At 33.1% G+C, this 57,671-nt stretch carries 57 protein-coding genes, 2 tRNA genes, 1 pseudogene, 1 riboswitch and 2 other annotated features (2 of these 63 running past the window's edge); of the genes and pseudogenes, 3 read left to right on the top strand and 57 right to left on the bottom strand.

Annotated features, from left to right (window positions below; all coding sequences use genetic code 11):
- From AC0LWJ_RS05830 to AC0LWJ_RS05995, 34 genes are all read right to left on the bottom strand, one after another.
- On the bottom strand, positions 1–876 hold the 5' portion of the coding sequence (locus AC0LWJ_RS05830) for a cysteine desulfurase family protein (RefSeq protein ID WP_474238568.1). Its footprint begins 279 nt before the window's first position; the window shows 876 of its 1,155 coding nt (coding positions 1–876); its start codon is at positions 874–876; its stop codon lies beyond the left edge, outside the window.
- Positions 877–899: 23 nt separating this feature from the next.
- Positions 900–1,118, bottom strand: a complete 219-nt coding sequence (locus AC0LWJ_RS05835) for a DUF3006 domain-containing protein (RefSeq protein ID WP_474238570.1) — start codon at positions 1,116–1,118, stop codon at positions 900–902.
- 75 nt (positions 1,119–1,193) lie between these two features.
- Entirely contained in the window at positions 1,194–1,460 is a 267-nt protein-coding gene (locus AC0LWJ_RS05840; protein WP_474238683.1) for a metal-sensitive transcriptional regulator, read from the bottom strand.
- A gap of 30 nt (positions 1,461–1,490) precedes the next feature.
- A complete protein-coding gene (locus tag AC0LWJ_RS05845; RefSeq protein WP_474238573.1) occupies positions 1,491–2,588 on the bottom strand; it encodes a glycosyltransferase family 4 protein in 1,098 nt (365 codons plus the stop codon).
- Between the two features lie 210 nt (positions 2,589–2,798).
- Positions 2,799–4,376: a recombinase family protein gene (locus AC0LWJ_RS05850; protein WP_474238576.1), complete on the bottom strand. Its 1,578-nt coding sequence runs from the start codon at positions 4,374–4,376 to the stop codon at positions 2,799–2,801.
- Between the two features lie 39 nt (positions 4,377–4,415).
- Entirely contained in the window at positions 4,416–4,544 is a 129-nt protein-coding gene (locus tag AC0LWJ_RS05855) for a hypothetical protein (protein WP_474238578.1), read from the bottom strand.
- A 207-nt stretch (positions 4,545–4,751) separates the two neighbouring features.
- Positions 4,752–5,306: a (Fe-S)-binding protein gene (locus tag AC0LWJ_RS05860; protein ID WP_474238580.1), complete on the bottom strand. Its 555-nt coding sequence runs from the start codon at positions 5,304–5,306 to the stop codon at positions 4,752–4,754.
- Between the two features lie 153 nt (positions 5,307–5,459).
- Positions 5,460–6,047, bottom strand: a complete 588-nt coding sequence (locus AC0LWJ_RS05865) for a TatD family nuclease-associated radical SAM protein (protein ID WP_474238583.1) — start codon at positions 6,045–6,047, stop codon at positions 5,460–5,462.
- A 30-nt stretch (positions 6,048–6,077) separates the two neighbouring features.
- Positions 6,078–7,166, bottom strand: a complete 1,089-nt coding sequence (locus AC0LWJ_RS05870; protein ID WP_474238586.1) for a sensor domain-containing diguanylate cyclase — start codon at positions 7,164–7,166, stop codon at positions 6,078–6,080.
- Positions 7,167–7,301: 135 nt separating this feature from the next.
- Entirely contained in the window at positions 7,302–8,984 is a 1,683-nt protein-coding gene (locus tag AC0LWJ_RS05875) for an HD-GYP domain-containing protein (protein WP_474238588.1), read from the bottom strand.
- A gap of 170 nt (positions 8,985–9,154) precedes the next feature.
- A complete protein-coding gene (locus AC0LWJ_RS05880; protein ID WP_474238590.1) occupies positions 9,155–9,739 on the bottom strand; it encodes a hypothetical protein in 585 nt (194 codons plus the stop codon).
- A 163-nt stretch (positions 9,740–9,902) separates the two neighbouring features.
- The gene (locus AC0LWJ_RS05885; protein WP_474238592.1) at positions 9,903–10,160 is read right to left on the bottom strand and encodes a putative Se/S carrier protein; all 258 of its coding nucleotides are present in this window, start codon (positions 10,158–10,160) and stop codon (positions 9,903–9,905) included.
- A gap of 72 nt (positions 10,161–10,232) precedes the next feature.
- Positions 10,233–11,636 carry an aminopeptidase gene (locus tag AC0LWJ_RS05890; RefSeq protein ID WP_474238594.1) on the bottom strand — a complete coding sequence of 468 codons (1,404 nt, stop codon included), beginning with the start codon at positions 11,634–11,636 and terminating at the stop codon, positions 10,233–10,235.
- A gap of 82 nt (positions 11,637–11,718) precedes the next feature.
- Entirely contained in the window at positions 11,719–12,339 is a 621-nt protein-coding gene (locus AC0LWJ_RS05895; protein WP_474238596.1) for a response regulator, read from the bottom strand.
- The gene (locus AC0LWJ_RS05900; RefSeq protein ID WP_474238597.1) at positions 12,314–13,477 is read right to left on the bottom strand and encodes a sensor histidine kinase; all 1,164 of its coding nucleotides are present in this window, start codon (positions 13,475–13,477) and stop codon (positions 12,314–12,316) included. Before AC0LWJ_RS05900 ends, AC0LWJ_RS05895 begins: the two co-directional genes overlap by 26 nt.
- A 132-nt stretch (positions 13,478–13,609) precedes the next feature.
- Positions 13,610–13,686, bottom strand: a tRNA-Ile gene (locus AC0LWJ_RS05905).
- 1 nt (position 13,687) lies between these two features.
- Positions 13,688–13,763: transfer RNA gene (locus AC0LWJ_RS05910), tRNA-Ala, on the bottom strand.
- Positions 13,764–13,810: 47 nt separating this feature from the next.
- The gene (gene yunB / locus AC0LWJ_RS05915; protein ID WP_474238599.1) at positions 13,811–14,509 is read right to left on the bottom strand and encodes a sporulation protein YunB; all 699 of its coding nucleotides are present in this window, start codon (positions 14,507–14,509) and stop codon (positions 13,811–13,813) included.
- A gap of 51 nt (positions 14,510–14,560) precedes the next feature.
- Positions 14,561–15,781: a tyrosine--tRNA ligase gene (gene tyrS, locus AC0LWJ_RS05920; protein ID WP_474238602.1), complete on the bottom strand. Its 1,221-nt coding sequence runs from the start codon at positions 15,779–15,781 to the stop codon at positions 14,561–14,563.
- A gap of 47 nt (positions 15,782–15,828) precedes the next feature.
- Positions 15,829–16,281 carry a 2-thiouracil desulfurase family protein gene (locus tag AC0LWJ_RS05925; protein WP_474238604.1) on the bottom strand — a complete coding sequence of 151 codons (453 nt, stop codon included), beginning with the start codon at positions 16,279–16,281 and terminating at the stop codon, positions 15,829–15,831.
- 8 nt (positions 16,282–16,289) lie between these two features.
- Positions 16,290–18,653, bottom strand: coding sequence for an endonuclease MutS2 (locus AC0LWJ_RS05930; RefSeq protein ID WP_474238606.1), 2,364 nt, complete (start codon positions 18,651–18,653; stop codon positions 16,290–16,292).
- A 48-nt stretch (positions 18,654–18,701) separates the two neighbouring features.
- Positions 18,702–19,079 carry a cell division protein ZapA gene (locus AC0LWJ_RS05935; protein WP_474238609.1) on the bottom strand — a complete coding sequence of 126 codons (378 nt, stop codon included), beginning with the start codon at positions 19,077–19,079 and terminating at the stop codon, positions 18,702–18,704.
- 108 nt (positions 19,080–19,187) lie between these two features.
- Complete coding sequence (pheT, locus tag AC0LWJ_RS05940; protein ID WP_474238612.1) at positions 19,188–21,572, bottom strand: phenylalanine--tRNA ligase subunit beta; 2,385 nt, start codon at positions 21,570–21,572, stop codon at positions 19,188–19,190.
- A 14-nt stretch (positions 21,573–21,586) separates the two neighbouring features.
- Positions 21,587–22,606 carry a phenylalanine--tRNA ligase subunit alpha gene (pheS, locus tag AC0LWJ_RS05945; protein WP_474238614.1) on the bottom strand — a complete coding sequence of 340 codons (1,020 nt, stop codon included), beginning with the start codon at positions 22,604–22,606 and terminating at the stop codon, positions 21,587–21,589.
- Positions 22,607–22,649: 43 nt separating this feature from the next.
- Positions 22,650–22,865 (bottom strand) — a binding site (T-box leader).
- Between the two features lie 67 nt (positions 22,866–22,932).
- The gene (locus tag AC0LWJ_RS05950) at positions 22,933–23,703 is read right to left on the bottom strand and encodes a TrmH family RNA methyltransferase (RefSeq protein WP_474238616.1); all 771 of its coding nucleotides are present in this window, start codon (positions 23,701–23,703) and stop codon (positions 22,933–22,935) included.
- A gap of 61 nt (positions 23,704–23,764) precedes the next feature.
- Positions 23,765–24,124, bottom strand: a complete 360-nt coding sequence (rplT, locus tag AC0LWJ_RS05955; RefSeq protein WP_284680609.1) for a 50S ribosomal protein L20 — start codon at positions 24,122–24,124, stop codon at positions 23,765–23,767.
- A gap of 22 nt (positions 24,125–24,146) precedes the next feature.
- Complete coding sequence (gene rpmI, locus AC0LWJ_RS05960; protein ID WP_474238618.1) at positions 24,147–24,344, bottom strand: 50S ribosomal protein L35; 198 nt, start codon at positions 24,342–24,344, stop codon at positions 24,147–24,149.
- 18 nt (positions 24,345–24,362) lie between these two features.
- Positions 24,363–24,875, bottom strand: a complete 513-nt coding sequence (gene infC, locus AC0LWJ_RS05965; RefSeq protein WP_474238685.1) for a translation initiation factor IF-3 — start codon at positions 24,873–24,875, stop codon at positions 24,363–24,365.
- Positions 24,876–24,897: 22 nt separating this feature from the next.
- Positions 24,898–25,019 (bottom strand) — a sequence feature (ribosomal protein L20 leader region).
- Between the two features lie 74 nt (positions 25,020–25,093).
- Positions 25,094–26,104 carry a glycosyltransferase family 4 protein gene (locus AC0LWJ_RS05970; RefSeq protein WP_474238620.1) on the bottom strand — a complete coding sequence of 337 codons (1,011 nt, stop codon included), beginning with the start codon at positions 26,102–26,104 and terminating at the stop codon, positions 25,094–25,096.
- A gap of 176 nt (positions 26,105–26,280) precedes the next feature.
- A complete protein-coding gene (locus AC0LWJ_RS05975; protein ID WP_474238622.1) occupies positions 26,281–26,757 on the bottom strand; it encodes an REP-associated tyrosine transposase in 477 nt (158 codons plus the stop codon).
- A gap of 168 nt (positions 26,758–26,925) precedes the next feature.
- Complete coding sequence (locus AC0LWJ_RS05980) at positions 26,926–28,221, bottom strand: HD domain-containing phosphohydrolase (RefSeq protein ID WP_503031407.1); 1,296 nt, start codon at positions 28,219–28,221, stop codon at positions 26,926–26,928.
- A gap of 544 nt (positions 28,222–28,765) precedes the next feature.
- The gene (locus AC0LWJ_RS05985) at positions 28,766–29,029 is read right to left on the bottom strand and encodes a DUF2281 domain-containing protein (protein ID WP_474238627.1); all 264 of its coding nucleotides are present in this window, start codon (positions 29,027–29,029) and stop codon (positions 28,766–28,768) included.
- A gap of 139 nt (positions 29,030–29,168) precedes the next feature.
- The gene (locus AC0LWJ_RS05990) at positions 29,169–30,104 is read right to left on the bottom strand and encodes a glycoside hydrolase family 130 protein (protein WP_474238629.1); all 936 of its coding nucleotides are present in this window, start codon (positions 30,102–30,104) and stop codon (positions 29,169–29,171) included.
- A 497-nt stretch (positions 30,105–30,601) separates the two neighbouring features.
- Positions 30,602–31,339 (bottom strand): hypothetical protein, encoded by a 738-nt coding sequence (locus AC0LWJ_RS05995; RefSeq protein ID WP_474238631.1) that lies wholly within the window; start codon positions 31,337–31,339, stop codon positions 30,602–30,604.
- 356 nt (positions 31,340–31,695) lie between these two features.
- On the opposite strand from AC0LWJ_RS05995, the gene AC0LWJ_RS06000 reads away from it, so the two are divergent.
- On the top strand, positions 31,696–32,874 hold the full coding sequence (locus tag AC0LWJ_RS06000; protein ID WP_474238633.1) for an FprA family A-type flavoprotein: 1,179 nt from the start codon (positions 31,696–31,698) through the stop codon (positions 32,872–32,874).
- A gap of 98 nt (positions 32,875–32,972) precedes the next feature.
- Here AC0LWJ_RS06000 and AC0LWJ_RS06005 read toward each other — a convergent pair whose 3' ends face one another.
- The 20 genes from AC0LWJ_RS06005 to AC0LWJ_RS06100 form a co-directional block, all read right to left on the bottom strand.
- A complete protein-coding gene (locus tag AC0LWJ_RS06005; RefSeq protein ID WP_474238635.1) occupies positions 32,973–34,832 on the bottom strand; it encodes an ABC transporter ATP-binding protein in 1,860 nt (619 codons plus the stop codon).
- Positions 34,829–37,054, bottom strand: a complete 2,226-nt coding sequence (locus AC0LWJ_RS06010; RefSeq protein WP_474238638.1) for an ABC transporter ATP-binding protein — start codon at positions 37,052–37,054, stop codon at positions 34,829–34,831. The genes AC0LWJ_RS06005 and AC0LWJ_RS06010 overlap by 4 nt, the downstream gene beginning before the upstream one ends.
- 94 nt (positions 37,055–37,148) lie before the next feature.
- On the bottom strand, positions 37,149–37,586 hold the full coding sequence (locus tag AC0LWJ_RS06015) for a MarR family winged helix-turn-helix transcriptional regulator (protein ID WP_474238640.1): 438 nt from the start codon (positions 37,584–37,586) through the stop codon (positions 37,149–37,151).
- 183 nt (positions 37,587–37,769) lie between these two features.
- Complete coding sequence (locus AC0LWJ_RS06020; protein WP_474238643.1) at positions 37,770–38,816, bottom strand: chorismate synthase; 1,047 nt, start codon at positions 38,814–38,816, stop codon at positions 37,770–37,772.
- Positions 38,817–38,851: 35 nt separating this feature from the next.
- Positions 38,852–40,756, bottom strand: a complete 1,905-nt coding sequence (gene thrS, locus AC0LWJ_RS06025) for a threonine--tRNA ligase (protein WP_474238645.1) — start codon at positions 40,754–40,756, stop codon at positions 38,852–38,854.
- Between the two features lie 181 nt (positions 40,757–40,937).
- Complete coding sequence (locus AC0LWJ_RS06030) at positions 40,938–41,075, bottom strand: hypothetical protein (RefSeq protein ID WP_503031408.1); 138 nt, start codon at positions 41,073–41,075, stop codon at positions 40,938–40,940.
- Positions 41,076–41,085: 10 nt separating this feature from the next.
- On the bottom strand, positions 41,086–41,967 hold the full coding sequence (ytxC, locus tag AC0LWJ_RS06035) for a putative sporulation protein YtxC (RefSeq protein ID WP_474238648.1): 882 nt from the start codon (positions 41,965–41,967) through the stop codon (positions 41,086–41,088).
- A 47-nt stretch (positions 41,968–42,014) separates the two neighbouring features.
- Positions 42,015–42,755, bottom strand: a complete 741-nt coding sequence (locus tag AC0LWJ_RS06040) for a DUF6873 family GME fold protein (protein ID WP_474238651.1) — start codon at positions 42,753–42,755, stop codon at positions 42,015–42,017.
- Between the two features lie 41 nt (positions 42,756–42,796).
- Positions 42,797–43,729: a GGDEF domain-containing response regulator gene (locus tag AC0LWJ_RS06045; RefSeq protein WP_474238654.1), complete on the bottom strand. Its 933-nt coding sequence runs from the start codon at positions 43,727–43,729 to the stop codon at positions 42,797–42,799.
- 100 nt (positions 43,730–43,829) lie between these two features.
- Positions 43,830–44,105, bottom strand: coding sequence for a cell division topological specificity factor MinE (gene minE / locus AC0LWJ_RS06050; RefSeq protein WP_474238657.1), 276 nt, complete (start codon positions 44,103–44,105; stop codon positions 43,830–43,832).
- A 17-nt stretch (positions 44,106–44,122) separates the two neighbouring features.
- Positions 44,123–44,926, bottom strand: a complete 804-nt coding sequence (minD, locus tag AC0LWJ_RS06055; protein WP_474238660.1) for a septum site-determining protein MinD — start codon at positions 44,924–44,926, stop codon at positions 44,123–44,125.
- Positions 44,927–44,981: 55 nt separating this feature from the next.
- A complete protein-coding gene (gene minC, locus AC0LWJ_RS06060; RefSeq protein ID WP_474238663.1) occupies positions 44,982–45,611 on the bottom strand; it encodes a septum site-determining protein MinC in 630 nt (209 codons plus the stop codon).
- 114 nt (positions 45,612–45,725) lie between these two features.
- Positions 45,726–48,038: a penicillin-binding transpeptidase domain-containing protein gene (locus AC0LWJ_RS06065; protein WP_474238665.1), complete on the bottom strand. Its 2,313-nt coding sequence runs from the start codon at positions 48,036–48,038 to the stop codon at positions 45,726–45,728.
- 3 nt (positions 48,039–48,041) lie between these two features.
- Positions 48,042–48,551, bottom strand: coding sequence for a rod shape-determining protein MreD (gene mreD, locus AC0LWJ_RS06070; RefSeq protein WP_474238667.1), 510 nt, complete (start codon positions 48,549–48,551; stop codon positions 48,042–48,044).
- A 5-nt stretch (positions 48,552–48,556) separates the two neighbouring features.
- Positions 48,557–49,387, bottom strand: coding sequence for a rod shape-determining protein MreC (gene mreC / locus AC0LWJ_RS06075; protein WP_474238669.1), 831 nt, complete (start codon positions 49,385–49,387; stop codon positions 48,557–48,559).
- 1 nt (position 49,388) lies between these two features.
- Entirely contained in the window at positions 49,389–50,423 is a 1,035-nt protein-coding gene (locus AC0LWJ_RS06080) for a rod shape-determining protein (protein WP_474238671.1), read from the bottom strand.
- An 18-nt stretch (positions 50,424–50,441) separates the two neighbouring features.
- On the bottom strand, positions 50,442–51,146 hold the full coding sequence (gene radC / locus AC0LWJ_RS06085) for a RadC family protein (RefSeq protein ID WP_474238672.1): 705 nt from the start codon (positions 51,144–51,146) through the stop codon (positions 50,442–50,444).
- Between the two features lie 12 nt (positions 51,147–51,158).
- Positions 51,159–51,734 (bottom strand): Maf family protein, encoded by a 576-nt coding sequence (locus AC0LWJ_RS06090; RefSeq protein ID WP_474238687.1) that lies wholly within the window; start codon positions 51,732–51,734, stop codon positions 51,159–51,161.
- Positions 51,735–51,781: 47 nt separating this feature from the next.
- A complete protein-coding gene (locus AC0LWJ_RS06095; protein WP_474238674.1) occupies positions 51,782–52,030 on the bottom strand; it encodes a DUF4321 domain-containing protein in 249 nt (82 codons plus the stop codon).
- A 125-nt stretch (positions 52,031–52,155) separates the two neighbouring features.
- On the bottom strand, positions 52,156–52,959 hold the full coding sequence (locus AC0LWJ_RS06100; protein ID WP_503031409.1) for an SPOR domain-containing protein: 804 nt from the start codon (positions 52,957–52,959) through the stop codon (positions 52,156–52,158).
- A gap of 133 nt (positions 52,960–53,092) precedes the next feature.
- Between AC0LWJ_RS06100 and AC0LWJ_RS06105 the strand changes: the two genes are divergently transcribed.
- The gene (locus AC0LWJ_RS06105) at positions 53,093–53,689 is read left to right on the top strand and encodes a lytic transglycosylase domain-containing protein (RefSeq protein ID WP_474238677.1); all 597 of its coding nucleotides are present in this window, start codon (positions 53,093–53,095) and stop codon (positions 53,687–53,689) included.
- 47 nt (positions 53,690–53,736) lie between these two features.
- Here AC0LWJ_RS06105 and typA read toward each other — a convergent pair whose 3' ends face one another.
- The 3 genes and pseudogenes from typA to AC0LWJ_RS06120 all read right to left on the bottom strand — a co-directional run.
- Positions 53,737–55,557: a translational GTPase TypA gene (typA, locus tag AC0LWJ_RS06110; RefSeq protein WP_474238679.1), complete on the bottom strand. Its 1,821-nt coding sequence runs from the start codon at positions 55,555–55,557 to the stop codon at positions 53,737–53,739.
- Between the two features lie 131 nt (positions 55,558–55,688).
- Positions 55,689–56,384, bottom strand: coding sequence for a C40 family peptidase (locus AC0LWJ_RS06115; protein WP_474238680.1), 696 nt, complete (start codon positions 56,382–56,384; stop codon positions 55,689–55,691).
- Positions 56,385–56,390: 6 nt separating this feature from the next.
- Positions 56,391–56,517: riboswitch (cyclic di-AMP (ydaO/yuaA leader) on the bottom strand.
- A gap of 153 nt (positions 56,518–56,670) precedes the next feature.
- Positions 56,671–57,243, bottom strand: a pseudogene (locus AC0LWJ_RS06120) (UPF0236 family transposase-like protein); the annotation flags it as partial.
- Between the two features lie 157 nt (positions 57,244–57,400).
- On the opposite strand from AC0LWJ_RS06120, the gene AC0LWJ_RS06125 reads away from it, so the two are divergent.
- Positions 57,401–57,671 carry the 5' end (the start) of an IS1182 family transposase gene (locus AC0LWJ_RS06125; protein WP_503031410.1) on the top strand. Its footprint extends 1,313 nt past the window's final position, so 271 of the gene's 1,584 nt are visible here — the first part of the coding sequence; the start codon lies at positions 57,401–57,403; the stop codon falls past the right edge of the window.

Raw genomic sequence — 57,671 nt, forward strand, 5'->3', positions numbered from 1 at the left:
ACCATCATTTATTTCAGGCCCATTTAAATGGATATCCCTTATCTCAGCAGAAATCCCGTCATACAATCTTTTTTTCAGGATTCTAAGTCTTTCAGCATTTCCCTTAAATTCTTCTTTTGATAATTTGCAGGCAACGCCAAATCCTGCAATGCCGGGAAGATTTTCAGTCCCTGAACGTAGATTTCTCTCCTGACCACCACCCAAAATTATGGGTTTTATCCTGACCTTCTTTTTAATATATAGTGCTCCTATACCTTTAGGTCCATGTATTTTATGACCACTTAATGATAATAAATGTATATTATCATTTTTAACATTAATGTCAATTTTTCCTGCTGCTTGTACCCCATCAACATGAAATACAGCAAGTTCATATTGAGCCGTAAGTACAGCAATACTTTCAACAGGCTCAATAGTACCTATTTCATTATTTACACTCATAATGGATATAAGTATTGTTTTACTGCTTATTGCCTCTTTAAGTTCTTTTAAATCTATTTTACCGGCTTCATCAACATCCAGATATGTAACCACAAATCCTTCCTCTTCCAGTTGTTTTAATACATTTAAAACAGAAGGATGCTCTATCTTAGAAGAGATAATATGATTACCTCTTTTTTTCATAACTTCGGCAATTCCTCTCAATGCAAGATTGTTTGATTCAGTACCACCCGATGTAAATACTATTTCACTGTCCTCACAATTTATTAATTCAGCAACATTATGCCTTGCTTCATTAAGTATTTTTTCCGCTTCATATCCTTTTAAATGTATCGATGACGGATTCCCATAATTTATATCCATCACCTTTACCATTTTTTCAACAGCTTCACTTCTTACTCTTGTGGTAGCACTATTATCAAGATATACTTCCATTTACACACATCCTCATGATAATTTCAATCTTCTTTATAAACCTTCGCCATCATCTCTTTAAGTTTATCAGACTTTTGAACCGCTTTTCCTTTATTTATATTTATTGAAATATCAATGATATCCCCTTCAACAACATTGCTTGGAAGATAATCTACAGGTATGTTTATAGTTTTTTCTTCATCATTCAGCAAAATCACAGCAATATTATCTTCTATACTATCAATTATGCCATGTATCCTCATCAAAAACACCTCTTCTTTTTGTATTATATAACTAAGACAGATAAACTGCGTCTTGAACGTTCATATTAATGTTTGTTATTTCAAAAATTTAATCACGAAATCTATTACCCTTTGCATTTCTTCATATGTAATTTTCCCATCTTCTTTTGAAGAAAAACACTCCTGAGCATGTTCATTTATTATAAAAAGTCCAACCTTCTCCAGTGAAGACCTTACAGCTGCTATCTGCAGCAGAATATCTGGACATCCTTTTCTCTCCTCAACCATTTTTTCAATCCCAGCTATATGCCCTTTAATGGTTTTCAACCTTAGCAATACATCTTCCCTTATACCATCACTCATCATGATTCACCCTTCATCAAAATTTTAATCTTATTTAAGTTTTTGCAAAATAATATTTAATTCTTTTTCAAATAAATTTTTCCAATCATACATTTCCGCTGCCTTTAATCCGTTACTCCCTATACTCCTTAATTTATCCGGATTATTCAAAAGTATAATCAATTTTTCCAATAAATCAGTATAACTGTATGTTATTGTTATACCACATTTATTCTTTTTTATCAAATCCCCAAGTTCCCCCATATCTGTAGCAACAACAGGCAAACCTGCCGCCATATATTCAACTGCTTTTAAAGGAAAAGAATAGTTTATAAGTTCAGTAGGAAATAATGTGCATAATCCTATGTCAGCCATACTAAAATAATATGGCAAGTCATTGTATTCTACCTTCCCATGAAAATGTATATAATCATCAATCTTTAAATCTGCTACAAGTTTTTTTAATGCTGCTTCATAGTGTCCTTTACCAAGCACCCTTATATATACCTCTTTAAATTCTCTTCTCAAGGCGGGCAGTACTTTTATTGGTAGTTCCAAGCCTGACCAATGTTCAAGAGAACCGCTGAAAATAAGGCATAATCCCTCATGCTCTTTTTTCCTTTTTTGAAAAATATTAAATTTTACACCGTTGGGAATATAATATGGTGTAATACCTGTCTGTTCTTCTCTCAACTTTATCAAATATCGATTTACACTAAACGTTACATCTGCATTTTCAATACAGAATTTTTCCATATTCCTTGTCCTGTTATATATTTCTTCATATTGGAAAAAAGCCGGAAAATAATCTATATCTTCATATGCCAATAAATTTATTTTACCTGATTTCTTAAATTCTACAGCAACAATACCCATCCATGGTCCTTGTGCTATGCATATATCATAACTTTCCTTATTAATTTCCGTATAAGCTTTATATAGCGTCATAGGACTAAAAAGGTCATAAAATTTAACAGGAATACCTATATATTTAGTTTTCCCATCTTTCTTATTGAATACCCCAGATTCATTATAGCGGCAAAATAATACTGTCAAATCATACCTTTCTTTCAAAAAATCTATGATATGGTGACTTCTCTGAGGAAGTGAATTTAAAATATCTATAAAAGTCATAAATAATATTTCCATATTTATTTTTATTCCTTCCTATTTAAACTCAAAGTACAAAAATTAATAAAAGCATCAGCTTGGTAATATGTAAAAGCCAGCTATTTGCTGGCTTTTTATCAATATGGTGAATATGGTGCTTTTTGTGGGGGTATAAATGGTGGAAATGGTTTCTTCATAAATTCATCACAAACATTTGTTGGAAATTCTTCGCATGCAGGTGAAAATCTACTATGAGTAGTAATTTTCAGGACTGGAAAATTTATAACGTATCTTAACTTTATTATCATCAAATATTTCTATAAAGTCAATAAGATTTTCAACCATTTGCCTGTTTAAATCCTGCATATCAACTATTGCTTTAATTTTTTCGTATACCTGTTGTATAAGAATCATTTTCCTATCCTTTGAATTTATATCTTTTTCAATCTCATTTAATTTATTTTGATAAGTGTTCATTTCATTTTGAATCTCGTTGGAAAGTATTTTAAACTGCTCTTCATTTAATAGCCCTTTAATTTTGTCATAATACATCTGTTTAAAAGTATTTTGCAAATTGAAAAGTTTTTTCTTGTATTCCTTATATATATTTTCCTGCTCTATACATTTTTCCTCAACCGAATCCTCTGCAATTCTCATCAATTCCTGATAATCAAGCATTCCTTTTACTATACCTCTGAGGTCCGCTAAAATAATTTGCTCTAACTTTTTTTCAGGAATAGAATGCATTGTACAAGCTTTTGAACCATATTTCCTGAAGACACCGCAGATAAGTTTCCAACATGGCTCACTTCTATATTTATCATAAAAATACCCCATATATGAACCACAATCACCGCATCTGGCTTTACCCGAAAACAAATGTGTAACATGCCCCGGTCTGAATTTCATTTTTGACCTTTCCCGTATTATCTCCTGTGCCTGCCAAAAAATATCTTTATCTATTATTGGCTCATGCATATCAGTTTTTTTAATCCATTCTTCTTCCGGAACTTCCTTAGTTTTTTTAACCTTGTATGATACTTTTTTTCTTTTATGCTGAACTATTGTTCCAATATATACTTCATTAGTCAATATCCGGTGAACAGCATTGCTGTTCCACATTTTAACCTTCTGATTCGAATTGTTATAATTCTCTTTTGATTCTGATGGTGTAGGATAACCTTCTTCCGATAATATTTTAGCAATCTTTTGTTTCCCAAAACCATCCAAATATAATGAAAAAATTCTCTTTACTGCCTGAGTTGTAATATCATTAGAAGGTATTAATCTGTTTTTATTATTCGGGTCTTTTTTATACCCATAAGGTACTAATGCTCCTACATATAAGCCGTCTTTCATTTTGCTGTAAAGATTAAATCTGATTTTTTTCGATATGTCTTTAGCATACATATCATTAACAACATTTCTAAAAGGTATACTGTCATCATCACCTTTTAACGTATCTATGCCGTCATTTAAAGCAATATATCTTATGCTAAACTCGGGGAATACTTTCTCTAAATATCTTCCTGTTTCTATATAATCACGTCCAAGTCTGGACAAGTCCTTTGTTATAATACAATTTATAAAGCCATTTTCAACATCATCAATCATTCTTTTAAAATCATCCCGTTCAAAGGTAGTTCCGCTTACACCATCATCAATATAAACACCAAAAAGACTCCAATCATTTTCTAAAACAAATTTAGTCAATTCGTTTTTCTGTGCCTGTATACTTTCACTATATCCATGGTTTAAATCTTCCTTTGACAGCCTGCAGTATACCGCACAATTCCAAATTTTTTCCGGTACGTTATCCTTAAACATTTGAAACCTCCTTCATGGATAACCACCATAATTTATTTTTCATAAATTTATTGTTTGTTTTATAATAAGTTTTATTAAATACTCCAGTTTTTTGCCTTTATCATCAAACTCATGTAAAACAAGTATTTTGTCTACAACCTTTTCTGATTTATCTTTTCTTTCATCCATAAAAGCACCTCCCTTATAATCCGTTCGTAATAAATATATGTATACATAGATTGTACACTTGCAAAATAAAAAAGAGATCCTATATAATCTCTAAATTAAATTTTTTTCCTAATTAAATTTTGATTTTTATAATATTTATAATCATTATTTGAATAGTAACAAAAACAACTTTTTAATTTAAAATTAAAATAAATATATTAGTTCGGATTAATTTCCAAGTAACTCTAACAATTTTTGCCGCTTGTCCGGCTCTTTTGATAATTCAGGACAGTTTATCAAATCTGTTTCTCCAAGAGCTAATTTTGCAGCAAAAGCAATACAGGTTGCAAAACCGCATTTTCCGCAATTAGTTTTAGGTAAATATTTTATTATATCAATTGCCTTAGGTTGTTTCCATTCTTTATAACTTGGTATTATCTCTTCTTTATGAAAAATAATATCATTAATATAGTTAATACACTCGTCAGAAACCTTATCCGCAGTATCCTTATCTAAAAAAGCACGTACTGAAATAGTATTTTGATGAACCGCAACATCCCATGTACCATCCTGATACTTATGCGGAAATCCATGAAACTTAAATTTAATCCAATTAAGTTCAGGGATATATTTCGCTTTTTCAGCTACAGCATTGATATATGGAAGTAATTCGGAAAGATCGAAATCAATGATTATCGTTTCCACTAAAAGGTCGCTACCGGCTATACATGGTACATAATTTATCTTTCTTTTAAAATGTTCGATTAATGGTAATTCATGCATTATTTTATTCCTCCTAATACCTGGGTTAATTATATATTTTTTATTAACTCCCTTATGTAAAGCAAAATAATATATTTCTTTTTTTATAAAACATGATAATATATAACTTTCACTCATTAATAAAAGCAATAAATTTTTAAGGTCAAAATTAATCTACTCATAGTATATTCTGACTCGCAATTCCACGCAAAGGTCCTCAGACAATCTCCTGCACTTTTCCACATCTATTGAGGGAAGGTCTACCACAGACAATACCACGCGAGGAATATGGTTCTTACATTTCCTCGCAAACTCCAGTATGGAATAATATGCCTCTTTCCCATAGTCCGAATGGCATAACTCCTGATACTTCTCGGCATTTTCTGCATTAAGGCTTATGGAAATAACATCCACCAGACCTTTAAACTGCGGAGTTATATCCTCACCATAAATGAGATTAGCCTGACCATTGGTGTTTATTCGAATTAGTACATTGGGATAATTCTTTTTCAAATATCTTGACACATCCAAAACAGTCTGAAGGCACATTAGAGGCTCGCCATATCCGCAAAAAACTACCTCATTATAACCAGAGGGATCACCGATGGCTTCTATGATTTCCTTTAATGAAGGCTCCTTTTCCAGACGAAGGTCATAACCTCCCACTCCTATTTCCCTTTGCCTTATACAAAACTCACATCTATTCGTGCACCTGTTTGTAATATTAAGGTATAGAGAATTTCCCAACTTATATGCAATCATTTTTTTCAACTCCTATTTCATCTTAAGTATTTAAGTACATTCATTTGTAAACCGTACGCAATTTCGTCCGGAAGACTTTGCCTTGTACATCATATTGTCAGCACGCATAACCAAGGTATCAATCGTATCGCCCTCACAATAACTCGTAACACCAAAGCTGGCAGTCACATGTCCCACCTTAGGAATGATCATGCGGCTTAAGCGTTTTCTAAGTTCCTCTGCCAAATATGCTCCCTTATCCACAGGCGTATTAGGCAAAAGTATTAGAAATTCTTCTCCCCCCCAGCGAGCAATACAATCTGTTTTACGTATCCTCTGCTTAATCATATTTACTAAACTTTTCAAAACTAAATCACCGGCAGCATGACCAAACCGATCATTTACATTCTTAAAATGGTCCAAATCCACCATAATTATGGAAAAAATCAACCCTGTCCGCTTCGCATATTCTATTTCTCTTTCCAGCATCTGCGTAAAATAACGACGGTTATAAGCATTTGTTAAAGAATCCGTTAAAGCTAATTTGCGTACGTTAATCCATTCCACAATTAACATTATTTCTGTTATAGCAAATATCAAAAATAGAAAACTGGGAAAACCTATTCTTAAAATCAGCCTTTTTTTCACAATATCAAAAGAAGACAAGGGTATTCCGGTATAAACCATACCAATAATTTCCCCTTCATTATCTTTGATAGGCTTATATGCCGTAATATATTTCTCACCAACTATATTAGCTATCCCAAAATAATTTTTACCCTGTTTTAAAACTGTTTCTGCAACCTGAGGATCAGCCTTTGTACCAATGACCCGTTCACCTTTGTTATTTTTAATAGATGTGGAAATTCTTGTATCTCCTTGAAAAATTGTGGTTGTGTTGCCGGAAATCGATGTAAAGCAATCAACCACATCGTAATTACCATTTAACTGAATATTGCCTTTGTAAAGTTTTCCATTTTTAATATTCCATGCCCCGGGATACTTTTGTTCAAGCAATGTTTGAAATAAATCAATATCGTACTTTACCCTATCTGTAGCAGACATTATAACTTCATCATAAGCAGATATTACAACAAAAGAAACAGCAAATGACACAAGAATAGCTATTATAATAATCATCGCAATTCTACTGCGTAATTTAGAAGCATTAATTTTTTCACAAATATAAGAAAACATTCTGTATCCAATCTTAGCCCAAAAGTTTAATACGGCTTAGACCAGATATTCACCCCCTACTCTATAATTTTAAATCTATTATAAAACCTCATTTTTTTCTTTTTTACAGCAGCTTTCAATAAAAGCATTTACCACCGCCGGGTCAAACTGCGTTCCTGCATTCCTTTTAATTTCAGCTATCGCTTCCTCTCTGCTCATTGCTTTCCTATACACCCTGTCATTTGTCATAGCATCAAAACTGTCAGGAACAGCCAAAATACGAGATAACAGCGGGATTTCTTCTCCTTTCAGCCCTCGTGGATAACCCTTGCCATCCCAACGTTCATGATGGTACAGGATATATTCAGCAATAGAAGCCAACCCCGGTATAACTTGTACAATACGATATCCAACCTTTGAATGTTTTTTCATCTCCACCCACTCTTCCTCTGTCAAAGGACCGGGTTTTAGCAAAATACTTTCTTTGACGGCCACTTTCCCGATATCGTGAAGTACCGATAGTATCTCCAGTTCGTCCAATTGTTGGGAGTTCAAGCCCATACCTTCTCCTATTTTTCTGCATATTTCTTTCAACCGTTCTGCATGTTCTTCTGTTTCCATGCTTTTTTCAAGAATAGCAGCTCCCAGAGATAAAATAACAGCATTTCTATAGCTTTTATTCTGCAAAAACTTACTAAGCAACATTCGCTCTTCAGCTGATTCTATTATGTCCCAGATATTTTCTTCAGCTTTATTTTTTATGGCATAACCAAAAGAAAGACTTATCCGAAGAGACTCATCACCGTTTAAAACACACTCCTTATTAATACTATTAATCCTTTCTTCTGTTGCTTTTTCATCAGTCAACGGCTGGAAGATAATAAATTCATCCTCCCCCCAGCGAGCGATAATATCCTCACGTCGGCAGTTTTTCTTTAATATCTCCGCAACTTTTTTCAAAGTAATATCCCCTGTTTCATTGCCATAAGAATTATTAATCAGCTTCAATCCATTGATATCACTTATAATAACCGATAAAGGAAGGTGACTTGGTATATCTATATGTCTTATCTCTTCTTCTATATATCTGCGGTTGTAAAGCCCTGTAAGCTTGTCGTGATATAAAGAAAAAATAAGTTTTTCTTCCATTCCTTTATGCATAACATATCCTGCAACAATAAAGATACCCAATTGAAAGCAGCTGATATCAGTTTCAGTCCATTCCCTGTTATCCAGACAACTGCCCAAACCGACAAAGCTACTGTATTCTCCCACTCTAAATAAAGGCAAAACCAATTTAATATAGATTCCCTGCTCCTTTAAAATTTTCTTTAGATTTATATATAAAGAGGCTTCAAGATTCTCAAAGTTCATTGTTCCTCCATTTACAAACCTTTCAATCCACCAGTTCAATCCCTCTCTGTATTCCGCAAGAAATTTTTCCTTTTGATTTACTTCATCTAATGTCATAAACTCAAAAATCTTGTTTATTGTGCCTTTTTCCTGAGCAATTTCAAAAAAGTACATTTGTTCCACTTTGAGTCTTTTCTTCACCATACTTAGGACTTTGAAAACATAATTTAAAGAATCCTTTTCTTCAATCGCCATAAAACAAGCATCGCTTATAATTTGATTATATGCCAATGATATTTGTAATTCCTTCTCAACCTTTTTTAGAATTTCAAGTTCTGTGGACAGTTCGTTAATCTTACTCTCTTGCGCTTTTATAATCTCAATTAACTGTTTTTCTTGGGTATTTCCATGTAAAGGTTTTTTATTCATTTGCTTTTTAACCTCACTTTTAAAAAAATTCTCCCTACATATCAAGCAAACTCTTATTATATAAATTAGTTCTTCTGACACGCCCTACCCAATATATATTTCTACATAATTATTTAAAAACCTTCTTTTTCATAAAAAATAATATAAAAACTTATCTCATTGTATTTTTTTCATGGAACACATGCAGGTGGTACAGGGCAGAAGCCGTATGATGGTACCAAAAGCTGTACATCTAAAGCTGATTTTATTATAATCCATACACCTAAAATTACTTCTACAGTATCTGTTACACCTATATTTACCTTTCCAAATAAGCATTCGGCAGTTGCTTCATATTTGATAGTAGCTGCTGAAGGTTCTGGAACATAAAGCACAATATCCTTGCTAAATGTTGTTATATTTCCTGGTAGTACCTGTGTACTTCCATCAGGATACGATATAACTATATCATACATTACTTGAAATGTTGCTTGAAGCCTTGCAAAGCCTGGCCTATCCTGCAATGGTGTGATTATAAAACCCGGAGTTGTCACAAGTGATACGGATATATTCTTGCAACCCCCAAATGAAGGATTTAAACCCGTTGGTACAAAAGTAATAGGCGGTATATTGTCAAGGCACAACCTTTGCGAACATGCATCATATACTTTTACAACTTCTATACAGGTTATTTCAGTAGGTTCCGGCAACTGCCCAGGTTCAACAGGACCTGGAGCAACTTCTTGTTGTCCAATTAATTTTTTTTCAAATGCCATTTTATTTCCTCCTTGCTTTTCATTGAATATAAAATTTTGTTTTTCTAATTACAATATACGTAATTCTCTAATATTTGTTACAACAACTGAATATATTTAATTGAAAGGAGGACTTTTGCAGATAAGATTTTAAAATTAAAGGATAATCTTTTTTGAAAAATATTTAAATCGCCCCGATAACTTTATATCCTGAATATTCTTTTTCCACCTTGAATATCCCTTTATAAGGAATACTTGTTCTTTGAACAATTGTTTTAACAACCTCAGCATATTCAAGCTTAAATTTTAATGAATGACTGCAACTATTCATAATAGATTTTGGTGTTGAAATAAATTCTACAGAAATATTATTTTGTTTTAAAAGTTTTTCACATAAAATTGCATGTTGATATGAATAAAATACAATTATTGCATATATCATATTTATTCCCCCTCTTATTTTATATATTCAAAAATAACCATCTTCGTAATAAGAGGAGGAAAATTATTTTGATTACTTGTTTTGCATAAATGTCATATATGCCTTATATGCCATATAAATATCCAATTTTGACGATAATTCATACGGTGAGTGCATGCTTAAAAGTGCTACACCGCAGTCTATAACTTCCATGCCATAATTTGCAGCAAATTGTGCTACTGTACCGCCTCCGCCAATATCAACCTTACCAAGTTCTCCTGTTTGCCATATAATACTATTATTGTTAAAAAGTTTCCTTATTTTTCCTACAAATTCGGCATTTGCATCATTCGAACCGCTCTTGCCGCGAGCACCGGTATATTTTGTAAGGCATATACCATTGCCAATATATGCAGTATTAAGTTTCTCACTGACATCCGGATATGAAGGGTCAAATGCTGAATTTACGTCTGCTGATAGAAGTTCTGCATTGTTCATTGTTCTTCTAAGCTTTATATCTGTTGTACCCTCATGTTTTTCAAGTATTTCAGCAATCGCATTTTCAAAAAATCTTGATTGAAGTCCTGTATTTCCCATGCTTCCTATCTCTTCTTTGTCTGCAAAAATAGCAACAGCAGTTTTCTCCGGATTTTCTACATCAAGTATTCCCCTTAATGCTGTATACGCACATACCCTGTCATCCTGCCCGTATGCTCCCACCATACTTCTATCAAATCCAATATCCCTTGGTTTATAAGCAGGTACAAGTTCTAATTCTGAACTTAAAAAATCCTCCTCCACAATGCCGTATTTTTCATTTAACAGCTTAAGCAGATTAGGTTTAACCGTTATTTCATCAGAAAGGGGAATATTTCCTATTACAGCATTTAGAGCTTCTCCAGATATAGCCTCACTCATTTTCTTTTCCATTTGGTCTTTTGCTAGATGTGGAAGCAAATCAGTTATGTAAAATACAGGATCTGACTCATCCTCACCAAGTTTGAAACTTATCTTCTCACAATCGCCTTTAATAATCACACCATGCAATGCCAAAGGTATTGTAACCCATTGATATTTTTTAATACCTCCATAATAATGGGTCTTAAGCAAACAAATACCGCCTTCTTCATACATTGGATTTGGCTTTAAATCTATCCGAGGTGAATCTATATGTGCAGCAACTGCTTTAAAACCATACTGCAATGATTGTTTCCCAACAACAGCCATAACAACTGATTTTCCTTTATTATTATAATAAACCTTAGTACCCGGCTTCAAATTTGAAGCTGTTTCGATATTTATAAATCCATTTTCTTCGGCAAGCTTTATTATTTTCTCAGCAACTTCCCTTTCGGTTTTGCACTCTGTCATAAATAACTTATAATCTTCCGCAAGCTTAAAAACTTTTTCTCTTTCCTCATCCTTTAATCTTGTCCAACCGTTTGTATTCTTATAACCAAAACGCTTCTCGATTAATTTTAATTCATCGTTTTCCATCTTGAAATTTTACCCCCCATCCATATTTCATATATTATACTATAAAATATTCTTTGTTAAAAATCAAATTTTATGTACATGACTAATAGGTATTTCTATTTTTTATTAAATATATTGCTGCTTGTGTTCGGTCTTTAACATCCAACTTTTTAAAAATATTATACACATGATTTTTTACTGTTTTTTCACTTAAATATAAATTTTCTGCTATATCTTTATTAGTGTATCCTTTAGCAATAAGTGAAAGTATCTCAAATTCCCTTTTTGTCAAATCTTTCTTAAAATCATTCCTATCGAAATTTTTTACTACATTATGCAGAGATGGCTGTATATATATACCACCATTTTTTACAATCCTGATGGCTTTTATAAGTTCATCGCTATCTGCATCTTTCAACACATAACCTTCAACACCTATTTTAAATGCCTCTATTAAATATTCTCTATCATCGTAAATGGTTAAAAATATTATTTTTGTATTACTATTTTCTTCTTTCAGTATTTTTGCAGCTTTAATTCCATTAGACCCGGGCATGTTAATATCCATCAGAATTATATCAGGCATAAGTTCTCGTGCAATTTTATATGCTTCTTCACCATTTGATACTTCAGCAACTACCTTCATATCTTTTTCCATCTCAATTAATTTCTTTAATCCCTGTCTTATCAATGCATGGTCATCTGCAATCAAAATATTTATCATCTTTTTTAATACCTCCGTCTATAGGTATTGATACATATATTTGAGTTCCATTATTAATAGAACTATGCACCTCAAATTGTCCACTTAATATTTGAACTCTTTCCCTCATCCCCAATAATCCAAAACCCTGCTCTCCAGATGAACTATCAAAACCTACACCGTCATCATCAATTATAATACTTATATAACACTCCCCATACTCAAGCTTGACTAAAGCGTTTTTTGCTTTAGAATGTCTGTATATATTTGTTAATGCCTCTTGTATAATCCTAAAACAGGTAATTTCAATTTCGGAACGTAGTTTCTTGTATTCAGACAAAACCTTTAATTCCACATTGATTTTTGTTTCATTATTAAAGTTATTAATATATCTTGAAACAGCAGGTAAAAGTCCAATGTCGTCAATAGATGAAGGCCTTAAATCATATATAATCTTTCTTACTTCTTTTAGAGAATCTTGAACAACATTTTTTAAATTTCTCATCTCTAACTTTGATTCTTCTATATCTATATTTATGAGCTTATTACATAATTCCGCTTTTAGAAGAACATTTGCCATTGTCTGTGCAGGTCCGTCATGAATTTCTCTTGCTATTCGTTTTCTTTCTTCCTCCTGCGCCTCAATAATTCTCATACACATCATTTGCCTGTCTTTTAATTCCTCAAACTGTGTATGCATTTCCTTAAAATCACCTGTCAGGTATTTCAATACTACACCGATTTGTTTGGAAAGCTTCTCCGCCTTTTCAACTATTGTCTTATAATCAAGCAATTTCCTTTCCAGCTTATTTCTTCTGTTAATTAAATCTTTTTCTTCCTGCCTTTTTAAAATAAGCTGTATCTGCATATCTTTTGCTTCATCGTAAGCCTCTTTAACCTTTGTTTCAAACATGTTTCCAAATTGTTTGCTTACATAAACCAATTTAAGCCTGCTCTGTTTCTCTTTTCTTTCGAGATTCTCAACTTCTTTCATTACATTTAAAACCCGAACCTTTAACTCATTGATTTCATTTTCAAGGTCTAAGTATTCCTCTCTGGTTTTGTCAAGGATTTCATTTATTTGTGTTTTGCTGTCATCAATTGCTTCAACTGTTTTTTCTACTATATTACCAAGTTTCTCCCCATATTTAAAATTCATTTTTTTAATGCTCCTTTTATTTTTTTAACAAATATATACTTGAAAAAATAAGATAATTAATATATTCAACAAAAAATGAGAAAATCCTTCAAAAAAAATAAACCAGACAAAAAAAACCCTGGTCGGGTAATATGGTGGGCTTAGATGGACTCGAACCATCGACCTCACGCTTATCAGGCGTGCGCTCTAACCGCCTGAGCTATAAGCCCATGGTGGAGATGAGGAGATTCGAACTCCTGACCCCCTGCTTGCAAGGCAGGTGCTCTCCCAACTGAGCTACACCCCCATCTAAGACAATTTTTATTATACCATATTATAATAAAATGTCAAACACTAATTTCCTTCGATGTTGATATTTGAACTCTGACTATTTGGAACCGGAACAGTATATTTGTTGCCATTTACATCAACATAACTACCCGGTACATCTCCAACTATAATACTATCTGTTACAGGCATATGTGTAATAACTTCAACTTTGTCTGAGGCAAGAGGTGCAATTATTTGAATATATGTTTTAATATGAAGATATATAATATGACGGGTCTGGTTTATACCGGCTGGTTGAAATTCCGAATTAAAATCAACTGTTACAGCACCAATTGGAAGTAATCCAACTTTTATCCTCGGTCCGATATTTGCAAATATATCAGAAGATATCAAGGTACCAAGCGGTATCTTAACATATACAGAACCAAGATTATTAAGATTGTCTTGAACTTCCTGTGTTATTTTTGTTGCAAGCATGTTCATCTCAATTGTATTTGCCTGAAGCATTGATATCTTACCATTTTTATCCGTTCTAACATTGATTAAATCCTGATATTTTATCCCCTTTAAAACTTTTTCATTAATGGATCTGTCTATGGTTCTAACTGCAACATCCTTCGCCACAGTATCACTTACTGCAATTACAGTTGGTTTAAATTTATATACAATAAAAGAATAAATTGCTATAAAAATTAAAAACATTATAACTATGTTTATATAAAATTTAATATCCCTTCTATGCCCCCATTTTTTCCTTTTCAATTTAAAAAACACCTCCCCTATATTTTATGTTAGAAAAGGTGTTTTGGTTACTTATTTTAATAGAATTTTTGCAAATTTTCTTTTGCCTGCCTGTAATATATATCCATTTTTTATCATTACATTCAAGGTGGGATTGTTTATCCTTTCGTCATTTAATTTGACAGCCCCCTGTTCAACAAGCCGTTTTGCTTCGCTGTTAGTAGGTGCTAAATCAGTTAGGGACAGCAACTTTACAATCCATATGCCTTCTTCATTCAATTCCTTTGAATCAATAACTACCTCTTTTATATCTTGAGGTAATTCTCTTTTTTGAAATATTTTTTTAAAATTTTCTTCCGCTTTTAATGCAGCTTCATCTCCATGATACAGCTTAACAATTTCCCGTGCAAGCATCATTTTCACATCCCTTGGATGCATACTGCCATTTTTAAGCCCTTCTCTTATCTTATCTATTTGATCTGGTGACAAATCAGTTGTTAACTCATAATACCTTAGCATTAATTCGTCAGGAATTGACATTGTTTTCCCGTATATCTCATCCGGACTTTCATTTATACCAATATAATTGCCAAGGCTCTTGGACATCTTTTTGACACCATCAAGTCCTTCTAATATAGGCATAAAGATTGCCACCTGACTTTCCTGCCCATATTCCCTTTGAAGCATCCTTCCCATCAAAATATTAAACTTCTGATCCGTCCCACCAAACTCAATATCTGCATTTAATGCAACCGAATCATACCCTTGCATAAGCGGATAAAAAAATTCATGAATAGATATGGGTAAATTTTCAATAAAACGCTTATGAAAATCATCTCTTTCCAACATTCTGGCAACTGTGTATTTTGATGAAAGCTTTATTATATCTTCAAAATTCATTTTCGATAACCATTCACTATTAAATCTTATTTCAGTTTTGCCGGGGTCTAATATCTTAAACACCTGCTTCTCATATGTCTTTGCGTTTTCTTTTACTTCTTCCTTTGTAAGCTGCTTGCGGGTCGCCGATTTTCCTGTGGGATCACCTATCATTCCGGTAAAATCCCCTATAACCAAAACCACCTGATGCCCCATATCTTGAAACTGCTTAAGCTTCCTCAATACAACTGTATGCCCTAAATGTATATCAGGTGCAGTAGGATCAAGCCCTAATTTTATCCTTAATGGTTTCTTTTTATTCTTAGATTGCTCAAGCTTTTTTTTAAGTTCTTCCTCTGTAATTATCTCGGCAACACCTTTTTTTATCATCTTCATTTCTTCTTCAAAACCCATTAAAAAACCTCCCATAAACCGTCCTATCAAATGCTGTTTTCATTTTATCACATAAAACCCGGACTTTCAATATTACTGATCCGTCTTACAAATTCCATTTCATCTATAACCTCAATCCCATTTTCTTTTAAAAGCTTTGCGGTAATACCATATCCATCTGTCAAAACCCCCGTAAATGTACCATCGTAAATTTTCCCCGATCCGCATGAGGGGCTTTTAGATTTTAAAATTGCGGTTCTTATTTTCATCAGCTTTGCAATTTTCAGGGTTTCCTGTGCCCCTTTTTCAAATTGACATGTAACATCTTCTCTATTTACATTGATTACCCTGTCTCCCTTTATTTCAGATGCTAATCTGGGGGTAGGAAGCCCCCCCAGTTGTTCAGGACATACAAGCACCGCCTTTCCCTTTTCGACCAAATTTATTATTTCTTCTACAATATTATTCCCTCCATTGTATTTGCAGTTAATTCCTGCAAGGCAAGCACTTATAAGATACATATACATCCCTACTTTCTCTCTATTTCAACTATAGTAACTCCATCTCCGCCTTCTCCATATACACCTAAACGATGTGATTTCACATGCTTATTACGATTTAATAACTGCGAAATCCCGCTTCTTAATATGCCTGTACCCTTACCATGAATAATCGTTATCTGTTTTAATCCTGCAAGATATGCATCATCTATGTATTTATCAACTTCCATTATTGCTTCATCTAAATTTTTACCTCTTACATCAATTGAGGTGCTTATATTTGATATTTTCTCATTTAAAAATCTTGTAAATCCTTTTTCTGCTTCATCTTTCATTACACCTTCATTTATTAACCTAAGATTGCTTATATGCACTTTTATCTTGAGAATTCCTGCCTGCATCTCAACGTTCCCATCTCTATCAGGCTTTGAAAGTGCTGTTCCGTTTTGGTCAAGCGGTACAATATAAAGAGATTGACCCGGGGTTATATACTTCGGAACATTATGATAAGCAGACTTCTTAGTCTTTGTTAATGCATCCTCAAGTTCATTTATATTATTTTTTAGTTTTATTCTTGCTTCTTCAATTATTTTATTTTTATTGTCGCATTTATCAGCTTCTCTCAGCTTTTTAATTATTTCCTCTGACGTTGCTTTTGCAGTATCAAGCAATTTTTTGGCTTTTATTTTTGCTTTTTCTAAAATCTTTTCTCTTTCCTCTTGAATTTTCGAATTTTTCATCTCATATTCTCTTTTTATCTGTTGTATTTCACGTTCTAAGGTCTCAACTTCCAATCTTGTTTTTTCTGCTTCATTTCTCTTTTCTTCTAAGTCTTTTAATAAATCCTCAAATTTTAAAACATCCTCAGTAATGTAGCTTTTTGCATTTTCAATAATTTCTTGCGGCAATCCAAGCCTCATTGATATTTCAAATGCATTACTTTTTCCGGGTATTCCTATTGTAAGCCTGTACGTGGGTTTTAATGTATTAACGTCAAATTCTACAGATGCATTTTCAACTCCCACCATTTTCAAGGCATATTGCTTAAGTTCACTATAATGGGTTGTTGCAATGGTACGAGCTCCAATATTATGAAGATAGTCCAGTATGCTCATTGCAAGTGCAGCACCTTCTGTCGGGTCTGTTCCTGCTCCAAGTTCATCAAGGAGAACAAGGCTTTTTGAGCTTACTTTATTTAATATTTGTACAATATTTATCATATGTGCCGAAAAGGTACTGAGACTCTGTTCAATGCTTTGCTCATCACCTATATCGACAAAAACATCATTAAATAATGCTACCTCTGAGCCCTCATCTGCAGGAATATTTAATCCTGATAATGCCATAAGTGTGAGAAGTCCAACCGTTTTAAGCGTGACGGTTTTGCCGCCTGTATTCGGTCCTGTTATAACAAGGGTATCAAACTTATCTCCAAGATAAATATTAATAGGCACAATCTTTTCTGGCTCTATTAAGGGATGTCTGGCATTTTTAAAATTCAAATAGCCTTTTTTATTAAATTGAGGCTTTGAAGCATTTATCTCTATGGAATATTTTGCCTTAGCGAAGACTAAATCCAATTCCTTCATAGTAATTACATTTTCTTTTATTGCAGCTGCATTTTCACTAACAAGATGTGATAACTCACTCAAAATCCTTTCAATTTCCTGTTGTTCTAATAATTCAAGCTGCTTTAAGTTATTATTTAATTCCACAACCCGCATCGGTTCTATAAAAAGTGTTGCTCCGCTTGATGACTGGTCATGTATTAAGCCTTTAAAAGAACCTTTATATTCTTGTTTGACAGGAACCACATATCTTCCTTGCCTAACTGTAATTATTGGCTCCTGCAGTTCTTTGGAAGACGATGTAATAATGGAATTTAATGTATTCTTTATTTTTTCATTTGACTTAGCCTTTTGCTTCCTTAAATTCCTTAATAACGGTGAAGCATCATCTGCAATTTCCTCTTCCGATATGATTACACTGTTTATTTTTTCCCACAGTTCCTTCATCACCATCAATTTTTCATTAAAGCAGCTTAAAATAGGATAATTACCTTCATCTTTGTTATTTTTAAGATATGCTTTTACTTTACTGATTAAAGCTAAAAACCCTGCTACCTTAAGGAGCTGCTTTGTATTAAGCAAAAACCCTATTTCTGCTTTTTTTATAATATCATCAAGATTTTTAAATAAAAATGATATGGTCCCATATGAATTTATATATGAAACTGCTTCTTGGATTTTATTCAGCTCATCTTCTATTTTATCGATATCGTATAATGGTCTTATTTTTAATGCATCTTCTTTGCCTTGTTCCGAATCACAGTAATCGGCAATAAATTTAATTATTTTATCATATTCTAAATTCTTTAAATATTTTTCTATCATTAAAATTCCTCCATGACCTCTTTCCCATAAGCAAAATGAATTTAAGGATTATTCACCCTCGTTATCAAATGTTTTAATATATTCTAAAAGCTCATTTTTTGACCTTTCTAATTCATCCTTTGCTTTTTCAAGCTTTTCATTGAGGTCTTCTATCATCTTGCTTTTTTTATTTAATTCCGAATTTAATATAAGAATTTGTTTTTTCAGGGCATTATTTTCCTCTCTCGATATAAATAATTCATCGGCAACATTTAAGGCTGTCAGCACAAGCTGCGTATGCAATGAAATACCACGATAGTTATTTGAAATCTCTTTAATTATAGTATTGACATATTCGGTAAGCTTTAATATATAATCCTCAGGATAATCTGATTTGAGTATGTAATCATTTCCATTAATATTGACGGTTACTTTATTTATTCCCAATAAAAACATCTCCTTAATAAATTGTTACTTTATTAAATTCTACATTTATTCATAATCTCCTTCTTTTCAACATAATTTAAGACAAAAAAGACCATAAATCGGTCTTTTTTATCTTAATTCAGCATGGAATTTCCTTTTCAGCTCTTCAACAATTTTATCATGTACCTTGTTTACTTCTGCATCTGTAAGGGTTTTTTCATATGACCTGTACCAGATTGAAAATGCAATACTCTTTTTATCTTCTGGTATATTTTCACCTGTGTATACATCAAAAAGCCTGACATCGTCTATGATTTTCCCACCAATTCTCCTAATGGTTTCCTCTATATCATACGCGAATATTTCCTTATCCAGCAATATCGAAATATCCCGTTCTACTGCAGGATATTTCGGCAACGGAGAGTATTTTTTATTCATATCTGCCATATCAATTATTGTATCAATTTTTAATTCCCCGGCATATACCTCTGATTGAATATCATAACTTTCGATAATATCCGGATGTAGTTGACCGATTACCCCAACTTTTTCATTATTTACAATGATATCTGCAGACCTGCCGGGATGATACAGTTGATTTTCACTTCTCCTATATTTTACATTTCTTATATTCATCTTGTCAAACAATGCTTCTATAATACCTTTAATCGAATAATAATTAATATCCTTTCCATACATACCGATAACAGCCATTTTTATTTCCGTGGGTAATTCTTTAAGAGGCAACTCCTTTGGTATAAATACCTTTGACAACTCGAATACACCAAAATCACTGACTTTACGACTGTAATTAGTATATGCAACATTAAGCATAGATGGAAGCATTGTGGTTCTCATAAATCCCTGGTCTTCTCCAAGCGGATTCATAATCTTTACAGCCTTTCTTAAATTGCTGTCACTTGCTAAATTAAGCCTGTCTAAATCTTTTGTTCCCATAAATGATGTTGTTGTAATCTCATTTAAACCTGAAGCTAAAAATATATTTTTTACTTTTTCTTCTAACTGCTGCTTTAATGTCCTTATACCAATTGTTACATTTGTACCCATTAAAAGTGTGCTTTCTATATTATTGTATCCATATAATCTCCCAACCTCTTCGGCAATATCTGCTTCTCCTTCAACATCTCTTCTAAAGGCTGGTATAGTAACTTTCAACAAATCTTCATTAATCTTAACTTCAAAGTCAAGTAGTTTTAATAAATTGCACATTTCTTCAGTTGTTAATTTTGTGCCAAGCAGATTGTTTATCCTACATGGTCTTACATTAATTGTTGATTTTTTTACAGGCTCAGGATATATATCAACCAAACTCTTCAGTATTATTCCACCGCTTAATTCAGCCATAAGATGAGCAGCTCTGTTACATGCGAATACGGTTATTTCCGGATCTAAGCCTTTTTCAAATCGTGAGGAAGCTTCACTTCTTAATCCAAGTTTTTTTGAAGTATATCTTATATTACTACCTTTAAAATTAGCACTTTCTATAAGTATGTTGATGGTTTCATCAGATATTTCCGTATTTTGTCCTCCCATGACTCCCGCAAGTCCGATGGATTTTTCTTCATCCGCTATAACCAACATTGAGTTATTAAGTACCCTTTCTTTCCCATCAAGTGTTATAAGCCTTTCTCCATCTACCCCTCTTCTTACTAAGATGTGCCTATTTTTAACTTTATCAAGGTCAAATGCATGAAGTGGCTGACCTAATTCCAGCATAACATAGTTAGTTATATCGACAACATTATTAATAGGTCTAATACCGGATTTTAAAAGCCGCATCTGCATCCATAAGGGCGACGGACCTATTTTTACATTTTTGATAACCCTTGCAACATAGCGGAAACATAAGTCTTTATCTTCTATTGTTACATTAGCCGGATTCTCTTCATCAGCTTCGGTTATGCTTATATCCGGCACATTATAATTTTTTCTGTATATTGCAGCCGTTTCTCTTGCAATACCTAAAATAGATAGACAATCTGGTCTATTTGGCGTTATCTCAAATTCTATAACATCATCATTTATCCTCAGGGCTTCTTTTATATCCTGTCCAAGAGGCAACTCCGGTAGGATAAAAATCCCGTTTTTTTGATATTCAGGGAGAAGTGCTTCATTAAGTCCAAGTTCTCTTGCAGAACACATCATACCATTTGATTCAATACCTCTTAATTTCCCTTTTTTTATTTTTACACCTCCGGCAAGTGTTGACCCATGTAATGCAACAGGTATATAATCACCCTCTTTTATATTTTGAGCGCCCGTAACTATCTGTAATTTTTCATTCCCAACATCTACAATCCCAATCTGCAATTTATCTGCATTTGGATGTTTTTTAAGAGACATAATTCTTCCAACAACAACATTTTTTATCTGAGAACCATAATTCGTAATGGTTTCAACCTTTGACCCCGACATTATAAGGTCATCTGCAAGTTTTTCTGTATCTACATCTATATCTACATATTCTTTAAGCCAATCTACGGAAACTAACATTAATTTTCCTCCTTCTAAAATTGTTTTGTAAATCTTAAATCATTTTCATACAAAAGTCTTAAATCATCAATTCCATATCTCAACATTGTTATTCTGTCGAGCCCTAAACCAAAGGCAAATCCCGTATATTCCTCCGGATCAATTCCTGACATTTTTAGAACATTTGGATGAACCATACCTGAACCGAGTATCTCAATCCAACCAGAATATCCACATACCCTGCAGCCTTTTCCACCGCATACAAAACAGCTTACATCCATTTCAGCGCTTGGTTCTGTAAAGGGAAAATAATGTGGCCTGAATTTGGTCTTGGTTTCATCACCAAATAATTTACGTGCAAATAAATTAAGAACTCCCTTCAAATCCCCCATTGTTATGCCTTTATCAACCGCAAGCCCCTCTATCTGATTAAAGACGGGTGAATGTGTGGCATCTATTTCATCTGACCTGTATACCCTTCCGGGTGATATAATCCTTATAGGAGGTTTGGTTTTTTCCATAGTTCTTACCTGTACCGGTGATGTCTGGGTCCTTAAAAGAATATTTGGTGTTATATAAAATGTATCCTGCAAATCCCTTGCCGGATGATCTGATGGGGTATTTAAAGCTTCAAAATTATAGTAATCCAGTTCTATTTCAGGACCTTCTACAATTGAGAATCCAAGTCCTAAGAATATTTCTTCAATTTCATCAAGAACCTTTGTCATCGGATGTTTGGAGCCAATTTTTACCTTGTCTCCCGGCAATGTTATATCAATGTACTGACTTTTAATGGTTTTTTCCTTTTCTTTTTCAATAAGTTTATTTTTAAAAGATGCTAATATGTTTTCTATCTCAACCCTGATTTCATTTGCAAGCTGACCAATTACAGGTCTTTCCTCCGGAGACAATTCCCCCATGCTCCTTAATATTTTTGTGAGTTCACCTTTTTTACCAAGGTATTTAATCCTTAAATCTTCTAAATCCGCTGTGTTATCTGCGGCAAGTATTTCATTTTTTGCCGTTTCTAAAATCTTAGTTAATCTCTTCTTCACTGTATTACACTCCTTTTTTAATCAAATAAAAAAATCCCTCGTCACAAAGGACAAAGAATTTGATTCCCGCGGTACCACCCCTATTAGCACAAAGTGCTCACTCATTTTCAATAACGGATATACCGGCAATGCCTACTATCAGTTCAGCACGCAGCTCCAGAGGGAACTTCCATTATCTTTATTACAGTAATGCTCTCAATCAACGACATTACATCCCTGTGTAATCCGATAATGTACTTTACTCCTTCATAGCATTTAACCCGGAACATTTCCTTTAAGAGTATGTTCCATATCTTCTTATTTTCCAGTATTATAACACTTGAATATTATTTAATCAATCTCTGCCTTTGTGATTCATAAAGGCAAATTGAAGCAGTTATTGATACATTTAAAGACTCAGCATTACCTGTCATTGGTATTTTAAACTTCCCGTCAATATACCTATTCAGCATAGGATTTACACCCTTTGCCTCATTTCCAAATATAAATGCTGCATTGTTAGAAATTTTAAAATCGAAAATATATTGATCAGCCTTTAAATCTGTTGAATATATTTTAATACAAGATTTCTTGAGTCTATTCATTAGTTCATCAATATCAACAATATTTACTACCGGAATATGAAATATAGAACCCATTGCAGAACGTATAACCTTCGGATTATATATATCAACTGAATTATTTATTGTAAAGACTGCTCTAACCTTAAATGCATCCGCTGTTCTGATTATAGTACCGAGATTTCCGGGGTTCTGTACTTTATCGGCAATAATATATATACTGTTTTTACCTATTATCGTATTCAATTCATATCTGGGAATTCTAACAATTGCCATAATATTTTGCGGTGTAACAGTATCAGATATTTTTTTAAAAAGATTATCGGGTACTTTAATTATTCTGTTAAGGTCAAAGTCTATATTATTATTATAATTTTCTGAAATTATAATATATCTTATAGAAAATTTGCTTTTTAACACCTCGTTAACATTGTTTCTGCCTTCAACAAAAAACAAACCACTTTCATATCTATCTTTTTTATTGTTAAGCTTTTTTATTTTTTTTATCAATTCATTTTTATCACTTGTTATTATCATAATATTTCACTTTCTCAAATAATTATATTTTCAAACCCGGAGCACATACCGGGTTTGAAAATTATGCGTTTAACTGCTGTTTAGCTATATCAACCAACTCAGAAAATGCTTTTCCATCACTTATAGCCATTTCTGAAAGCATCTTTCTATTTATCTCAATATTTGCCTTTTTTAAACCGTTAATAAACCTACTGTAAGATATGCCATTTGCCCTTGCTGCAGCATTAATCCTAGCAATCCATAATTTTCTAAAATCCCTCTTCCTTAATTTTCTACCGATATATGCATAATTAAGCGACTTCATCACTGCTTGATTAGCTACTCTAAAAAGCTTGCTTTTTGCTCCATAATAACCTTTTGCAAGTCTTAATATCTTCTTATGTCTTTTTCTTGTGACTTTTCCTGATTTAACTCTTGACATTTCTATAACCTCCTAAGATTTTTTATGCATATGGAATTAAACGTTTGATATTCTTTGCATCCGCAGCTTTAAAATACGCTATTTTTCTAAGATTTCTCTTGGTCTTCCTTGTCTTTTTTGTTAGAATATGTCTTCGAAATGCTTTTGCTCTTTTCACCTTACCACTTTTAGTTAATGAAAATCTTTTTGCAGCTCCTTTATGTGTCTTCATTTTTGGCATTTTTATTATCCTCCTCAATTAAACGTTTTTCGGTGTTAATATCATCATCATACTTCTGCCTTCCATTCCGGGCGTTTTCTCAACAACACCATATTCACTGATTTCTGTAGCAAATCTATTTAAAAGTTCTTCGGCTATTTTGGTGTGAGATGCTTCTCTACCTCTAAATCTTATAGTAACCTTAACCTTGTCACCGTCTTTTAAAAATTTAATTGCGCTTTTTAACTTTACTCCAAAATCATGATCCTCAATAGCAGGTGTCATCCTTATTTCTTTAATATTAATAACCCTTTGTTTCTTTTTAGATTCCTTTTCCTTTTTGCTTTGTTCGTACCTAAATTTACCAAAGTCCATCAATTTGCATACCGGCGGATTCGCCTGTGGGGCAATTTTCACCAAATCCGTATGCCTTTCCAAGGCTAATTTATAAGCCTCTTTCGCAGATAATATTCCCAATTGGTTGCCATCCTCATCAATAAGACGAACCTCTCTGTCTCTTATCTCTTCATTAACCTGCAGTTCCTTGTTAATAAATACGCACCTCCTAAAATTTTTGACAAAATAAAAGCGGGTATAACCCCGCCTCATAAATCATAAGTACAAAAAATAAACCTTTTGACTAACCCGACACCCCCGTAGGTGAAAGGTGAGAAGCGGGTGCTTCTACTTTTCCTTGTTTATTTTAACATATGCTTTTTGAATAGTCAATACTCAATTTTTAAATTTTTACGGTTTGTTTTAAGGAATTACTATAACATTTTTAATATCTTTTTATAAATTTTGATATATTCTTTCACCATTTTTTCCTGGGTAAACCTATATTCTACCGTTTTACGGCAATCTTCCCGAGAAATATTCTTGACATCTTTAATCCTTTCAACCATTTCCTCTATACTTGATACAATAAACCCATTGATGCCATTTTGAATGATCTCAGGCATAGAACCCCTGTTAAATGCAATGACAGGTGTTCCGCAAGCCATTGCTTCAACAACACTAAGCCCAAAAGGCTCATTGAAATTAATCGGGTGTAACAATGCATATGCATTGCTTAACACCTTATTCCTTTCTTCAGGACCTACCGATCCAATATAGCAGATATCATCATTTAAATATGGCTCTACATATTCTTCAAAATACAGCTTATCCTGAATAATACCGGCAATTATTAATTTCATCTTTGCCATTTTAGCAACCTGTATTGCTTCCTTAGTTCCTTTGTCGTTGTGTATCCTTCCAAAATAAAGCAGATAGTTGCCACAATCTTTTTTTAATGTAAAATTTTCTATATCTATACCATGATATACAGTGCCTATATAATCAAGTTCGCTATTTCTATCAGCATTACTGATTGAAACATAATATGTATTTTTATTATATTTTTTGAAAACAGGAAGGATTCTATGTGAAGAAAATCCGTGTATTGTTGTTACCATTGGAGTTTTTATCAATCTACTGTAAGTCAAAGGTAAAAAATCATAATTATTGTGTATTATATCATATTCATTTGCATGTTCCATTACTTCAGATATATGCAATGCTTCCCAAACCTTTGCGTCTACATCTTTATTTTCTTCATAAGGTACTTTGCATACACTTCTAAGCTTAGCAGTGGTTATAGAATCACCCGTTGCATAAAGTGTTACATCAATATTTTCCTTAACAAGCCCTTCTGTTATTAATGAAACAACTCTTTCCCAAGGTCCATAATGACGTGGCGGTGTTCTCCATGCAATTGGTGAAATTATCGCAACCTTCATATCAAAAAAACACCTCCTATGATTTAAGCTTTATACTTAAACCTTATTATAACACATCTTTCTGCTTCTCTGTGAAAATAATCCAATATTTCTGAAAACGGTAAGATTAAGTAGTAGCCCACCAGCTGAAAAATTACAATGCAGTAGAGTAGTAGCCCACCCTTAGTGTTGCTTTTTTAAAAAGGCATGTCTACTAAATAGTTATTCACCTTATCGTAATAGTAATTGTAGCTTGAGAATTCGTATTCTCCCGGTGTTTTAACTATCCCTGCTCTTACAGGATTATTGTGAATATATTCAATTTTGTTTTGTAATTCCTTACTTTCTCTTATTCCTTCGTCATAAAACCTGGATTGCCATAACTTGCCTTCTCTGCCCATAATCTTATTGTACTTGTTGCCGAAGTTACCTTTTATCTTATTCATTATTACCGATATGTTGAATTCCTCTCCCGGCTGGATTATTGCATGGAAATGGTCTGGCATGATTACAAACGCATAGATTTTATAGTCAAGGTAGTACTTATAGAATTGCATTGTTACTATAAGAAGCTTGCACGCCTTTTCTGACAAGAATATTTTTTCACGGTCTTTAACCACCGAAGTTACAAAATATGATGCTCCTACTTCCAAATATCTTCTTAGTTTAGTCAAAAATATTACCTCCTAAGACCTTTTGTAAGTATTCTACCATAGGAAGATAACAAATGCAACATAAAGGGTGGGCTACCAGCTACTACTATGAAATATATTATATTTTGTCTACCAGCTACTACTATGAAATATATTATAATTTGTCTTTATCCTAAAAGTTGTATGCTTTCAAAGTATATTTGAAAAACTTTTTTCATAAAAATCTTTCGCAGATGCTTGTTTCTCTTTTACATATTCACTTATAGAGTCATAATTATCAAATAATAAGTCAACAATTATTCTATCTATAAAACCTTCATCCGACTGCATTTTTATTATTCTGTAAATATCTTTCTTGTTCATACCTTGCCTATAAGGCCTATCTTCAAATATTGCTGTGAAAATATCGGCAACAGCCATTATGCGAGAACTTGTATCAATTTCTTCGGCTTTACAATGGAAAGGGTACCCGCTTCCATCTAATTTCTCATGGTGGTAAGCAGCCCACCTTGCTATCTGCTCTAAACCACCTATTGAATCTAATATATAATATGTGTAATATGTATGGCATTTAATAATTGCGAATTCATCTGCAGTTAATTTGCCAGGCTTTTCTAATATACTATTAGGTATTGCCAGCTTACCTATATCATGAAAATTTCCTGCTATTTTTATTAGGTTTGTTTCTAATTCTGTTAATCCAAATAATTGAGCCAATTTTTCAGCACACGCTGATACTCCTGATGTATGAGTAGAAGTGAATCTTGATTTAAAATCTATAACATTCCTATATAAATCCGATATCAACAGTATACCATCTATACCTATCTCTCTATTTCTATATGGTCCACTATATAACAACAATTGATATAATTTCGTGGAAACTAAGTCTAACCAAAATTCTTCTCTTTTAGATATTTGAACGAAATAATTTACAACCTCTTTATTTATTTCTGTATCCTCAAGTTTTTTAACCTTTTCTATTATATCGTTTGTTTGATGTAGGATATATCTGCTTCGGTCTATTAATCTCTCAACATAATCAGATAGGAATATTATTTGAGATGCCAATACAGTGGAATTTTTTATATCATCATCCCAATCTCTCCACTTTCTATGATGATTTCTTATAATTTTTGAAAGTTTTTTAAGGCAGGGTGCCTGTTCTATCAACATTTCTCCTCTTATAGTATGAATGTATTCGTTGGAGGATTCAAAATTCTGTAGTGCTACCTTCTCTTCAACAGAAATAGCTCCAATATCATGTAATAATGCAGCAGCAAAAATATCCTCAATAGTTTCTTGTTTAAGATTTGCATATTTTGCTATTTCAAATGCAATAAACGCTGTCCTTTGCTGATGTTGTGCAAAAGATGGATTTGCTATATCCAATATTTCTGACATAGATAATAACAAATTACCCTGATTTACAGATAGTTTTTTTCTCATAAGCATACTCCAATCCACATAAATAAGTATTGTCAAAAGTTTTTATATCAAAAGCCACAAGCTATTGAAGCCATTTAAACATCATAAGACTCATTCCATATCTAAAGATATCTCTTACCTTATTATAATGCTCCAAACGATTTTATTTACAACAATTTCGATGGTCGTAGTTAGTTATACTTACTTGTATTGTATATGTATTTATTGTATTTATCAAGTATTTTATAAAAATACCAGCTGTGAGGAGTAAATTCTTTGAACAGTAAACTTATAAACCTAAATTATATAACTATAATTTGAATATTTATATATTTGTAACAATTAGTTTTTCCTATTTTTTGTTATCAAGACTATATCTTTCTATGTTAATTTTTTGAAATTATAAAAAGTATTGCAAACCACAAAGGTCTTGAAATCTACAGCATTTATAGATAAACTATTATTGAGCATAGTCACCACCCTGTAATGTGTTTTTTTCAATAAACATTATACAGGATGATTATTCTCTGAGCTACTATAAGAAGCTTGCTTTAGTAAATGTATTAGCAAACAAAGAAGGAGGAAATCTCCTGGTTTAAAATTATTTTACATCAGGTCTTCCTCCTTCGATAATTAAACCAATACCCTTAACGTATTTAACAGGTCTACCATTAGGAGGTCCGTCGGGACCCCAATCAAAATCGGGCCAATCCTTTAGATTTGAATCTAACCATGCTTTATCTTCTTCTCTTTCTCTTCTATTTTTTTGATTTATAAATTCAATAAAATCAATAACTTCTGCAAGCTTATCCTTTGGAAGTTTTTTAATCATTTCTATTGCTTTTTCCTCTATTGCATTATCCATATATAACACCCTTTTTTATTATTTCTCTCTTAATTATAAAATTAATTTTTATAATTAAGAGAGAAATTGAGCGGTTATATACCTATTGAACTTATGCACCACACAAATATACAAAGGTATTATCATTTATTCTGAAAAATTACAATGCAGGTCTTCCATTATTTAAACACAAATCAACCAAATCATCAATTTTAGCTACACCAACATTCATAACTGAATCAGCACCACCCCAGTATATTTTAACTGTTCCATCATCTTCTGGAATAGCACCGCAAGTAAATACAACATTATGAACATACCCTATGACTTCACATGGTGTTTCAGGTTGCAATATCCATGAATCTCCAACCCCAAGAATCTTTGCCGGGTTTTTTAAGTCGTGAAGTGCTGCTCCCAATCTGTATATGCAGCCATCCATTGTAGAAAATACCCCATGATAAATCGAGAGCCATCCTTTATCTGTTTTAAAGGGCGTGGCACCGGGACCAATTTTCATCTCATCCCAATGGTAAGGATAAGGTTTCATAACTATCCTCGACTCACCCCAATATATCAAATCTTTTGAATAGGTTATCCAAATAGACCAAGGTGCAATCTGGGTATGAGGTCTGTCAAGCCTTACATACTTACCATCGATTCTTTCTGGAAATATAACTGTATTACGATAATCAGCCTGAGTTATAAATGATATACGTTCAACCGATTTAAAATCTTTTGTTTTTGCTAATCCTGTTCTAACACCGTTTTTTGAATAGGCACTGTAAGTTATAAGATATTCTCCTTCTATACAACAGATACGGGGGTCTTCAATACCATATTCCTCATATTCTGCAAATATCCCTTCTTTAGCGGGTGTCATAAAAGGTTTATCCTCTGCAGTAAAATTGTAACCATCATCACTTACAGCAAGCCCAAGTATGCTTCGTCCGTTATCTTTATGTGCCCTAAAAATCATGTAATATTTTCCCTGATATTTTGCCATACCGGCATTATGCACTGTACACACAGGATAAGGTATATCTTTTTTTGTTAAAATAGGATTTCCTTCATAGCGTTTAACTATCGGCTCTTTCACAGCTTTATTACACCTCCAGAACAATCAAGCTATTGCTCCCATTTCGAATAATTTTAGTCATAGAACTTTTTGAAAATATTTATCCTTAAACCTTATTATAACACATCTTTATACCGTTAATCGAATGTTATACTTTATTACTACAATTGTACATTTGCAACCATAATTTTAAAAATAGCCCACCCTTAATGCTGTAAAAGAGACGTGCCTTTCTATTTTACAGCATTAAGGGTGGGCTACTACTACTACTAAAGGGTAATTTATTTTAGGGATGTTTGCAATGACTTTTTCCAATTTTTTATTTGTATTTTATTTCTGCAATTCTTTATAGGGTAAAAAATATTAGGCATAGAAATATACTTTAAAAGATGTGAAAGTAGTTTTTCATTCCGGGTTTATTTAGTTGCATAAGCGAGTATTAACATTATCACATAAATTACGAAAATAGAAAATATAGTAATAAGTAAAACCTTTAATATTTTATTCATATCCATTCTTTAATTCCTATATGCCGTTCCATCATAATTTACACTAACTCTCACATCTTCATAAATATCTTGTATTACCCACCCAATCCCTTGATATTCTATACCATAATGAAAGTTACCTCGAGCATATGCACGGCAATACTCACCACCATTTACAACAGTAGTACCTGTATCCCAATTGGAAACCTGCCAAATACCACTAGGACCAAAATACCTCTCATAATAACCCATAAGACCACCGGCATACCATGCCGAAACTCCATTATACCCAAAATTTGATTCGACATGGATACGATAAAGTTTGTAACCCCATATACTATATCTTATTCTATCATTCGCCGCCCATTTATATTGTGTTGTCATTAAAGAAATACTGCTAACCTGATTTAAAATAGGTTTTGAAGTAAGTGTATCTACAGTAAAGCTTCCATCTGAATTAAATCCGATTGTGGTATTGTCATTTATTTTAACTGTATTAACCAAAGCTTTATTTTGAAAATCTTTCACTTTGTATTTAGATACATCAATTTTATGAGCCTCCATAAAAGCATCTACAGCAGTTATCACATTTTTATTTGGATTATTTTTTATATAATCAATTAATTTGTTATTTCTATTCATTAGTATAGTAGATAAATTATCTACTATCGCTTGTTCGTCTATTAATTCAGCCGCATAAATTGAACTAAAACTTGAAACTGAAAGAAGTGTCAGAACCAGAAAAAATGAAATGATTTTTTTGAACATTTACCAACACCTACCTTTTTATTATTTAATTTTAGCGTAACATTTATTTTTATTTTATGCAAATCTTAAAAAACGTCATATTTTCCTATTTAAAATCATTTTTTATTAAATCATCTCATTATTACTTTATTTTACTCGTTTTTCCTGCTATTTACAATAATCTTTATGTATTTTTTTACAAAAATCTCTATTTTAATTTTCAAAATAGGCTGCTGCTACTTTAAAAAATATTAATTGATTCGGCACACAGATAAATTCTATGAAATAATACAATTTATTAAATTTGTTTTGTTTTTAATCAATATTTGTTATAATAAAGATGTGAAAATAATTTAATTAGGTTGGAGGGAAAGAATTTGAAACCAATGATTATAAGACCAGGCATAAGCAAGATTGGTGCAGTGCATTTTGAGAGAAGACTGTTTGATTCTCTTATACCACTGCCAAATGGAACAAGTTATAATGCATATTTAATTGAAGGTAGCAGCAAAACTGCCCTTTTAGATACTGTAGATCCAATGAAAGCTGACGTTTTAATGGAACAGCTTAAAGACGTTAGTAAAATTGATTATATAATTGCACACCATGCTGAACAAGATCATTCTGGGTCTATTCCTATGGTACTTGAAAAATATCCATATGCGAAGGTTTTGTGTTCTCAAAAAGCAAAAGGATTTTTAATGGATTTATTGCTTCTTCCTGAGGAAAAGATTATTGCTGTTGCAGATGGTGAAACATTAGATTTGGGAGACAAGACCCTTACTTTTATATATGCTCCCTGGGTACACTGGCCTGAAACTATGTTTACATATCTGAAAGAGGATAAGATACTTTTTACATGTGATTTTTTAGGTTCCCACCTTGCAACATCTGATTTATATGTAATTGACAGATGCCAAGTATATGATGCTGCAAAAAGGTATTATGCAGAGATAATGATGCCTTTTAGAAGCTTTATAGAGAAAAATCTTGATAAGATTAAAGATTTGGACATACAGATAATTGCTCCAAGTCATGGCCCTTTGTATGATGATCCCAACTTTATACTTAATGCATATAAGGATTGGGTATACCATAAACCCAAAAATATTGTTGTAATACCGTATGTCTCAATGCATGGAAGCGTAAAAAAGATGGAAGAGTATCTTGAAACATCATTAGTTTCTAAAGGTATTAAGGTCGAGCCATTTGATTTAACTGTAACAGATATTGGAGAGCTTGCTATGGCCTTAGTAGATGCAGCTACAATTATAATAGCTACACCAACTGTTTGGGCTGGAGCACATCCTATGGCAGTTTATGCTGCATATCTTGCGAACGCATTAAAACCAAAAATAGAATTTGTGTCAATTATTGGATCATATAGTTGGGGAAGCAGAGCAGACAAACAGCTTGCGGAAATGTTTACAAATTTAAAAGCTGAACTTATTTCTCCAGTATTTATAAAAGGTTATCCAAAAGACGAGGATTTTAAAGCTCTGGATAACCTTTCCTATGCAATTGCACAGAAGCACAGGGAATTAGGTATACTTTAGGGACAAGGGGACAGGTTTCTTGTCCCTAAAATAAAAATATCTTTTTAAAGCATAGGCAGCCCGCCCTTTATTTTGCAGCATAAAGGGTGGGCTGCCATTTAACTAACTAATGCTTCTTCAAATTGGCTGTTATAAAGATTTGCATAAAAACCGCCTTTTGCAAGCAATTCTTTATGTGTACCCTGTTCAACAATGTCTCCATGATTCATAACAAGAATTAAATCAGCATTATGAATTGTCGACAATCGATGTGCAATTATAAAACTTGTACGGTTCTTCATAAGATTATCCATAGCCTTTTGAATTAGTACCTCAGTACGAGTGTCAACAGAACTCGTAGCCTCATCAAGAATAAGTATCTTTGGATCTTTTAAAATAGCTCTTGCAATGGTTATAAGCTGCTTCTGACCTTGAGATACGTTTGAAGCTTCTTCATTCAGCACCATATTATAACCAGCAGGAAGCGTATGCACAAAGTTGTCAACATATGCTGCTTTTGCAGCAGCTATAACTTCTTTTTCAGTTGCATTAAGACGACCATACCTGATATTATCCATTATACTGCTGTTAGAAAGCCAGGCATCCTGCAAAACCATTCCAAATATTGAGCGTAAATCGCTACGGGTATATTCCTTTATATTATGCCCATCAATCAAGATTTCACCTTCATTTACATCATAAAAGCGCATAAGCAATTTAACTATTGTTGTCTTGCCTGCCCCAGTTGGTCCGACAATTGCAACCTTTTGTCCCGGTTTAATACAAGCAGAAAAATCATTAATGATGATTTTATCAGGATTATATCCAAAGCGAACATGTTTAAACTCAACATTTCCATGAATATTATCAAGCTTTACAGGGACAGAAATATCAGGAATCTCTTCTTCCTCTGCTAAAAATTCAAATACACGTTCTGCACAAGCAGCCGTCTGTTGTAAAATATTAGATATATTGGCAATTTGTGAAATCGGCATTGTAAATGAACGGATATACTGAATAAAAGCCTGAATATCACCAACCTCAATGGTTTTTTTAATAGCAAGCCATCCACCCAAAATACACTCAATTACATAGATAATATTACCTACAATATTCATGACAGGCATAATTAAGCCACTTAAAAACTGAGACTTCCATGCTGAGTTATAAAGCCTGTTGTTCAATTTATTAAAATGATCAATACTTTTCTTTTCACCATTAAACGCCCTTACTATAAAATGCCCCCCGAACATCTCTTCAACATGACCGTTTACATGCCCTAAATAATCCTGTTGTTCCTTGAAATATCTCTGGGAGTATTTCATAATACCCATAATCATCAGCATGGAAATAGGAACCGTTAATAATGCCACAAGAGCCATTATCCAGTTTATGCTAAACATCATGATAAGTACTCCGATTACCGTTGTAATTGATGTAATAATTTGTGTTAAACTCTGATTAAGGGTTTGGCTTATTGTATCAACATCGTTGGTAATACGTGATAAAACTTCCCCTTGGTTCGTACTTTCAAAATATCCAAGAGGCATACGATGAATCTTCTCAAAAATATCTTTTCTTAACTTATATGTTACCTTCATTGAAATCCCTGACATTACCCAACCCTGTATATATCCAAATAATAGACTCAACAAATAAAAACATAAAAGAATAAGAATTATTCTTTCAATGTAGTCAAAATCTATTGTTCCATTACCTGAGATTTTATTCATAACTCCTTCAAATAACTTTGTCGTAGCCTTACCTAAAATTTTAGGTCCTACAATAGTAAATATTGTGCTGGCTACTGCAAATATAAAAACAATAATCATTGATATTTTATAAGGGCTTAGGTATTTAAACAGCTTTTTCATTGTACCTTTAAAATCACGGGCTTTTTCTGTTCCTTGTGACATGCCGCCAGGATGCCCAAGCATTGATAAGCGCTTTTGTGATTTCATATTATCTTGTTTGCTCATGCCAATTCCTCCTTTGAAAGCTGTGATAAAGCAATTTCCTGATAAATCTTACAATTTTCCATGAGTTCCTTATGTGTACCTATTCCTACTATTTCTCCATCTTCAAGTACAACAATTTTATCTGCATTCATAATCGTTGAAATACGTTGTGCAACAATAAGAACGGTACTTTGGGTTGTTTCGGCTTTTAAGGCTTTTCTGAGAGCTGCATCAGTCTTAAAATCAAGAGCCGAAAAACTATCATCAAAAATATAGATATCAGGTTTTTTAACAAGAGCACGAGCAATTGATAATCTTTGCTTTTGCCCTCCAGAAACATTTGTTCCGCTCTGCGAGATTTCACTATCAAAGCCTTCCGCTTTTTCATTTATAAATTCTATAGCCTGAGCAATTTCAGCAGCTTTTTTTATATCTTCATCTGATGCATTTTCATCTCCGTACATTAGATTTGACTTGATCGTTCCGCTAAATAATAAACCTTTCTGAGGCACATAACCAATCCTGCTGCGAAGCTCATGCTGTGTCACTTCTCTTATATCTATCCCGTCGATTAAGATTTGACCCCTTGTCACATCATAAAAGCGAAGAATTAAGCTGACAAGAATTGTTTTGCCTGAACCTGTAGAACCAATAAATGCCGTTGTCTGACCCGGTAAGGCTTTAAAACTTATATTCTTAAGCGTATCTTCCTCTGCGCCGGGAAATCTGAAGTAAACATTTTTAAACTCAACTATCCCTTTTGCTTCCTTGTCAAAGTGCTTTGGTTCCTTGGGATCAAGAATTGTTGGCTCCGTTTCCAAAACCTCATCAATACGCTGTGCAGATACAGAAGCTCTTGGAATCAAAATAAACATAATGGACATCATCAAAAATGCCAAAATAATTTGTATGGCATACTGCATAAATGCCATCATATCACCAACCTGCATACTTGAATTTGCAATCTTGTTAGCGCCTACCCAAACAATAAGTAAGGTAACTCCATTCATTATAAACATCATAGCAGGCATCATAAATACTATTACACGATTTACAAAGAGATTTGTCTTTGTAAGGTCTTGATTTGCTTTGTCAAAACGATCTTTTTCAAATTTTTGGGTATTAAAAGCCCTTACAACCATTATACCTGAAAGATTTTCACGGGTTACAAGATTTAACTTGTCAACAAGCTTTTGTATAATCTTAAACTTAGGCATAGCAACCGCAAATACTACCATAATTAAACTAAGAAGTACAATGATTGTTAATGCAATAATCCAAGACATGGATGTACTTTTACCAAGTGCTCTAATTACTCCCCCTACACCCATAATCGGTGCATAAAATATCATTCTTATCATAATAACAAGAAGCATCTGAATCTGTGTAATATCATTTGTTGTTCTTGTTATAAGTGAAGCGGTGGAGAATTTATCAAATTCAGTTAGTGAAAAATTCTCAACCTTTGTAAATATATTTTCCCGCAAATTTCGACCGACACCTGCTGCTATTTTCGCTGCTAGAAATACCACCATAACCGAACATGCGGCACTAAGCAGAGATATCAAAAGCATTATTAGTCCTGTGTTTATGATATAGCTAATTTGAATTTTATCTGTATTCATTCCCAATGCTTTATATTCTGCTTTGACTGAAGAAACGGCAGCCTGGGTAATCATATTATCACCAAGGGCTGAAAATTTTTTATCCATTTCATCACTTAATTGAGAAAGCTGCTCTCTTGGCATCTTTGCTATCATTGCAAATAAATCTACGTTAGCCGGTATTTTCTTCCCATTAAAATCAATTATTCCACCTTTTGCACTATCCTTAGCCTTTTCAATACCTGTTACAGTAATAAAAGCCTTTCCCATTTGGAGGTTTATTTTATCGATTTCCGATTTATCTGTATTTTTAAGAATATAAACAGGTTCTTTAGCAAGAACCGGATAATCCTTGACATATTTATTATAATCAGTAGTTGATTTATCAACTAACTTATAATTTTTCAAAATCTCTGCCTTATCGCCGGGACTCATAAACAGCACAAGTTTATCCATCTGACTTTTTCTAATTGCTTTCGGTACAGCATTTACAATCCCACCCTGCTGGATACCTTTATTAACAATATTTGACATATAATCCGGAAGTGCAAGGTCACACATCGCCTGGACAAATAATAGCATTATTACAGCAATAAGCATGACAGTAAACGGCTTTAAGTATTTCAATAGTTTCAGCATAATTATCTACTCCTTATCTAATAATATAGCATATATTTCCTTCTATGGTATTAAATCAACTTAAATCCTAAATATAAATTTATAGTTTAAATTATTATTTATTCCTATCCATTACCTCTTTTAATGTGTTTAAACCTTCAAATATCGTATTTAATTCCTCGGGAGTAGCTTTATTCATCATATCCTCAAATTTCTTTTCGATTTCATTTAATTGTTCCTTAGCATTTTTTTTAAACTCCGAAGTAATACTAACATAAACCACTCTTCTATCCTCAATGCTTCTAGTTCTTTCAACCAGACCTTGTCTCTCCAATCTATCAATAATACCAGATACAGTGCTGTTTGATAGTCCAAGATTCTCACTTAAATCACTAATTTTCATTTTCCCATGATGAGCCAGCATACTCATTAACATGCCTTGTGGTCCGGTTATATCTATTTTATTAAACTGATACTTCATATTCTGCTTCATAATATCCCTTATCTGTTTTAACACTTTAAGTATTTTAATACCATTGCTTACTTCCTCCATGCTTTTCCTCCTTTCTTGACATGTTTCGCATAAATATATTTCGCATACGAAACATTATACTCTTTTATTTATCATTTGTCAACAGGATTTTTCAAGGAATAATTTTTCACTTATACTCAGCAAAAAACACTTTATGATTATAAGTATAATCAGCCATATTTTAAAGGGGGCTTTTAGCCCCCTTTAAAATTCTTTTATATATTTTTTGTACATTTTATAATTATTTAAAATCTCCTCTATAGAATCTCCACCGAATTTTTTCATACACTCATCTGCAATTACCCATGCGCAAACAGATTCTAATACTACTGATGCTGCTTCAACAGCAGTAACATCAGACCTTTCATATGCTGCTTCAAATTGTTCTTTTGTATTTATATCTACAGATTTTAGAGGCTTTTTTAATGTGGGAATCGGCTTCATAGCAGCTTTTGCAATGATAGGCATGCCATTTGATATACCACCTTCAATACCACCCGCATTGTTAGTTGCCCTTAAAAATCCTCCATCATAATAAATTCCATCATGTACTATAGAACCGGGTTTTTTAGCTGATTCAAAACCCAGTCCTATCTCAACAGCTTTTATAGCTTGAACACTCATAATATGGTATGCTAATATTGCATCAAGCTTTCTATCCCATTGGACATGGCTGCCAAGTCCAACAGGTACACCTTCAATAATTACTTCTATAATTCCTCCAAGGGTATCCCCTTCTTTTTTGGCTTTATCGATTGCCTTAATCCTTTCATTTTCATCCCTTATACCGCCTATTTCAAGAACACTGCTTTTAACCTTAATATCAAGCATATTCAACAAGGTTTTTGCAATGCTTCCGACTGCGACACGGGCAGCAGTTTCTCTGGCACTTGCCCTTTCAAGAATATTTCTTATATCTCTTTGATTATATTTAATTGCACCTGACAAATCAGCATGTCCGGGTCTGGGTCGCGTTATTACCGTTAACTCCTTATCCTTCCAATTTTCAAAATCACGGTTTAATATCATCAATGATAATGGTGAACCTATCGTTTTGCCTTCTCTTACACCACTTAATATATGGATAGTATCCTGTTCAATAGCCATTCTTCCGCCTCTGCCATAACCCCCTTGCCGCCTTCTCAGTTCTGAATTAATGAAGTTAACATCTACCGGCAGGTTAGAAGGCAATCCTTCAATTATGGCTGTCAATGCTTCGCCATGGGTTTCTCCGGATGTTAAATACCTCAAAATAAAATTCCTCCTTTCTTAACAAGCTGTTATCCTTATAATGATTTGTTTTGAATTTCTTTTAAAACATCTGCAAGAAATTCTTGTAATGATTTTGAGCCCAGATCCCCGCCTTTTCTTGCCCTAATTGAGACTGTACCGGCTTCTACCTCTTTATCGCCTACTATCAGCATATAGGGTATTTTTTTAAGCTGTGCTTCTCTTATCTTGTAGCCTATCTTTTCATTTCTATCATCAAGTTCTGCCCTTATTCCATTATTTAGCAATATCTTATATATATTCTGTGCATAATCCAGTTGCTTATCAGATATAGGCAATATTTTCACCTGAACAGGTGAAAGCCATATTGGAAATGCCCCGGCGAAATTTTCAATCAATATTGCAATGAACCTTTCAATACTGCCAAATACAACCCTATGAAGCATAATTGGTCTGTGTTTTTCACCATCTGCGCCTATATATTCAAGATTAAATCTTTCCGGCATCTGAAAATCTAATTGTATAGTACCGCACTGCCAGGTACGACCAATACTGTCTTTTAAATGAAAATCTATCTTAGGTCCATAAAATGCCCCATCTCCTTCGTTTAATTTGTATTTAAGACCTATATGATTCATTGCTGAAATAAGAGCATTTGTAGCATTTTCCCAATCTTCATCAGACCCCATTGAATCTTCCGGTCTTGTCGACAGTTCAACAAAATATTCAAATCCAAATACCTTGTAGAAGTAATCAATAAGCTTTATTACCCCCAGTATTTCAGATTCGACTTGATCCGGTGTCATAAACAGATGCGCATCATCCTGTGTAAAACTTCTTACCCTCATAAGCCCATGAAGTGCCCCTGACAGTTCATGTCTGTGAACAAGCCCTAATTCACAAAGCCTGAGAGGCAAATCTCTATAACTGTGCATTGTTGAATTATATACAATCATAGCCCCGGGACAGTTCATTGGTTTTATGGCATAATCTTCATCATCTATCTTTGTAAAATACATATTTTCTTTATAATGATCCCAGTGTCCCGATCTATGCCAGAGTTCCCCATTTAGAATTATAGGTGTTTTAATCTCTAAATAACCTCTTTTTGTATGTTCTTTCTTCCAAAAGTCTTCAAGGATATTTCTAAGCACCATTCCTTTTGGATGAAAAAATGGAAATCCCGGTCCTTCTTCATGAAGGCTGAAAAGGTCAAGCTCTTTGCCCAGTTTGCGATGATCCCTCTTTTTTGCTTCCTCCAACATATTAATATATTCAATAAGCATACTTTTTTGAGGAAAACTTATACCATAAATTCTTTGAAGCATCTTATTTTTTTCATCTCCTCTCCAGTATGCCCCTGCAACAGAAAGAAGTTTTACCGCTTTTACCATTCCCGTTGACGGTAAATGCGGTCCAGCGCAAAGGTCTGTAAACTCCCCTTGTCTATAAAATGAAATAACCTTATCATCAGGCAGCAATTTAATTAGTTCTACTTTATATGGCTCATTTCTTTCCTCCATAAACTTTATTGCTTCGTCTTTATTAAGCGCAAATCTTTCAAGTTTTAGATTCTCTTTTATAATCTTGTTCATTTCTGATTCGATTTTTTCAAAATCATCAGTTGTAAATGGTGTATCTATATCAAAATCATAATAAAATCCATTGTCAATAGCAGGTCCTATTGTCAATTTCACATTCTTGTATAATCTTTTCACAGCCTGTGCCATTATATGAGATGTTGTATGCCAATATATTCTTTTCCCTTCTTCATCATCAAAAGTCAATATTTCAAGCTGGCCATCCTCATCAACTGGTGATAATAATTCTATTATTTTACCGTTCAGTTTACCCCCAAGGGCTTCTTTCCCCAATCTATGGTTTATACTTTTTGCAATATCAAAAACACTAATGCCATTTTTAAATTCTCTTTCAGAACCATCTTTTAATTTAATTAACATACATTTTTCCTCCTTATTTTGCAAATAAAAAGAACCTCATGCCTTCAAAGAGGCAGAAGTTCTGCGGTTCCACTCTTATTTATACTTTATATTTTATATCGGTATTACCCGTTCGGATTTATCATCCGCAGCTCAAGGACGGTTTTCAATATCAAAAACATTTGAATGATTTCAGCCAATGTCATTCAATCTCTTTGAAGTTGATATGATATTTACTTTTCCCTTCATTGCCTACAATATTCAGTTTTAATATATTATATAATCCAATAAATGTTTTGTCAACAGCACATGAAATAAGAGGAAATATTAAACCTTCCATGACCTTAATCTTAATATTTCCTCAATTCATTGAGAAGGCATAAATTACAACCATGGCAAATAAATACCCTTTCACAAAAAACTTTTTTAATTGTTTCGATTATTTCTTTATTCCTTATGTTCTTTACGGAATGTATAAATATTTTTTCCGGTGCTATCGAAATTAACGTGCTTAAAAGCATATCCTCATCGCTCAATTCCCCTCCATTAAACTCTATCGAAATATCCTTTAATAATTCTTCTGTTATAGGTTTATCGTTACTGTCAAAAAACCTGAAGGTTCCATCATCTTCAACAACAACATTTAAAACATCTATTTTGGAATCCTGCAGTTCTACAAAATAGCGAAGCAACCCAAGAAACTCATTATATTCTTTCTGTATAATAAATTCATCTACTGCTCTATTGGCTATCTCATTTAATTCCCCAATAAAATCCCTCAATCTGAAATTTAAAAACCCCTCAATATTTACCCGATTATTGTACTTTAAAAAATCCAGAAGAAGCAAATATATTTCTTCCTTTTTAATTAATTTAAATGTATCTCTATTTATATCATCATCAAGAATATCATTTGCTATTTTGATTATCTGCTTTTGTTCTTCTTCATCAAAGTAATAGTAATATTTTTTTATAATATTTTTTATTACCTTTTTATCTAACTGATTTACTATAATATCAGAAATAACATCTGCAACATATTTCTTGATTTTATATATATATTTAACAGACTGTTTATCTTCAAGGCTAAAATTATAAAATACAATCTGTCCGCAATCATTTAAATTTACTGCTACATTAATCCCTTCTTTATTCAAATTCCTTAAACCATACTCTATGAATTCACTGTTAACACTTACAGCATTGGGAATCCCAATTGAAAGTAATTGCATCTATATAATCACTCCCTTCGTTAGTAGTATGTGTTGAAAGTCGTTTTTTAGTTAAGTGGAATAATGGAACCAATGTCTTTTATTTGGAATGGTGTTAAATATATAATTTTTTTGTTTTTAAAAGTTAAAAAATCTACAATTTTTTTATAATCATTATGATAACTTAATTTACCGGTTATGCAGAATATATTTTTTGAAATAAGACCTGCCGCTCCTCCTATAAAGCCATATTTGAAACCTTCAAGCATAATATTGCCAGGTTCTATTAAAAGGCAGTCAAAGCCATATTTATCTGCTATCTTATATATACCATAATCAGAGGTAATAAAACTAAATTCGTCAATAATAGCCATATTACACTTTGTATACCCTTGATTTACATGAATAAATTTAACTCCTTTATTTTCAAGCATCTCCCTTAAAACAGGGTCTGTATATTTTAAATTGTGAAAAGCATAACCGCCCAGCCTTGCTACATTATATGCTATATTGCCAGGATAGTTTCTATTTAAATTACTTTGTCCTAAAATCGTATTTAATTTTAATTTTTTTAAGTTGAAAATTAAATCAACACTAACATTGGGAGCAATAACTACTTCACCATCACCTGCATTATGCAGAATTATATCAGGATGATATGATATGGCGTCATATAAAAATTCATTTTTCCCCGTATATATTGTTTGTATTCCAAAATTATTCAATACATGTCCGATTAATTTTTCTCTGCCATCGATTAAAACCGTTTTTACTTTTTTGTCCGGTATATAAGGATCCTTAAAAAACACATGCCTCACCTTCAAAAAATTAAGCATACATCATGTATGCTTTACTCTTTCCTTTGGTCTTTTAAAAATTTACTGCCCTTCATTGTTTTAAGCTTTCTTTTCAACTCTGTAGCTACTTCACTTATCTGAAGCTCATTTTGAAATTTTCTGTATTCATCTGTTACAACTGCTATAGATATTGACACAAATGGGTATTTGTTTTTTTCGCCTCTTCGTCCTATGGCTTCGATATATCCTCTTTTTCTATCCTTTTCATCGTAAAGATTTTTTATCTTTTCATCGAAGTTTTTTATTATATATTGACATATATCTTCAACCTTATCCGGTGTTGTTACAATTATAAAGTCATCCCCACCTATATGTCCTAAAAAATCATTTTGATTGCCTGCCAAATTTATACTTTTAGATAAAATTCCTGCTGTCATGGTTAATACTTTATCTCCTCGTGCAAATCCATAATAATCGTTGTATTCTTTAAAATTGTCCAAATCTATATACATAACGGCATAGGGTTCACCTTTTTTAATCCGCCTTTTCATTTCAAATTTTATATCAAGATTTCCCCTTAAACCTGTAAGTGGATTTGCCATTCTGTTATGGTCTATTCTCTGAAAAAGATTTTTAACCCTTATTATAAATTCCTTTTCATTAAAAGGTTTTATGATATAATCATCTGCTCCAAGTTCAAGACCATACAATTTTTCATTAAAGTCATCTTTTGATGTTAAAAGTATAATCGGTACCATTAAGTTTTCCTGGTCATTTCGTAAAATCCTTAATATATCAAATCCGCTCATTTTCGGCATAACAATATCAAGTATAACCATATCGGGCAGATTCTTTTTGTAAATGCCCAGCGCTTCTTCCCCATTTTCCGCTTCATAAACAATATATTCTGCTTTTTCAAGTGTATCTTTTAAGATTTTTCTGCTAAGTCTATTGTCATCTACTATTAAAATACTTTTTTTACACACTGTATATCCCCCGAAAATTTATTTGTAATATATTATATTATATATTTATCTAAGTTACCACTGTTAAAACAAATAATTTTTATTAACGAATAATTATATCTTATCTGATTTTTTGTTTCATCTTTTTAATCGGGATATTAGCCCGCAATGCAGGGACATATGTATCATTGTCTTTCTTTTCCCTTGTTATTTCTACATCTAATCCTTCTTTATCTATATCAACATAATTCGAAATAACATTTATTATTTCTTCCTTCATTAACTCAAGAAACTTCGGTGAAATGTCAGACCTTTCATGGACAAGCAAAAGCTGCAGCCTCTCCTTAGCCACATTTTTACTGTTATTCCTGTTCCTAAACGGTTTAAACAAATCCATAAACACATCTCCCACCTTCATCTATTTGATGCCATTTTAAAAAGATTTTTTAATTTGTCAATAAAGCCTATGTTTGTATCAAGATTTATAAGAGGCACATCTTCACCAAGCAATCTTGCAGTTAAATTTCTATAAGCCTGACTAGCTAAGGATTTATCATCTGTTACAATCGGTTCTCCCTTATTTGTAGATATTACGATATTTTCATCATCTGGAATAACGCCAATAAGGTCAATAGCAAGAATATCCATAATATCTTCAATATTCATCATATCACCGCGTTTTACCATATCCATTTTTATTCTGTTTATTACAAGCATAGGATTGTTTATTTCGGAAGCTTCTAAAAGCCCAATTATCCTATCTGCATCTCTAACTGCAGATACTTCCGGTGTTGTCACAACTAATGCCTTCTCTGCCCCCGCAATTGCATTTTTAAATCCCTGTTCAATGCCAGCCGGACAATCAATCAGGACATAGTCAAATTCTTTTTTTAATTCATCTGTTAGTTTTTGCATCTGTTCAGGATTAACTGCTGTTTTATCTCTGGTTTGAGCAGCAGGTAACAGGTAAAGCCCTTCAAACCTCTTGTCTTTTATCAAAGCCTGCTTTAATCTGCACTGTCCTTCAACAACATCAACAATATCATATACTATTCTATTTTCCAAACCCATAATTACATCAAGATTACGCAGCCCTATATCTGTATCTATAAGCACCGCTTTGAAACCTTTCATAGCAATATATGTGCCAAGATTTGCAGTAGTCGTTGTTTTCCCAACACCACCTTTTCCAGATGTTATAACTATAACCTCTCCCATTATATCACTCCATTCTCGATTCTTCTTATTGTATATTTTACTATATTATTCCACATTAGTAAAGTGGTTTTACAACTATTTTATTTTTCTTTATTAATGCAATTTCAGGATAATTAGTATTACTAACATTATCTGGAGACCTCGAAATTACATTGTTTATCCTAAGCTGCATCGCATTTATTTTCGTCGCTGCAATAACCGCTTTATCATTTCCGGAAAAACCTGCATGTGCAATTCCCCTTAATGCTCCAACTATAACTATATTGCCTGATGCTTGTACTATTCCACCAGGATTTACATCACCCAGAACCACAAGATTGCCATAATATTTTATTATTTGACCAGACCTCACAGTACCGCTGTGAAATTTAGTCATACCCTCTTCTAAGCCTTCAAACACCGTATTTTCTCTATTCACATTTTTAAGCCGCCGTTCCTGTATTTTTTTTATTTTTACACTGATTCCATATTTATCCATTATATATTGCAATAATTCGTCTATCTGAGCCTGACTTATATCTAGGCTTTTTACTTTAACTGTTAATTGCGCGCCTTTAAAAAATGTTAATGAATGCTCGATTCTATTTACTATTTTTTCTTTCAGAGAGTCAATATCAGTACAATCTTCTGCAATGATAACAAGTCCTTCCTTTGTACCCTTTATTTTAAAATAATCACTTAACATTGAGTTTTTCCTCCCGAAAATATCCTTTATATTTATATATTCTTCATAAGTTTCGTAATTCCTTCAAAAAATAACAAAAGAAGATAAAAAATATCCTCCTTTGTTATTAAAAAATTAGTGTCCGGAAGTATTATCTGACTTTTGAGTGTTATTAAACCCAAAATATGCATCGAATATACCCCTTGCTACAGCTGCCGTATATGCTCCTGAACCACCTTGATAAATAACTGCTGCAACCGCGATCTTCGGTTTGTCATATGGAGCAAATCCAACAAACCATGCATAATTAGCCATCGTTTTTACATTATTTGAACCTACTTCAGCCGTACCTGTTTTTCCTCCTACTTCAATCGGGAAACCATTAAAAGCCTCACTGGCAGTACCCCCTTGCTCTGTAGCGCCTTTCATTCCAAGTTTTATTGCATCAATATATTTCTCAGGTATATCAATCTTTTCTAAAACCTGAGGCTTTTCTTCCTTTACAATTTTCCCGTCGGGTGCAACTATTTTGTCGATTAAATGAAGCCTGTATCTTGTACCTCCATTCACAAGCATTGAAATATAACTCGCTATTTCAAGCGGGGTAAACTGGTTATCCCCTTGACCTATTGAGGCACTGCAGGTATCTGTCAAACTCCAGTGCCCGGCAGAATACATTAATGACCATAACTGCTGCTGAAGCTTCACATCTTTTATCCCCATTTTTTTAAGCTCTAAAAATGTATTATAGTCACTTAAATTGCCGCTATCAATTATTTGTACTATTTTATCATATTGTTCTTGGGTTATCTTTCCCTTTGGATTATTGTCGCTCTTTACAAATGTCTTAAGAATTCCAAGATTATAATCCCTTTTAAATTGCGGGCTTGCAATCGTTCCTTTTGCTTCATACAATTCTATTCCTGTTTTTTGGTCAAGCCCCAGTTTATGTGCATATTCTACTATTTTGTTTATACCCATTCTTCTGCCCATTTCGTAAAAAAAGGTATCAACTGAATATTTAATTGCTTCACTAACATTAACCCATCCCTGTGTTTGACCATATTCCGCATATAGCCAGTTTTTCTGTCCGGTATATGGATATATACCGGGGTCTAAATATTGCTCATCAACTGTTGTTGCACCCGACTCAAGTGCAGCTAATGCTGTTGCCATTTTAAAGGTTGAACCGGGGGGTGCTGCTCCTTGTGTTGCATAATTAAATGTAGGGCTTGGATCTATTGTAGCATTCCTGTTTTTAAACAGCTCATTTATTACATTTTGTGGTGGATTTCCGGTTGCAAAGATATTCGGATCATATCCGGGTATACTGGCAAGCGCAAGTATTTTACCTGTATTAACATCAACAACAACCGCTGCTCCAATATTAGCAGGCAGAGGTTTCCCCGTAACAGCATCGTATTTAGATCGGATATTTTCCATCGTTTGCTGCAATGATTTTTCTGCTGCTTTCTGTATATTTTTATCAATTGTTAAATATACTGTATCTCCAGGTTTAGGAGGTATCTCATTTAGTTTTTTTATCAGCCTCCCTAAACTATCAACTTCAACCTGCTGACCTCCATCTTTCCCCTTCAGGTATTTTTCTAAAAGTCCTTCAAGACCTGAATGCCCTACAAGATCTGTAAATCGGTAATTATTCATATTTAACGTTTTTACATCATCTTCTGTTATTCGCCCAATATATCCCAACGTTTGAGATAAAAGAGATTGGTACGGATAATATCTTATAGGTTTTATGTTAATCATGATACCTGGCAAATTAAGATGGTTTTCTTCTATTTCAGCCACTGCTTGCTGATTAACATCTACTGCTATCTCAACCGGCTGATATTGATTATACCCTTGTTCAACCATAAGCTCTCTAATTGCCATAACTTTTCTCATATCCTGCAAAGATAATTGCGGGGATATATTAAAGTTTTTCTTTAAAAAATTCCATGCCTCATCCGCCGAAGCGCCTTCCTTGATATTATTGTTTTTCTTCCATAGTTTTTCCCTTGATATCAGTGTACTTGAAGAAACATCACCTTCATCTGGATTTTGAAAATTAAAATATGGTTTGCCGTTATTGTCCAAATAAATAGGAAGGTCATCTTTATATTTAATATTATTCTTTTCCAATATATTTACAACCCTTAATATCACGTCATTTATATTTGCATCAACAACAGCACTTTTTAAAATTTCAACGGAAAAACTCGGCTTGTTTGTTGCCAATTTTACACCATTCTTATCAAGGATATTCCCTCTTGGTGCATCAATAGGTATATTCCTTATTGCCTGTTTAATGGATTGTTCGCGGAAATAATCTCCTTCAATTAATTGAAGATAAATTAGCCGGGAAATAAGTAAAACTAAGATTATAATAAGTACCCACCCAAAAATGTTAAATCTTTTCTTCAAATCTTCACTCAAGGCTATCATCCTTTAAATATCAAAAAAAAATATTTTTGTATCTTTAATATAATTATTCAACTTAACAATATATCTAAAAATAAATATTGTTATTATGGAATTGTAAATTGCCTGTATTAAGACAATATCTAAAAAACCTTTTATAAAATTAATATCGTATTTCATCAGTATCATGGAAAATATAATTATTAAATTATACAATAGAGTCCCTATTAATACAAAAACAAAAGCAACAAATGTATTATCTCTAAACACATTTGTACTTAGAACACCAGCAATATAACAAACAATTAAAAGAGCAAGCGTTTCAACACCTATTGCATTATTATATAAAATGTCCTGTAAAAGACCTCCAAAAAGGCTTAGAATTATCCCTTCAGTTGAGCCGTTTAACAATGCAAAACATATTATCAAGATTAGAACTATATCAGGCTTAACACCAAAAATAGTTATGAATTTAGAGAATGTAGCCTCTAAAATAATCGCCAAAATAATTAATAGGTATTTATATAGGATTTTCATATATTCTACTTCCCTGTATCTTTCATATTCATTACAATTTGAACAAACTCTAACCTTTCAAAATCAGCCTCCGGCTTTATAACAGCTTCTTTAAGCAATTCTGCTTCCTGACTTTTTACCTGTTGTACTTTCCCTATGATTAATCCACTGGGATATATACTCATATCTGATGTTGTTATAATATCACCAATGCTTATTTTAGAATCATTTGGAATATATATCATCTTTAGATTGCCATTGCTATCTCCTCTAACAACACCATTATCTCGGGTCTTAACATCAACAGCGCTTATTGAACTATCCATATCTATTATGGATAAAACTTTAGACCAGTTTGTTCCGACATCGGTAATCGTACCCACAAGATTACCCTTTTCATCTAAAACTGTCATCTTGGGTTTGATTCCTTGATTTGACCCGATATCGACATTAAAAGTATCAAACCAGTTGCCCGGATTCTTGCTTATTATATTTGCCGGTTTAATAACAAGATCCGTATTTTTATCTTTAAAATTTAAAATATCCCTCAATCTGTTATTTTCATTAATAAGCTCCTGCATTCGTATATTTTCTCTTTTTATCTTTTCAACTTCCTTTTCCAACAAGGCATTTTTCTCTCTTAACGTCCCTATTTGTTTAATAGATGTAAAAAAATTGCTTATATAATTTTCTGCTGAATAAAAAACCTTTTGCACCGGTGAAAAAATACTGCCCACAGCAGACTCGACTATTGTAACATTTCTCCCACTTCCATAGGTGTTAGCCATGGCATAAATAAGTGCCACAGCTATTACAACAACCATAATAAACTGTTTGTTTTTAAAAAATCTCGGCACCCTACCACTCCTTTCGGCTTAATCTGCTTGTTGAGGTTAAAACCCTGTTGAAAAGTGAACTTTCTTCAAGAATTTTACCTGTTCCTAAGGCTACACAGTTTAAAGGCTGGTCAGCTATTTGTACAGGCATACCTGTTTCCTGTCTTATAAGCTTATCTATACCGCTTAATAATGCTCCACCACCTGTAAGCATAATACCTCTATCCATTATATCAGCAGAAAGCTCTGGAGGAGTTTTCTCAAGAGTCATTTTTATAGCCTCAATTATGCTTGAAACAGGGTCCTTTAAGGCTTCTAATATCTCTGTTGAGGTAATCTTCAATGTTTTAGGAAGTCCAGACACTAAATCTCTCCCCCTTATATCCATCGTTTCCTCCTTTTGTTTCGGAAAAGCAGAACCAATCTGAATCTTTACTTCTTCGGCAGTTCTCTCGCCGATCATAAGATTATATTCTCTCTTAATATAAGTAATGATGGCTTCATCCATCTCATCACCGCCAATCCTCAAAGACTTGCTTGTAACAATACCGCCGAGGGAAATAATTGCAACATCCGTTGTTCCTCCGCCTATATCTACAACCATACTCCCTGTAGGTTCTTCAACAGGAAGCCCTGCACCAATTGCCGCCGCCATAGGTTCTTCAACAGTATGCGCCTCTTTTGCACCTGCTTGCAATGAAGCTTCAATAACAGCCCTCTTTTCAACCTCTGTTACACCTGATGGAATACCAATAATAACCCTTGGTTTAAATAAGCCTTTCCTTGGATTAACCTTTCCTATGAAATGATCCAGCATCATTTTTGTTATGTCAAAATCTGCAATAACTCCATCTCTCATTGGTCTTATTGCAACTATATTGCCGGGTGTCCTGCCAACCATCTTCTTTGCTTCTGCACCAACCGCAAGAACCGTATGAGTATCGTTTTTTATTGCAACTACCGATGGCTCACTCAATACAATCCCCTTACCCTGTACATAAACCAATGTTGTTGCGGTTCCTAAATCTATTCCTATATCCTTAGAAAATCTCTTCATTTATATTAAACCCCTTCCTTAATTTTCAAAATTATAATAACCTTTTTCCTTCAAACTAATACCTATGCCGTCACCAATAATAATATGATCTAAAACCTTAATTCCTAAAATATTCCCACTTTGTGTAATTCTTTTTGATACTTCTATATCTTCATTGCTTGGAGATGGATCACCGCTTGGATGATTGTGAACCAAAATAACTGATGATGCAGTTCTCTCGATTGCAGCCTTAAACACTTCTCTCGGATGCACAATAGACGAATTAAGACTGCCTATTGAAATAGTATCCACTGCAATGATTTTATTCTTCACATTTAACATAACCACCTTGAAGTATTCTTTTTTTAAATAACGCATTTCATCCATCATTAAGCCAATAATGTCATCAGGTTTTCTTATAGCTATGCTTTCATTATATCCTGAAAGTGCTATCCGCCTTCCTAATTCTAACGCCGCCTTTAATTTTGCTGCCTTAGCCTTACCTATACCTTTTGTTTCGGAAAGTCTCTCTACGCCGGTATCGATTATATATTTTAGTCCTCTGCCTTCTCCGATTAATCTTTGAGACAATAATATTGCACTTTCATCTTTATTGCCCGTACCTATAATTATAGCTATGAGTTCAGCATTTGACAATACACCAGATCCGTATTTAATAAGCCTTTCTCTTGGTCTATCATCTTCAGGCAAATCTTTTATGGTTATACCTGAATCCTCTCTCAATTCTTTCCCTCCTTAAAGCAGTTCTATACCAAAGTTCTTTGACATCATATCTGACAGTTTTGATAACGGAAGTCCAACAACATTAAAATAGTCACCATTTATCTTGCTTACAATCAAGGAACCGTAGCCCTGAATTGCATATGAACCGGCCTTATCAAAGCACTCGCCTGTTTTTACATATCGCCAGATAATATCATCATTAAGTTCTTTTATATATACATATGTTACTTCATAATCAGATATCAATTTTAAATCACTTGAACTGACCAATGATATGCCTGTATAAACCGAATGACATTTACCGCTTAGTCTTTTAAGCATTTTATATGCCTCAAATTTATCTTTGGGCTTCCCAAGGATATTACCATTTATTTCAACAGCAGTATCTGCTGCAATTATCAAAGCATCATCCTTAAGACTTTCAGCAACACTTAAAGCCTTCTGTTTTGAAAGGTTCATCACCAATAAAGATGGCTCGGTTTCTTCAGAAATTTCCTCTATATTACTTGAAACAATTTCAAAGTCAAGTCCTATCCCTTTCAATAATTCTCTTCTTCTTGGGGAATTTGACGCAAGAATAATTCTCAATCTGATGTTCATTCCTTTCGTTTTCTAAAAAAACAATTTCACACCGCTTACATTTTATAATAAGCATACAAAGCTACAATTATTCCAGCAACAGTGCCAACATTTATTTTAAATGATAGCATAAAAGAAAGTTTTATTACATTTAAATTCAGCATCATAGGACTGCTCATACCTATTACCTGTTGAAAAGACAGCTGTTTCACAAAATTGCCCAAGTAATCGCCAATGAATCCACCAAAAATTAGCCCTATCATCAGCAAAAAAAACAGTGTCCAAGGACCTTTACTTCTCTTCATTTTTCCACTCCTTTAAATATATTTTATCACTTTTCTTTTGTATTTTAAACTTAATTCTTAATAAATTATATCATATTTTATATATTTTTTGATACAAAAATATTTATGTATTAAATGGAATATCTCTATCTGTTATATCTAATAGAATTAACTATATTATTATATTTTCCTATTGCATTCCATAAGGCTTTTTGAGATATCCCATAAGCATTTCCATCATTTAAATCAATCGAAAACATAACCTTTTTTAAATCCTCAAGCATATTATTTTCTATTGATTCCAAGCCGTCTATTATCTTATCAGTATTGTTATTATTGTTTTGCTTCTTAATTGCCTTCAAAGATTTTTCAATATTTGTTTCCAATGTGTTTATTCCGCTTTTGTCAGGATTTCCTATTGCTATCTTATATGATATTGCCGATAATGCCTCGAGGTTACAATTAAAATCATATAAATATTTTTTCAAATTTGAAATATCTTGCTTTTGTCCCTTCTCATAGTCTATTTTATATAAAGGACCCTTAATCAGAGATAAACTGCATTTTATTCCGCTTTCATCTAATCTTTTTGCGATATCACCAGCATTTTCCTCATTTAAAAAATTCCCTGCAAACACAATGTATTTATCACCGGTTTTATTAACATCCGCATACATGCCATTCATCGCAATAAGACTCAAATTATACCTTGCATCATTTTCATCCTTGTATTCTCCCGTCTTTAACTGATAAAAGTTTAAAGCAGGCAATTCTAAAGTGTATTTATCAGAATAAAGATTTCCGCTCATTTTGACTATATATGGTCTTATAAAATATTGTGTCAAAAGAAATCCTATTAAAATTGATGCAACAGGTATTAAAACTACAATTGCAATAATTTTGAAATTATTTTTTTTATTTTTTCCCTCTGCCTTTGTTTTCACTATCATCACCCATAGTTATATTCTACATAAATATTTAAAATCCTTTTTTATTTTAAATATAGGACAAATTTCCTATTTTAAAATAATTAGCAGGAAAAACAAATTTTATGTCGAATATATATGATGAGGTGGTAATCACATGGATTATATTAATAATTTAATCATAAGCAAATTAAATGAGATACAGTCACGACTTCCTGTCTCAATAAATTTAATAAGCAAAAACAGCAATATTTCTTTTAAAGAAGTCCTTGATGAATTGTATCCGGAGAAGTCCATAAGTACAAATGATATTAATCATACGTCAAAGGCGGATAACAATAGAAATACAGCTATAAAAAATAAATCCGCCTTAATGGAAGAAATAAATAAATATGTCATTCAAGCCTCCCAAAAATATGGAGTCGATTCTAATCTGATAAATGCCATTATAAAAGCAGAATCAGATTATAATCCAAATTCTGTTTCTAAAGCCGGTGCTGTAGGTCTTATGCAGCTTATGCCTTCTACTGCTGATTTTCTAAGTATAAATAATCCATTTGATATAGAACAAAATATTGATGGTGGTGTTAGATATTTGAAAACCCTAATAACTAAATACAATGACCTGCCAAAGGCTATTGCAGCATACAATGCCGGTCCTGCCGCTGTAGACAAATATAATGGAATTCCCCCATATAATGAGACAATTGACTATGTTGGCAAAATCCTAAATGCCTTAAATATACAAAGATAAGAAGACTTTGAGGAAAAAATCCTTTAATCAAAGCCTTCTTAATTTAATCATCTATTTTTTGCACTTTTATATCTTTGCTGTGAATTCAATATCTTTTTTCTTATCCTTATATTCTTCGGGGTGACTTCCACCAATTCATCATTTTCTATAAATTCTAAAGCCTCTTCAAGTGATAATTCACTTGCCGTAGAAAGCCTTAAAGCCTCATCTGAGGTTGCTGAACGCATATTTGTCACATGCTTCTTCTTGCAGACATTGACATCTATATCTTCATTTCTTGCATTTTCACCAACTACCATACCTTCATATACTTTTGTGCCAGGTCCTACAAAAAGTCTGCCTCTGCTCTCAGCATTATACAGACCATAGGTTGTAGTTATACCTGATTCAAATGCAACAAGTGAGCCTTTAAGCCGTATAGGTATTTCACCTTTATATGGTTCATATCCATATAATATAGATGTCATAATACCATTTCCTTTAGTATCTGTTAAAAATTCCGACCTATATCCAATAAGCCCCCTTGTAGGTATTTTGAATTTTAACCTTAAGGTTCCCGGTTTTAATGTGTGCATATCCATTAATTCTGCTTTCCTCGAGCCAAGCTTCTCCATAACAATACCCATAAAATCTTCTGGAACATCTATTGTTAAAAGTTCAATAGGCTCATTTTTCACTCCATTAATTTCCTTCATTATTACGGATGGTTTTGAAACCTGCAGTTCGTATCCTTCTCTCCTCATCGTTTCAATCAATATTGACAAATGTAGTTCTCCGCGTCCGGATACCTTAAATGCTTCTGTTGTTTCGGTTTCCTCAACTTTAAGTGCAACATTTGTTTCAAGTTCTTTCATCAGCCTATCTCTTATATGCCTTGATGTAATATATTTCCCATCTTCACCTGCAAAAGGACTTGTATTAACCCCAAAAGTCATAGATATCGTTGGTTCTTCTATATGGACAAAATCAAGCGGTTCAGGATTTTCTATATCTGCAATTGTTTCGCCAATCTCAATATCGCTAATACCGGAAACTGCAACTATATCACCAAGTAAAGCCTCATTTACCTCTACCCTTTTCAAACCTTCATACTGATAAAGACTGCTTATCCTTACATTCTGAACAGTTCCATCTCTCTTACAAATTGCAGCAGTTTCACCGGCTTTGATATGCCCTCTTATGACTTTACCTATTGCAATCCTGCCAATATAATCATCATAATCAAGGGTCGTTACTATAAGCTGTAACGGTCCATTTAATTCACCTTTTGGAGCAGGGATTTCCTTAAGTATCGTATCAAAAAGTGGTCTTAAATCAGAAGACGTATCCTCCAATTTCAATTTTGCTATTCCTTCTCTTGCAGAGGCATATACAACCGGGAATTCAATTTGCTCATCATCTGCCCCAAGTTCAATAAACAAATCCAATACCTCGTCAATTACCTCATCAGGTCTTGCATCAGGTCTATCAATTTTATTTATTACCACAACCGGCTTTAGATTTAATTCAAGTGCTTTACTTAGTACAAATCTCGTCTGAGGCATCGGTCCTTCATATGCATCAACAAGCAACAAAACCCCATCCGCCATTTTCAATACCCTTTCAACTTCACCGCCAAAATCTGCATGCCCCGGTGTATCTACAATATTTATTTTAACACCTTTATATTTAATTGCGGTATTCTTTGAAAGTATAGTAATACCTCTTTCCCTTTCAAGTTCGTTTGAGTCCATTACCCTTTCTTCGACCTTCTCATTCTGCCTGAATATACCGCTCTGTTTAAGCATTCCATCAAGTAAAGTAGTTTTTCCATGATCTACATGTGCAATTATCGCCACATTGCGTATTTCTTCTCTTATTGAAACCATAAATTTTTTATCTCCTTCCGCACAGGACATTCCTGTATACAACATATAATAATATATTAATCTAATAAAATAGTCAACAAACAAATAGGATTAAAAAAAGTGCCAAATGGCACTTTTTTTAATCCTATTTGTTATTTAACCCTTCTTGCAGCAGCAAAGTTTTTATAATAATAACCGGAATCAATACGGCTAATCATTACCTTCCCTCTGCCTGAAGAACTATGTATAAATTCTCCATCGCCTATGTATATCCCTGCATGATTTATTGTATAACTTCCTAAAGTGCGGAAAAATACAAGGTCACCTGGAGCAAGGTTATTAAAATCGACCATTGTACCTACTGTTGCTTGTTCATCAGCAGTTCTTGGTATTACAATACCAAATTGCCCAAAAACATATTGTGTAAAACCGGAACAATCAAAACCATTGGGAGATGAACCTCCATAAACATACCTTGTCCCTAAAAACTGTTTGCTGTATTCTATAAGTCTTGTAGAAAAACTTCTGTCAATATTCCCTCTCGATGAATTGCCACCTGATGATTTCAATGAAAGATATTTCCCAAAAATCCATCCTTCACTGCCATTTGAAAGCCTGATATGGTACCATCCGTTATCCTGTCCTAAGACGGTTACTGTATCATACCAGTTTAATTGTGTTATAACTTCATATGATGTACTATTGCCTGTCCTTATGTTCACGTAATTGCCTGTTACTATTCCACTGCCAAGTTCCCCGGCATATACATATGTGAGCATTGAACCTCCGATAAGTGTCATGCCAAAGACTGATACTCCAAATATCAATTTCCCAATCTTCTTATTCACTGCAAAATCTCCTTCCTTTTTTGCCTCCGAAGTTAGTTGACGGGTGCGGGATTAGAAGGCATCCCTACTGCAAAAGCAGATTAACCCCTTAAGTGTTTCCTCCGTACCTGTATGGATTCGGCAAGATTGCAAATTTGTACAAGCTTTACTATTTTATTATATCAAAGATTATTTTATAAGTCAATCTGACGTACTCCCCGGATAGTGTCAAGATACTGTAGGATATTTTTTTTAAAGACAACCCCTGAAATTGCTTAAATCAAGGTTTCCATGCATTATGTGTTTTTTATATCACTTTTTCATATTTTATTGCTTTTAAAATTCTATATATTGGTGTTACTTTGCCCATATCCAACACTGTAATATTGTTTATTTGTTCTTTTGTATACGTTTTAGCTCTCTTTACTGCCTCTTTTATTTGCTTCTTTGTTAATTTATAACCTTCATTGTTGTTTTTGCGCTTTTTACGCCATTCTACTTCTCTTAAATTGCCTCCATTTTTCTTAAATACTCTTAATTTTGCCATTAGCTTTAATCCTTCTCTACTCCATCCTAATGGATTCCTGCTTAACCTGTCTGAAAATACATGACTTATATGCCCTTCTGCACTGCACCCTATTACATCCTCATCTTCTTTGTATATTTTTATCCCTTCCCAGTTGTTTAATATGTACTTCTTTACTTCTCTTATTTTCTTCTTCTCTTGCTCTGTTTGTGCTATTTTTGATAGTTCATTAAATGCCTCTTTTAATTCTTTTTCATTCCCTTCATTTATTGCTCTCCATATCCTATCTCTATATCTTGCTTCTCTTGATGTTGCTGTGAGTATGTATTTGTTTAAATGATACCTGTCTAGGAGTCCACTCGAAATCATCAATCACAAATTAACAAATATGTTATTGAAAACCATATAATTTACAATAAAAAATACTCCTGAACACATATGAAATAAGCACTTAAGAGCTATTTTTATGATATAATATAAATAATATAATAAGAAAAATGTGGTGATAAAAATGTTAGGAAAAGCAGACAGACAAATGTCATTTTCAGATTATTGGTTACTTGGAAAAATTTCTGAAGATAGTTATTATCATAGATTAAGAACATGGGTATTTAATAATCTTAATGAAGAAATGTTTCAGCCACTTTTCTCATACTATGGCAGAGAATCCATATCTCCGGTATATACATTTACAGCGATGCTGATACAATTTGAAAAAGGATATTCTGATCGTGAAATGGAAGAAGAATCACGATTCGATGACAGAATTAAATATGCATTAA

It is taken from the genome of Aceticella sp. 75b-Ac, assembly GCF_056032965.2.

What these genes read in the sequence shown, in the direction of transcription:
- AC0LWJ_RS05895 (WP_474238596.1), bottom strand. Translation starts at nt 12,339, where the DNA reads ATGATAAATATTTTGATTGCAGATGACCATGCATTGATAAGACAGGGA.
- AC0LWJ_RS06005 (WP_474238635.1), bottom strand. Translation starts at nt 34,832, where the DNA reads ATGAGCAAACAAGATAATATGAAATCACAAAAGCGCTTATCAATGCTT.
- thrS (WP_474238645.1), bottom strand. Translation starts at nt 40,756, where the DNA reads ATGTTAATTAAATTAAAAGATGGTTCTGAAAGAGAATTTAAAAATGGC.
- pheT (WP_474238612.1), bottom strand. Translation starts at nt 21,572, where the DNA reads ATGTTAGTTTCCGTAGATTGGCTTAAAGAATATGTAGATATAGATGTA.
- AC0LWJ_RS05855 (WP_474238578.1), bottom strand. Translation starts at nt 4,544, where the DNA reads ATGGATGAAAGAAAAGATAAATCAGAAAAGGTTGTAGACAAAATACTT.
- AC0LWJ_RS06095 (WP_474238674.1), bottom strand. Translation starts at nt 52,030, where the DNA reads ATGAAGAGAAGTAAAGGTCCTTGGACACTGTTTTTTTTGCTGATGATA.
- AC0LWJ_RS06015 (WP_474238640.1), bottom strand. Translation starts at nt 37,586, where the DNA reads ATGGAGGAAGTAAGCAATGGTATTAAAATACTTAAAGTGTTAAAACAG.
- mreD (WP_474238667.1), bottom strand. Translation starts at nt 48,551, where the DNA reads ATGAAAATCCTATATAAATACCTATTAATTATTTTGGCGATTATTTTA.
- AC0LWJ_RS05930 (WP_474238606.1), bottom strand. Translation starts at nt 18,653, where the DNA reads ATGATAGAAAAATATTTAAAGAATTTAGAATATGATAAAATAATTAAA.
- AC0LWJ_RS05840 (WP_474238683.1), bottom strand. Translation starts at nt 1,460, where the DNA reads ATGAGTGATGGTATAAGGGAAGATGTATTGCTAAGGTTGAAAACCATT.
- AC0LWJ_RS05845 (WP_474238573.1), bottom strand. Translation starts at nt 2,588, where the DNA reads ATGGAAATATTATTTATGACTTTTATAGATATTTTAAATTCACTTCCT.
- AC0LWJ_RS05870 (WP_474238586.1), bottom strand. Translation starts at nt 7,166, where the DNA reads ATGATTATTATAATAGCTATTCTTGTGTCATTTGCTGTTTCTTTTGTT.
- AC0LWJ_RS05880 (WP_474238590.1), bottom strand. Translation starts at nt 9,739, where the DNA reads ATGGCATTTGAAAAAAAATTAATTGGACAACAAGAAGTTGCTCCAGGT.
- ytxC (WP_474238648.1), bottom strand. Translation starts at nt 41,967, where the DNA reads ATGCAATTACTTTCAATTGGGATTCCCAATGCTGTAAGTGTTAACAGT.
- AC0LWJ_RS06030 (WP_503031408.1), bottom strand. Translation starts at nt 41,075, where the DNA reads ATGGAAGGTTTAATATTTCCTCTTATTTCATGTGCTGTTGACAAAACA.
- AC0LWJ_RS05885 (WP_474238592.1), bottom strand. Translation starts at nt 10,160, where the DNA reads ATGATATATGCAATAATTGTATTTTATTCATATCAACATGCAATTTTA.
- AC0LWJ_RS06065 (WP_474238665.1), bottom strand. Translation starts at nt 48,038, where the DNA reads ATGATAGCCTTGAGTGAAGATTTGAAGAAAAGATTTAACATTTTTGGG.
- typA (WP_474238679.1), bottom strand. Translation starts at nt 55,557, where the DNA reads ATGGTTTCAATAAGAGAAGAAATACGCAATGTGGCGATAATTGCACAT.
- AC0LWJ_RS06100 (WP_503031409.1), bottom strand. Translation starts at nt 52,959, where the DNA reads ATGATAGTGAAAACAAAGGCAGAGGGAAAAAATAAAAAAAATAATTTC.
- AC0LWJ_RS06080 (WP_474238671.1), bottom strand. Translation starts at nt 50,423, where the DNA reads ATGAAGAGATTTTCTAAGGATATAGGAATAGATTTAGGAACCGCAACA.
- minE (WP_474238657.1), bottom strand. Translation starts at nt 44,105, where the DNA reads ATGGATTTGTTTAAACCGTTTAGGAACAGGAATAACAGTAAAAATGTG.
- AC0LWJ_RS06105 (WP_474238677.1), top strand. Translation starts at nt 53,093, where the DNA reads ATGGATTATATTAATAATTTAATCATAAGCAAATTAAATGAGATACAG.
- tyrS (WP_474238602.1), bottom strand. Translation starts at nt 15,781, where the DNA reads ATGGGTTTTGAAGAAGAAATGAAGATGATAAAAAAAGGTGTTGCCGAG.
- AC0LWJ_RS05925 (WP_474238604.1), bottom strand. Translation starts at nt 16,281, where the DNA reads ATGTATCTTATAAGTGCTTGCCTTGCAGGAATTAACTGCAAATACAAT.
- AC0LWJ_RS05865 (WP_474238583.1), bottom strand. Translation starts at nt 6,047, where the DNA reads ATGATTGCATATAAGTTGGGAAATTCTCTATACCTTAATATTACAAAC.
- AC0LWJ_RS05970 (WP_474238620.1), bottom strand. Translation starts at nt 26,104, where the DNA reads ATGAAGGTTGCGATAATTTCACCAATTGCATGGAGAACACCGCCACGT.
- AC0LWJ_RS06010 (WP_474238638.1), bottom strand. Translation starts at nt 37,054, where the DNA reads ATGCTGAAACTATTGAAATACTTAAAGCCGTTTACTGTCATGCTTATT.
- AC0LWJ_RS05835 (WP_474238570.1), bottom strand. Translation starts at nt 1,118, where the DNA reads ATGAGGATACATGGCATAATTGATAGTATAGAAGATAATATTGCTGTG.
- minC (WP_474238663.1), bottom strand. Translation starts at nt 45,611, where the DNA reads ATGTTAAGTGATTATTTTAAAATAAAGGGTACAAAGGAAGGACTTGTT.
- AC0LWJ_RS05860 (WP_474238580.1), bottom strand. Translation starts at nt 5,306, where the DNA reads ATGCATGAATTACCATTAATCGAACATTTTAAAAGAAAGATAAATTAT.
- AC0LWJ_RS05900 (WP_474238597.1), bottom strand. Translation starts at nt 13,477, where the DNA reads ATGAATTTTAAATATGGGGAGAAACTTGGTAATATAGTAGAAAAAACA.
- AC0LWJ_RS05985 (WP_474238627.1), bottom strand. Translation starts at nt 29,029, where the DNA reads ATGGATAATGCAATAGAGGAAAAAGCAATAGAAATGATTAAAAAACTT.
- minD (WP_474238660.1), bottom strand. Translation starts at nt 44,926, where the DNA reads ATGGGAGAGGTTATAGTTATAACATCTGGAAAAGGTGGTGTTGGGAAA.
- AC0LWJ_RS05995 (WP_474238631.1), bottom strand. Translation starts at nt 31,339, where the DNA reads ATGTTCAAAAAAATCATTTCATTTTTTCTGGTTCTGACACTTCTTTCA.
- AC0LWJ_RS05890 (WP_474238594.1), bottom strand. Translation starts at nt 11,636, where the DNA reads ATGGAAAACGATGAATTAAAATTAATCGAGAAGCGTTTTGGTTATAAG.
- AC0LWJ_RS05950 (WP_474238616.1), bottom strand. Translation starts at nt 23,703, where the DNA reads ATGATAATAACAAGTGATAAAAATGAATTGATAAAAAAAATAAAAAAG.
- rpmI (WP_474238618.1), bottom strand. Translation starts at nt 24,344, where the DNA reads ATGCCAAAAATGAAGACACATAAAGGAGCTGCAAAAAGATTTTCATTA.
- rplT (WP_284680609.1), bottom strand. Translation starts at nt 24,124, where the DNA reads ATGTCAAGAGTTAAATCAGGAAAAGTCACAAGAAAAAGACATAAGAAG.
- AC0LWJ_RS05875 (WP_474238588.1), bottom strand. Translation starts at nt 8,984, where the DNA reads ATGAATAAAAAACCTTTACATGGAAATACCCAAGAAAAACAGTTAATT.
- AC0LWJ_RS05850 (WP_474238576.1), bottom strand. Translation starts at nt 4,376, where the DNA reads ATGTTTAAGGATAACGTACCGGAAAAAATTTGGAATTGTGCGGTATAC.